Source organism: Chryseobacterium ureilyticum (genome assembly GCF_900156735.1).
Classification (GTDB): Bacteria; Bacteroidota; Bacteroidia; order Flavobacteriales; family Weeksellaceae; genus Chryseobacterium; species Chryseobacterium ureilyticum.
Map to the genome: position 1 here is coordinate 57,672 of NZ_FTOL01000012.1, position 51,240 is coordinate 108,911.

A 51,240-nucleotide genomic window follows, 5' to 3' on the forward strand; every position below is an offset into this window, starting at 1 on the left:
CAGTAGTCAAGCTCTTTTCTTTCTTCATCCGTAGCGTGTTCTCTTGCTAACAAGTAAAGAACCGTCTTCTTGTTTTCATAAATATCTCCAGCATGCTTTTTCCCAAACTGTGCCTGATCTCCGAATACATCAAGATAGTCATCCATAATCTGGAATGCTATACCGATATGTTTTCCAAAGTTGAAAATCGCTTTTGCATCTTTAAAGTCTGCTCTCGCAATTAATGCTCCGATCTCAAAAGAAGAAGCACTTAATACTCCGGTTTTATAAGTAATCATTCTGATATAATCATCAAAAGTCACATTCTCCTGAGTTTCAAAATTAATATCATACTGTTGTCCTTCACATAAAAGAAGTCCTGTATGGGTAAAAATTCTGATACAAGCTTTGAAAATTTCGGGTTCAAGATCTTCAAAAAACTTGTATGCTTTAAGCATCAATCCGTCACCGGAAAGAATTCCCACATTAATGCCGTGTAGAGTATGAATGGTAGGTTTGTTTCTTCTTAAAGGAGCTTCATCCATAATATCATCATGGATCAGGGTAAAATTATGGAAAAATTCAATTGCCAAAGCTGGCTTTATCGCCTGTTTAAGATCTCCACCGAAAAGATCACATGCCATCAGTACCATAATGGGACGAAGACGTTTTCCACCGTGGGAAATTATATAATTCATCGGATCATATAACTCCGTAGGTTTATCTTTAAAAGTGTACTTATTAATGGCGTCAGCAACAATCTGTTGGTATCTGTCTAAAAATTCCATAAAATCTTATAATTTGAACAAAAATACGATTTTTCAGGGCTTTATAAAACAAAAAACTTTGCCCAAATGGACAAAGTTTATATGATAATTGTGATTTTTTTATCTTAAGAAAGGAAAGTTACAATAAGATATGTAATTCCTGCTACAAGAGCTGAAATAGGAATAGTTAATACCCAAGCCCAAAGTAAGCTTACTGTAATTCCCCATCTTACTGCTGAAATTCTTTTCGTTAATCCTACTCCGATGATAGAACCTGTAATCGTGTGTGTTGTAGATACAGGAATACCGAAGTGGTCTGTGATAAATAAGGTAATAGCTCCTGCAGTTTCTGCACTTACACCTTCTAATGAAGTCACCTTAGTGATCTTTGTTCCCATTGTTTTAATGATCTTCCAACCACCACTCATTGTTCCTAAAGCAATAGCGATAAATGAAACCAAAGGAACCCAGATATAATGCTGTGCAAAATAATCAAAACGTCCTGCAGAAGGAATGTTCAGATATTGTACATCCTGAAGCATATTAACGTGATAATAAATTACTGCTGCCCCAATGATTCCCATTACTTTCTGAGCATCATTCAAACCGTGTCCTAAACTAAACAATGCAGATGAAACCAACTGTAATCTTTTGAAAGATTTGTCCGCTTTGTGAGGGTTTGATCTTTTATATAGGTGAACAATAATTAATGTAATAATGATCGAGATAATCATCCCTATAATCGGTGCCATAAAAATGAACAGGAAGATAGGAATTACTTTATCAAACTTTACAACACTCTGATGAGTTACCTGGCTTAAAGCTTCTTTAGCCGTCTCCCAGAAACCAAGTTCTGGCTGAGCTGCTGCCACATCATGATAATCCATCATGAAAGCATGCATAAGAGCTGCTCCCAGGAAACCTCCGATCAACGTATGAGATGATGAGGAAGGGATTCCAAACCACCATGTCAAAAGGTTCCAGGCAATCGCTGCCACAAGACCGGAAAATATAACTTCAAGGGTGATAAAATTCTCATTAACTGTTTTGGCAATTGTATTACCAATTTTGAATTCTCCAATAATATAAGCAGCAATAAAGAAAGCCGCAAAGTTCCAAAGTGCTGCCCAAAGTACAGCCTGGAATGGAGTTAAAACTTTTGTAGATACGATAGTTGCAATCGAGTTGGCAGCATCATGGAAACCATTGATATAATCAAAGATCAACGCCAACGCAATAATAACTACAAGTAAAATCGGAAATTCCATTTTTTGCTATGTATTGTTATCTTTTAGGCGTATTTAATCATGATGTTCTCAATTGTATTGGCAACATCTTCTGCTTTATCTGTTACGATTTCAAGATAGTTCAATACAGATGAAACCTTAATGATATTGATAGCATCGTTGGTTTCAAATAACTCTACCATTGAGTTAGAAAGCAGATCATCTGCGATATTTTCAATAGAGTTTACTTTAATACAAGCTTCTTTCACCTGCTCCATGTTCTTGAACCCTTTAAGGTTTTTCATTGCATTTTGAATTTCAAGACATGCTTTGTGAATCAATAGAGAGAAATCTGAGTAAGCTTTCATCTCCGGAGATTTGTATAGGAAGATATATTTTGTAGAAGCGTAGATATAATCTGCGATATCATCCAATCCTGTTGCCAATGTGTGAATATCTTCACGGTCGAAAGGAGTGATGAAGTTTTTGCCTAGTTCTACAAAGATCTCATGAGTAAGTTCGTCATTTTTATGTTCGAAATCGCTCATTTTTTTCAACATTGAATCATCATTAAGATCGAAATCCTTGATTCCTGTGTTGAATTCTTCAGACATTGCAACTAGGTTTTCAGTTACCTTTTCAAAAAGTACAAAGAAGATTTTATCTTTTGGTTGAAAAGCGTGGAAAATATTACCAATTCCCATTTTTTAGTATTTATAATTCGTGTGCAAATTTCCTAAAAAAGGATCGCCCATGAAACTATATGACATTAAGTTTTGTTAACATTCGCTTATCTACTGATAATCAAATAAAAAAACCGACATTACTGCCGGTTTTATATGGTATAAAAAAGTGACTTAATTAGCTACTTCAGCTCTCATGTCCTTTCCTTTGAATTTCATAGATTGAATGTTACTTAGAACATTGTCTTTGAAAGACTTCTCAACTTCAAAGAAAGAGAATTTCTCTAGGATTTCGATATCTCCGATTTCAGCTCTTTTCTTGGTCTTTCCACCAGCAGTAGCCTTATTGATAATATCTAAAACATCAAGCTTCTTCAAGTGGTCTTTTTTACCCAAGTTGAAGAAGAATCTAACCATGTTTTCATCCTTTCTTCTTGGTTTTCCACCACGATCTCTGTCTCTACCGCGATCTCTGTCTCTTCCTCTATCTCTGTCTCTATCACGTCCACGGTCTCTTCTTGAGTAATCATCATCTCTGTTGCTCAACTTCTGCTCAACAAGATCGTGTTTGTCTTTGTAATATAAAGCAAGATCCTTCAATTGGAATTGTAACAACTGGTGTACTAATTCTTCTTTTGTAAAGTTGCTTAGATCCGGGATTAAGCTATCATCAAACTCGAAAAGATCTTCGTGCTCCGTCAATAATTTTTCGAAAACACCACCAACCTGAGCTTTGATAATCTGGTCTCCTGTAGGAATAAATTTTTCGTTAATTTCTATTTTAGTAGCAGATTTGATTTGCTTCAATTTTCTGCTTTCTTCAGGCTTGATTAAAGCCATAGAAATACCGTCTTTTCCTGCTCTACCTGTTCTTCCACTTCTGTGAACGAATACTTCAGGATCATCAGGTAAAGAGAAGTGAATAACGTGAGTCAGAGAGTTTACATCCAATCCTCTTGCTGCAACGTCTGTAGCTACAAGAATATCGATGTTTTTCAATCTGAATTTCTTCATTACTGTATCTCTCTGTGCCTGAGAAAGGTCTCCGTGAAGAGCATCAGCTGCATAACCGTTCTGCATTAAGAAATCTGCAACCTCCTGAGTTTCCATTCTTGTTCTACAGAAAATGATGGAATACTGATTAGGATTAGCATCGATTAATCTCTTCAACGCTTCTTTTTTCTGACGGTAACCTACCACATAATATTCGTGCGTAATGTTCTTCTTCACTTCGTTGATAGAACCTACTGAAATACGGTGTGGTTTTGTAAGGTAATTTTTGGAAATTCTTTCCACTTCTTTATTCATCGTAGCCGAGAATAAGAAAGTTTGTTTAGTTTCCGGAGTTTCGCTTAGAATGGTTTCCAATTCATCCTTGAATCCCATTGAAAGCATTTCATCAGCTTCGTCTAATACTAACCAATGAATAGCAGAGAAATCTAACGCTTTTCTGTTGATAAGGTCGATTACTCTACCTGGAGTTCCCACAATAATCTGTGGTTTCTCTTTTAAAGATCTCATTTGCTCTACAATGCTACTTCCACCATAAACCGCAGTAGTTTTGATGTCCATGTATTTAGAGTAATTCTTTATGTCTTTAGAAATCTGAAGACATAATTCCCGTGTCGGACAAAGCACCAATAATTGGATTTTGCGACTCGTATCGTCAATCATATCCAAAATCGGAAGCGAAAACGCTGCTGTTTTGCCTGTCCCTGTCTGCGCAAGTGCGATCAAATCGCGAATATCTGAAAGAATAAAAGGGATAGTCTGTTTTTGGATTTCTGTTGGGCTTTCGTAACCCAGTTCGCCAATTGCCTTAAGAATATCAGGACTTAAATTGGTTTCCGTAAATAAATTCATTAACTATTTTAAAATTTTTGCAAAGATACAATAAATATTTGATTTGTTTTTGAATAAAGTATTAAATATGTAAACTTAAATTCAGAATCCTTTAATGTATTTTAATTTTTTCGAAAATTAAATTTAAAAAAACACACCTTATATTAACGACTTATCAAATAATAGTTTTTTTTATTAAATTGGATTGATTATTTATGGATTATTTATGAGTTTTCAAATAAAACCATAAAATACACTTTTTTTCTTTTAAAATTTATTACTTATTGCGTAAATTTGGAGGTGGCTTTGTCTGCTTTCAGTATTTGGATATAATCAGCAAACTATTCAATCATTAAAACACCAACACAATATGTCAGCGAGCATTTCTTCAAAAACATTTGACTTTCTAAAAAAGTTGAATAAAAATAATAACCGCGAATGGTTCAATGAAAACAAGCACCTATACACAGAAGCGCAGGGAAATATTATTCAGTTTTTAGATGATCTTATTAAAGAAATGTCTGATTTTGATGAAGAACTTGCTAAAATCGACAGCAAAAAATCATTATTCAGAATCTATCGCGACACCCGTTTCTCAAAGGACAAATCTCCATACAAAACCAACTTCGGAGCTTCTCTGGGAATGGGAAAAGGAAATCAGAAAGGAGGCTACTATCTTCATTTGGAACCAGGAAAATCATTTCTGGCTGGGGGAATTTACATGCCTGAATCTTCGGTATTGAAACAAGTACGAAAAGAAATATCCTTGTATGGCGATAATTTTCTCACAATTTTAAATAATAAAGATTTCAAAAAACATTTTCCAGAACTTGATCAGGATGACAAACTTAAAAAAATCCCTCAAGGCTTTGAAAAGGAAGATCCAATGGCAGAATATCTGAAACTTAAAAACTTTATTGTTGTCTATCAACTGAAAGATGAAGAAGTTTTGGATAAGAATGCAGCAAAAAACATGAATAAGATCTTTAAGCTCATGAAACCTTTCAATGATTTCCTGAATACCCCTTTCCTCGATTAAACATTACTGGATTTTCATTTTCAATCACAAATACTGCAGCTACTCACAGATGATCCGGGTTATCATCTTTACGTAAAATATTCGTAAAAAAAGCTCTGTAAATCTATGTCTGACTTTTCTAATATTTTATCCATTTAAAAATGACATACCTATAAGCGTTTCTGTGACAAACTGAAAATATATTAAAATTCAGATTCTTATAAAACAGACTACAAAGCATATCTACTGAAAATCAATATATTATATTTAACATTTTTTAAGATAAGTTTTACATTTTTGCTTATCTTTGCTGTTCGTCAAAAAGTCAAGGATGTCTTTATACCAAAAAATTGCAGAAAAGCTACAATATATAAGTCCGAATTTTTATAAAAAAAGATATTTTAAGAGCTTAAACAATCTTAATAAAAATAATTTTTCGGAACGCAATGTAGAACCGGAACTGGTATGGATCAAAGAATACCTTCCTAAAAATGCTGTAATTCTGGATATTGGCGCCAATGTAGGTACATTTTTATATCAGCTGGAAAACAAGCTGAATCATGAGCATATTTATGCTTTTGAACCTAATAAGAAGCTTTATCGAAGATTAAAAAGACTCTTTCCTACCATGAGAGTACTTCCTTTGGCTCTTTCTGACGAGAATACGATAGCGGAGTTTAAAGTTCCGATTATCAATGGAAAAACGATAGCCTCCAGGGGAACCTTAAATACTTCTTATAAAGAAAAAGGGGAAGAAAAAAGCTACACTGAAAGAGTAAAAGTTATCAAACTAGACGAGTGGGCTGCTTTAGAACATTTCAACAGGCTGGATTTCATCAAGATTGATGTGGAAGGCAATGAAATAAAAACTCTTTTAGGAGCTAAGGAAACCATCAAACAATTCCTTCCAACTTTAATGGTTGAGATGGAACAAAGACACCACCAAACACCAATATGGAATGAAATCTCTGAAGTGGAAAGCTGGGGATATAAAGTAATGTATCTAAATAGAAACAGCTTTACCCTGGAGATTCTTACAGAAGATATTTTATTACAAAATATAAGCGACGAAAAAAATAAAACTCAGTACATCAACAATATTATTTTTATACCTAAAAACCCTTAAAACAACTTTATGAGCGTAGTAGCGAGACAAGGCTTCAAATATTCCATTATTGGTTATATTGGTTTTTTGCTGGGCACAGTTTCTGCAATATTCATCTTTCCAAATGATTTTGAATTTTACGGAAAACTCCGCTATATCCTTCCTACTGCTGAAATGTTGGTCCCTTTTGTGGTATTGGGAATTTCTTATGCCAATGTAAAGTTTTTTCATACGGTAGAAAAAGATGGTAAAAAACAGAATATGCTCTCTTTGTCTTTGTTGGCTGTTTTTATCAACTTTCTTATTTTCTCTGTCGTATTTTTCATACTGCCTTACTTTTATCCTAAATTCAGTCATCTGGAAGCATGGAAAAGCAAGGAAATGATCCTTCCTTTGATATTACTTCTCTCGTTTTGTGCGATTTTCAATAAATATACGTCCAATTACAAAAGGATTGTTGTCTCCAATATTTTTGACAATCTACTTCCTAAGATTGCAAACCTTGGAGCTTTTTGTCTGTTTTATTATTTTGCGTTATCTCAGAATATTGCCTTTGCTTTCTTTTTTGGGATTTTTGCATTAATGCTTTTCGGATATATTTATTACACCAATAAGCTTGAAAAAATCCAACTTGATTTTAATACGGATTATTTTAAAAAGGATAATTTCTGGAAAGAGTTTTTCAATTACAGCTTCTTTGGATTTTTAGGAACTTTCGGGAATTATCTGGCGATCAATAATTTTATGATCGGGGAATTCATGGGAATGGAAGAAGTTGGAATCTATTCCGTTCTTTATGCTTTGATTTCTTTGATTTCAATTCCTCAGCTGGGACTATTTAATATCTCCGCTCCTATCATTAACAAGACTCTGGCTGACGGAGATATGGTGGAGCTTGACAGGTTTCATAAGAAAACATCTCTATCTCTTTATTTTCTTGGAGCTGTGTTGTTCTCATGTATTATGGTTGGTTTTCCTTACCTGACGAAGCTTATGCCCAACAATGGAACAATGCTGAGAGAATACGAACCTGTAGTCTGGATCTGGGGATCTGCTGTTTTAATTGATCTTGCAACTGGATTTAACGGAAATATTATTTCTCTTTCGAAGTATTACAGATTCAATATTATCGTTATGCTTCTATTGGCAGGATTAACGATTGGGCTGAATTATTATTTTATCAAAAATACTGATCTGAAACTTATCGGAATTGCGTTATCTACAGCTATTTCTCTTACGATTTATAATATTATCAAGATTGCCTTTAATTATATCGTTTTCAAAGTTTCACCTTTGACTATTGAAATGATCTTTGTTTCAATCATTTGTACATTGGCAATTACCGTAGCAATTGTTCTGCCTAATTTTGACAGCAGCTTCTTAAACCTGATGTATAAACCGGCTGTAGTTTTAGTATTAATTTACATTGGAAATTATTTCACGAAAATATTCCCACTAGAGGATTATCTGAATGTGAAATTTATCAAGAGTATTTTTAAGTTTAAATAAGCTTATATAAAAGTTCTTCTAGCCTCTTCTGAACTTCTTTTTTACTGTAACTTGTCTGGAAATCAAAATGAATGTTTTGAAGCTCATCCAACTGTTCAAAGATGTTTTGTTTTTCAGGTAAAATAAAACTCAGTTTTGACGGGTAATTGGCAGGGAAAACAGCTAATTTTCCATAGGCAATGGAGTCACCAAGATTTCCTGTCATTTTCGTTTTTCCGTAGATTTCCTTAATGCTGAAAAATTCTGTTTCCTGCTGAATTGGACACCAAATAACATCAGATGTTTGCATCCAATCCTCAAAATCTGTAGCAGAAACTCTTTTGGAAAAATAAGTAATGGTGATATTTGACTGTAAGTTTGAAGATAAGTTTTCAAGCTGTTTCAATTCATGACCGGTTGCCTTCCCGAGAAATACAAATTCGTATTTTTTATCTGTTTTTAAATTCTGAATAGTTTTAAAAATATGATTATAATCCCTTCTTTTCTGAGAAACACCTCCCGGAATTACAATAACCGGATTTTCACTTTGAGATTTCTCAAAACTTCTTGTATAAAACAGGGGCAAGAACTGATGCCTTTCGGAAATCAATGCTTCATCCAGCACCACTAAAGACTTAGAATTCTGATACACTTTAGTCGCATAAAGTAATCCTTCTTTCCACCACAGTTTCATTCTGTAGATGATATCGCCTTTAAATACATTTTTTATTAATTCAAACCTTGAAGCTTTGGTAAAATTGAGATTGTGCGCAATAACTGTTGTGTTGTATTTCTTTGTTATTGCCAAAAACGTATTGAAAAAACGATGAACTGTCCCAATAATCACCAGATCATATTTTCTGTTTTTTAATTGATCTAAAATCATAGAACTGTCCGACAGAAATACGTCTGCATCGGCTTCATTGATCTGATCTTTGATCTTTTTTGAAAAATAATAATCTACTTTAAAATCTTCTGCTCCCTTCATGACATCTATGAAGGCTTGTGCTATTTCTGCATGAGTATCTATTTCAATGTAAGCTATTTTTTTCACTGATGAATTGGAATTATTTTCTAGGTTTTGGCTAAAGCCAATTGTTTTATTTTTTATTAAACGGACTAAAATATGTTTCTATTGAATGTGATGATAAACGTCTCAAAATAATTACCATTTTCAACTTTATCATTTATTCTTTATTTACATTTTCAGCCATTTCTTTTTCAGCATTCTCCAACGCTGATCATTGACTGCTTTTTGTTCTTCTTTTGTTATTTTTAATTCCAGTTTTTTTGACTTGCAGCCTTCATAGGATTTAATAATATCAAAGAAGAATGCCGGAGATTTACTTTTCATTGCTTCTTTTGAGGAGGCAATATAAGCAAGCAATCTATTTAATCCCAGGAAATAAAAATAACGTCCGTAATAGTCTGCGGGTCTTATGGTATAATCGGCTCCTTTTACTTTGATCAACTTCACATGAAGCTCTGGTAAAACGACTTCTTTCCAGCCTAAATGCTCAAGCAGTATGGAATCTATATTATCCCAACCTAAAGTTTCTCGTAGACCACCCATCTGAACAAAGCATTCTTTCCGATATGCTTTCATAGGACCTCGTACATGATGTTTATTGGAATTCCCTTCATATACCCAGCTTCCGTCTTTTTCTACATATAATAACCCTCCTACCAATCCATATTCTGGATTATTGATAAAAGCATTTTCTACGGTTTCAAGATAATTTCCGGGAAGAATAATATCTGCATCAAATTTACAGATAATATCAAATTCGTCTAAAGATTGTGTCTGCAAGCCTTTTTTAAAGGCATGAACAACTTTGGAACCGGGTTGATGTTCTGATTTTTGAAGATTAACGGTTTCAAAACGGGAATCATTCTCTGTATATTTCCTGATAATTTCAGGCGTCCTGTCTGTGGAACCGTCGTTGACAACTACCACTTTAAAATCCTTACTATTTTGCTGCTGCAGGGAATCCAGAGTGAATGAGAGGTTCTGCTCTTCGTTGTGGGCAGGAATAATGATTAAAAACCTCACGGAATATTTTATAAGTAATGAGTGATAAATGATAAGTGACGAAAACACCACTTATCATTTATTGTTTTATTTTATTTGTTGTGTGGCTTCAACATGTTTTTCGGATCAAGGATCTCATCCAGTTTTTCCTGGGAAAGAATTCCTTTTTCCAATACAAGATTGTAAACACTCTTTCCTGTCTCCAAGGCTTCTTTTGCAATCTCTGTAGATTGTTTGTAACCGATATAAGGATTAAGTGCCGTTACAATACCAATGCTGTGTTTTACCATATTCAGACATACTTCTTTGTTGGCAGTAATTCCTACTACACATTTATCATGAAGGGTATCCAATGCATTGCAAAGGAAGTTGATATTTTCCATGATGGCATGAGAAAGTACCGGTTCCATTACGTTAAGCTGTAATTGACCTGCTTCTGCGGCAAAGGTTACTGTAAGATCATTTCCGATTACTTTATAGCAAACCTGGTTTACCACTTCAGGAATAACAGGGTTTACTTTACCTGGCATAATAGATGATCCCGGCTGCATCGGAGGAAGGTTGATTTCGAAAAGTCCTGCTCTTGGTCCTGATGAAAGTAATCTTAAATCGTTACAGATTTTTGATAATTTTACGGCAAGACGCTTCATTGCCGATGAATAGATTACATACGAACCTGTATCAGGTGTAGCTTCTACTAAATCTGGTGCTGAAATAATTGGGAAACCTGTGATCTGAGCCAGGTTTTTCGCACAAAGTGTTGCGTATCCTACCGGAGCATTCAATCCTGTCCCGATAGCTGTAGCTCCCATATTTACTTCTACGAAAAGACTTGCGTTGTTATTAAGCTTTGAGATATCCTCTTCCAATGTTGCTGCAAATGCTTCAAATTCCTGACCTAATGTCATCGGAACAGCATCCTGAAGTTGCGTACGTCCCATTTTGATCACATCATGGAATTCTTGTCCTTTTGCACGGAAAGCAGCAATGATTCTCTCAAGTTTTTCTACCAACCCGATATTCATGTGTAGCAACCCCATTTTAATCCCTGTAGGATATGCATCGTTGGTTGACTGAGACAGGTTAATATGGTCATTAGGTGAACAAAATTCATATTCTCCTTTGCTTTTACCTAATTTTTCCAATACAACGTTAGCAATTACTTCATTCGCGTTCATATTGATTGAAGTTCCTGCTCCGCCCTGGATCATATCTACCGGAAACTGTTCGTGATATTTTCCTTCTGCAATCTCATCACAAGCTTCTGCTATTTTGAAATATAGGTTTTCATTAAGAAGACCTAATTCATAATTCGTTTTTGCTGCAGCTTTTTTCACAAAAGCCAATCCTTTGATAAAATCCGGATATGAAGACAAAAGTTGTCCTGAAATCTTGAAATTGTTGATGGCTCTTTGTGTCTGCACTCCATAATAAGCATCTAATGGCACGTTCAATTCGCCCAGTAGATCACTCTCTTTTCTGAAATTTTCCATTACAGATATTTTACTGTTTTTGATCGTTTAAAGATAGCAAAAACGCATCTAACAGATGCGCTTTAACTCAAATTTATTTTATTGAATATTTTACATTCAACGCTTGTAATATTGCAAAGGTTTCTGCATCCATAATTCCGTCAAAATTCTGTGGTCGGAAATGATACTGGAATGCTTCAATTGTTTTCTTAGTAGCATCATCCCACTTTCCACTAAGTTCAATACCATATCCGAATTTCTGTAAAGCGGTCTGAACAGAAAATATAAATGTAGAATCAATGTACTTGGTAGCAAAATCAGCTTGTGCAATTTCCTGGTAGTCTGATTTCAATCCTTCATCATACCACATTCCTATTTGATATTCATCATATAGCTTTTTCCATGGGAACATTGGTCCAGGATCTTGTTTTCTTGTTGGAGCAATATCTGCATGTCCCAAAACATTGGTTGCAGGAATCTGATATCTTGTCACAATATCTTTTGCCAATGCCGCCACTTTCCTGATCTGCGCATCACTGAAAGGAACGAAAACTCTTTTACCTGTAGCATCATTTGTAAAACCAGGATTTACAATTTCAATACCTATAGAAGTATCATTAATATTCTTATCTGCTCGCCACGCACTTACTCCCGCATGATATGCTCTCTTATTTTCATCTACCAGCTGATAGATTTCATTATCTCCGGTATTGTTTACCAAATAATGAGCACTTACTCCGGGCTGAGTAAGAACAGTAATAGACTTGTCATCCGGAAGCACTGTATAATGTAATATAAGATAACGCTGTCTGAAATTTTGTGCCATAGCAGGAAAATAAGTTTTCACAACTTTAAATCCGGCTGGTTTTGCAGATACAATAGAACCGTAACTTGCCGTATTGTCATTTTTTGCTGGGTCTGCTATATTAGTAGTAAAAAAGTCCACTCCATGATCACTCACAACTTTGGGTTTTTGAGCTTCCTGAGTTTGTGTCTTAACTACAGTTTTTGGCTGTACTACGGGTGTTTTCGGTTGGTAAGTATTTTTTTTAACATTTTTCTGAGAAGCACATGAAAAAACTAAAGTGCTTAATCCGATGATATATAATGTCTTACGCATCAGTTTGGTTTTTTATCAATTTATTACTTCAAAAATACACAAAAATTTCTTGAATTTTATTTGGTAAATAAAGAAATCTATTCTATATTTGCACTCGCAATAACGGAACAACGATCATTAAAAAATAAACAAAAAGGAGGGTTGCCGGAGTGGTTAACGGAGCAGTTTGCTAAACTGTCGACGCGAAAGTGTCGCAAGGGTTCGAATCCCTTACCCTCCGCTCTCTTATATATTCGGGGCGTAGCGTAGTCCGGTCATCGCGCCTGGTTTGGGACCAGGAGGTCGCAGGTTCGAATCCTGCCGCCCCGACTTTTTAATGCGCTTATTACTAAGCGAGAATCAACTTCTAAGGGTGCGTAGCTCAGCTGGATAGAGCATCTGCCTTCTAAGCAGACGGTCAAAGGTTCGAATCCTTTCGCGCTCACAAAAACCTCATCATTTTTATGATGAGGTTTTTTGTTTTATATTAGTTGCATGTGTTACTGTTATATACTTTATTCTGAGTCTTTAGACAAATACTATACCGGACATTCTTGTGAAGATTTACAAGAAAGACTTAGAAGACATCTTTCTAATCACAAAGGCTTCACTGCAAAAACGAAAGACTGGATCATTATTTACTATGAAACATTCGATTCAAAAAACAATGCATACAAAAGGGAAAGAGAAATAAAAGATTGGAAAAGTAAGCTTAAAATACAAAAACTTATCAATGATTCTAACCAGATAGAGCATCCCGATTTATAATCGGGACGGTCAAAGGTTCGAATCCTTTCGCGCTCACAAAAACCTCATCATTTTTATGATGAGGTTTTTTGTTTTATATTAGTTGTATGTGTTACTGTTATATACTTTATTCTAAGTCTTTAGACAAATACTATATTGGATATTCTTGTGAAGATTTACAAGAAAGACTTAGAAGACACCTTTCTAATCACAAAGGATTTACCGCAAAAACGAAAGACTGGATCATTATATATTTTTAAACATTCGATTCAAAAAACAATGCATACAAAAGGGAAAGAGAAATAATAGATTGGAAAAGTAAGCTTAAAATACAAAAGCTCATCAATAGCTCTAACCAGATAGAGCATCCCGATTTATAATCGGGACGGTCAAAGGTTCGAATCCTTTCGCGCTCACAAAAGCCTCATCATTTTTATGATGAGGCTTTTTGTTTTATATTAGTTGTATGTGCTGTTTCTTATTACCAACTAATTTACAGATAGAACACCTGCCTTCTAAGCAGATAATCAAATATTTTTATGATAAGTTTTTTATTTAAAATATTTCTTCTTTTAAACCTTAATTACAGAAGGATTTATATTTAAATAATCGAGCTGCATTTAGCTACAAATTGTTCAAACTTATGATTTGTATTCCGCATGACCGGTCCGTGACCAAAGCAGATCATTGCAGGGTTCAGTTTTGCTAACTTCTGGAGCGATTTGATATTGCGTTGCTGATCCGAGGTGAAAATATTTGGTGGAAGTCGCAAACCAGTTGCTGTTGTAAGCAGATTCATATTTGTTGCCACATCTCCGATTATCAATAAACCATCCCGCTCACGAAATAAAGAAATATGCCCCCTCGAATGCCCGGGTGTTTCTACTACCCGAAAATTTCCGATGCTGTCATTTTCAACGATTGTCCGCTCTACTTTATGTCCCTGACCAGCCCAATATTTTTGTTGAAGCTTTGCCACCCAATGCTTAGGAGTTGGATAGTCGTTGGTTACCAAACCTGTTTCAGTTCTAAAAACTTCATCAGGATGACAGAGCAAAGGTATCTTGAACTCCTCGCATATCTGATCACTACACCCCTGATGATCCGCATGCGCATGCGTCAGTACATGTTGATAAACAGGGAGCTTTTGTAGAGCTTTCTTTACAATGGAATATGAACTCCTGATCCCTGAATCTACCAACACACCTTCAATAATATAGCAATTGATGCTGTTTCGTGGCATAAGAGAAATCTGAAACACTTCGGGAGCAATTTGACGTAGCATAGTTTTTTGTGCAAATCTATAGTACTGATCAGTGTTTCGTAAGGACATTTGTCCTATAATACATTAGGCTTATGTATTTGTCCTTTCGCCCGGGTAAGTGATCGCTGCGTGATTCCTAGATAAGATGCCAGATCCTGTGTTGTTACACGCTGTACAAGCTTTTGTTCATTAGACAAAACATGAAGATATTTATCTACAGCTGATCTATTATTGTAATTCAGTAGATACAGTTCTTTTTGGCTATACTCTTGCTCCATCACCGATTTTATAACTCCATTTAAAGCGGCAACCTGACCAAGCAGCTGGAGATAATCCGAATAGCTTATTCTATAGATTATACAATCTTCTATAGCTCTTATACTTCTCTTGGATTTTTCCTGTGTCACAAACTCCAAAAATGAAGTAACAAATTCATTTTCAAACTTAAAACATGTTACATTTTCTCTCCCTTCTTTATCGAGAGCATATGCTTTCACAGCACCGCAAGTGATAAATCCGATATATTGACATGGCTCATTCTCATGAATAAAAAAATCACCTTTTTTTAAATGAATCGGTTCGAAAAATCGCACAGAAAAGTTGATTTCCTCAGCTGACAGTCTTCCTGTTAAGGAAAGGTAATTTTCAAATACGTCAGTCATTTCGCAATGTTTTCGTTCTCTTATTTCTGTTTAATTATCTATGAATCATACATCAGATCCATTATCCAAAGCTAGCAATTATTATAGATCCAAAAAAAGCTGCAGATACAAATTTTTCGTTTTCTTTATTTTTGATTATTCTCAAATATAAAATTTCCAATTGCTGATTGTTATTTCATTTCTTTTTCATCAGTACTTTTATGTATACTCATTATAGAAATTATTTTATTTTTCTCTGCCAACTCAACTATTAATCTTCAATTTCAGTCTTTGTTTAGAAATCTTTTCCCCCGACGTATGATATTTCTTATTAAATTTGATTTTCAAAAAAACTTATAACCCATCGACAACAGTGTAATTTTTAATGCATGAAAAAATTACTTTACATTTTTATTACTTTAGCAATCTCAGCTCTTCTACTGAATAGAATTATTTATAGAGAATTTCCTCAGAAAGACAGACAAAAACTCCTCTCAGAAACAAAACAATACATACAGCCCATCAAAAGTATTTCTATGAAATACAAAGGGAATAGCGACCTGAAAGTACTCGATTCTATTCTGAAAGATAACAGAATTTTAATGTTGGGGGAAAATACCCATTACGACGGCTCCACTCTTCAGGCGAAAGGAAGATTGATTCAATATCTTCATGAAAACTTAGGATACAATGTTGTTCTTTATGAAGCCGGGCAATACGACTGCTGGATCATGAATGAGGAAATGAAAAATCACTCATTAAAAACCTCAATAGATTCCATAGGCGGTTTGGGGCTTTTCAATTTCTGGTGGGACAACAAGGAAACACAGCCTTTGATCAAATATTATCAAAAAACCAAAGTATCTTCCTCACCTATTGAACTTGGCGGATTTGACATTCAATTCTCAGGAGAAGTTTTAATAAAAAAGCGAGGTAAATTATTGAAAACCTTTTTAAGTAAAAATAATATTAACATCAACAGCTTTCCTATCTTAAATAAGCATATAAATGAACTTCAAAACTTCGTCTACAAAGGTTATGTTGATAAACTCTTAAATGGAAAGCAGAAAAAAGATCTACTCAACGAAATCAATCAACTTGAAAGGATTGTTTTACGATTAAAAAAGACTCCTGAAAATGAAATATATTCAAAATATTTTAATGACATTGGTAATAATTTCAACAAAGCGTGGAAATATAACCCCGGATCTTTACCAAGCATGCATTTCAGAGATTCATTAATGGCAAAAAATCTTATTTGGCAAATTGATTCTCTATATCCTAAGAAAAAAGTCATCGTATGGTGTGCTAATATTCATACGTTTTCGGCTCCTTACAGTAAGAATTACCGTCCATTAGGCTCCTACATCAAAGACAGATATGGAAAAGCTTCCTATATGCTTGACTTTTCTTCCTACGCAAAATTAAACGAATCTAAAAACCTTACTGATCAACCGGGAAAACTGGCTGTAGAAAACATTTTTCATGAAACGAAAACACCTTACTTTATTCTTGACCTGAGAAGCGTTCAGGAAAACTCCTATCTCAAAAAAGAATTTGTTTCCACCATTAATCAGGGAACAGATCAGAAAAAAATATGGAGTCATTTTATTGATGGGATCTTTTATATAGACACCAATACTTTTTTAACCCCAACCAAAAAATAATGGATAGCATTACAACTAAAAATCTCAGCTATACAATAGGTTCAAAAGCTATTTTAAATAATATTAATCTTAATATTCCGGAAGGCAGTATTTATGGCTATCTTGGGAGAAACGGTGCTGGAAAATCCACCACAATCAAGCTTCTTTTAGGACTTTTAGAAACTGATGATGATAATATTTTCATTCAAAATAAAAGTTTAAAACACAACCGTACAGAAATACTTTCCCATACAGGAAATCTCATTGAATCTCCTTGTTTTTATACCAAACTCACGGTTTTTGAGAATCTAAAGTATCTTGATATTATTTACGGTAAGGGCAATGTAAGAATAGATGAAGTACTGGAACTTGTAGGACTGGAAAAGGAGAAGAAAAAGAAAGCTAATGCTTTATCAATGGGAATGAAGCAACGTCTCGGTATTGCCATGGCGATCTTTAATGATCCACAGTTACTGATCCTGGACGAACCACTTAACGGGCTTGATCCGCAAGGGATTTTTGAAATGAGAAAGCTTTTCCAGCATTTGAACAGTCAGGGAAAAACCATTTTTCTATCAAGCCATATCTTAAGTGAATTGGAAAAAATTGCTACACATATCGGAATCATTGAAGAAGGACAGATGATTTTTCAGGGAACTAAAAACGAACTTTTGAATCAGGTGGAGAAGGATGTTATTCTGAAGGTAAATCACGTGGAAAAAGCTATGATCACTTTACAGGACACTTTTACTACAACTTTACACAGTTCCAATAAAATTTCCGTCAATATCACTGATGATAAAGAATTTAATATACTGTTAAAAAAACTGATCAATAATGGAATTGAAATCTATGAAGTAGAATCCCAAAGCGCTAATCTTGAACAGATCTTTATTAATTTAATTTCTAAAAAAAATGTCTAATACCAATACTTTCTATAAAGCATTTTCTTCTGAACAATACAAACTCTCGAAAAACAGAGAAATTTTCGGGGTGCTTCTCATTCCAATAGTTATTATTCTTGCAGTTAATATCTATATAATTTACGATGTATTAAAGTCTGGTATTGATGTAGCAGAAGGGACATTAAATCCATGGAAAATGACATTGGGAAGAATTATATTCATGTTCTTTTATCTTTTATACCCTATTCTTGTATCTCTTTTTGTGCACGCCTGCTGTGATGTAGAATACAGGAATAACAATTACAAAATTCTTTTCACTATTCCGGTTTCAAAGACTAAAATATTCTTTTCAAAGACTGTATTTATACTCATTACAATTATTTTTTCCATACTCCTCTCTTATGTATTTTTTCTGTTAAGTGGCTATTTATTGAGTATTCTTTTCCCAGAACTTGGTTTTCAGAATTATGATTTCAGAGAGGTCATATTTTATACATTCCTGAAGTTTGCCATTACTCTTTCTGCCATTTCTATGGTACAACTTACCTTAAGCCTAATCTTTAAAAACTTCATTTATCCAATAGGAATTAGTATGTTTATGCTTATGTTTTCGCTTATTGTTTATCAGAAAGATTTCTCCGATTTTCTGATTTATACAGGCGGCTACAAGTCTTATATTAATATCATGAATGAAAATATTACTTTTGAAAGACTTGACTACTGTAATATTGCAGCGATTTTCATTTTTACAGCCATCAACTTCTTTCTGTTTACCAAAAAGAAAAGTATTTAAAGAGGAAAAATATCTTCCTTTAAAAACATCAACAATAAAAAACCCTGACAATTCACATTGCCAGGGTTTTGTTTTATACAGCTTTATTAGTTTTTGTTTGGGCTTTAGAAGCTTCTATTTTTTTATTTTTCGATTGTTCACGTTTCATTTTCCTATAATCCCATGGAGCCATAGCATGAACATCCTGCCAAAGACCAATTTTATTCTGTTGAGCCTTCTGCTGAAGTTTACCTAAAGAATTATCCTTTGAGTACGAAAAGTACCACCATCCCATTCCTGCCTTTATCAGCTCTTTAGATAGGTATTTGTCTTTATCATAATATACTTTGGCAATGGAACGCCCATATCGATCTGTACTGGTTTCAGTAAACTTAACTGTTTTTCCGAATACCTGCCCAGAGGTGAATTGTTTGGCATTTTTACCGAATGCCTGTCCATTTTCCGGACAATCCACGTCTGCCAATCTAAGTTTCTTTTGTTTATTACCTTTTAAAAGTATTGTAATTGTATCTCCATCTGATACTTTGATTACTTTTCCGCTTGTCTGGGAAAATAGAATTGCTGGGAAAAGCAAGCTCATCAACATTAATCGTTTCATTTGGCAAATATATGGATTGATCGAGAAGGAAAAATGAAGAATAATAAGAAAGATTGATTTTATTCAAATTTAGAATTAAAGACTGACAAATACTCTAATCGGTACTAATGATAGAAAAAAAATGATTTTTTTTCGAACAACCTAAATCCATGGTTATTAATCAAGTAAAGTTATCAAAAAAAAATCACAGAGATTTAATTAAAAATTATCTTAAAATTTATTTTTTTATTTAAAAAAGTATTGTACCTTTGCAACCGCAAAAACGAATAAAATTCGTTACTGATGACGATCAATCGGGGCGTAGCGTAGTCCGGTCATCGCGCCTGGTTTGGGACCAGGAGGTCGCAGGTTCGAATCCTGCCGCCCCGACAGTTTTTAATAGTTTTCTCAAAACTATTTAATGGGTGCGTAGCTCAGCTGGATAGAGCATCTGCCTTCTAAGCAGACGGTCAAAGGTTCGAATCCTTTCGCGCTCACAGAATGATTTACATTTTTTTGTAAATTTATTTAGATTTTTGAAAGCATTTTTTGCTTTGTAAAATTGACATAATGAAGTAAAACTCATTAAAGATGACCTCATCGGGGCGTAGCGTAGTCCGGTCATCGCGCCTGGTTTGGGACCAGGAGGTCGCAGGTTCGAATCCTGCCGCCCCGACAGTTTTTAATAGTTTTCTCAAAACTATTTAATGGGTGCGTAGCTCAGCTGGATAGAGCATCTGCCTTCTAAGCAGACGGTCAAAGGTTCGAATCCTTTCGCGCTCACTTTAGACTCACTGTTTTTGTGAGTCTTTTTTGTTTTTAATAATCATATAGAAAAATTTGCGAAGCTCAAACAATAGAGCATTCCGATTACAAATCGGAACGGTCAAAGGTTCGAATCCTTTCGCGCTCACTTTAGACTCACTGTTTTTGTGAGTCTTTTTTGTTTTTAATAATCATATAGAAAAATTTGCGAAGCTCAAACAATAGACCATTCCGAAAACCAGTATTAATTATTCAGACATTTTTACTGATTAAGTATGGAGTATAAACATAGAAAATTATTGTAATTTTGTCTCTCCTATTTTAAATTCAATGAAAAATTTCAAACTCATTATCGCAAGTGCTTTGTTCGCTTCGGTTATATCGTGTCAGACTGCAACTCAGGTTTCTAAAAATGCTACTCAAAATACTCCTTATGAAAATCTTGGGCGTGATGGGAAGTTATATGCTGCATTTTATCAGCAACGAGCTGCGGAATATGAAGCATTATGTCTACAGGCATATAATATTGGGAAACTTCGTTTGGATGAAGCTTTAGCACAGAAATCTGAAAAACCTTTGGCTATTGTATCCGATATTGATGAAACTTTTTTAGATAATTCCTATTATGCTGTTGAGCGTTCTAAAATGGGAAAGGATTATGATCAGAAAACATGGGAAGAATGGACTGCTAAAGGGATTGCAAAACCACTTACCGGCTCTCAGGAATTTTATCAATATGCAGCCAGTAAAGGAATACAGGTCTTTTATGTTACCAATCGTGTAGAGCAAGAGCGTGAAGGAACATTAAAAAATTTAAAAAAATATAATTTTCCGCTTCAAAGCGATTCTAATCTGATTCTTCGTTCAAAAGAAAGCAGTAAGGAAACAAGAAGAAAAGATATTGCAAAAAATTACAATATCGTTCTATTATTAGGAGATAACCTTGCGGACTTTTCATCTATATTTGATAAGAAATCTGAGGCTGAACGTTCAAATGCAGTGAAAAATTCAGCGGAAGATTTTGGTAAAAAATTCATTATTATTCCTAACGTGGGGTATGGAGACTGGGAAGCTTCATTCTACAATTATAAATACGATTATACTAAACAGCAGAAAGATTCAATGATGTATAATGCTGTTAAGGCTAATCCTTAATATAAAACATTAGTACAAGATGTCTGAACAGGTTATACAGCTGTTCAGACATTTTTATTTAAGCTTATTGATTTCTTAATCAAAACGGTTCCATTTCACGCTATCCTGCCAGTTAATAATATCAATAGAGTCATCTGTTTCCAGAAAGTGGTTTCCGTCTTCTAAAGCATCTTCATGGAGGTGATACAGCCCCTGTTCCAGGTCTTCGGTAAACTGGTAAACAAGATCACTAACGGAATTTGCTACTAATACTCCTACTTCATATTCATCGTCGATAAAAATAACCTGTCCATACGTTCCTTCATTATTTGGATCAAGATCGAGATATAAGCCAGTATGAGCTCCATCAAAAGCAAATCTTATCCAATAAGGGTTATTGATATTCTCTGGCTTAATTTCTTTATCCCATTTTTTTAAAGTTATTTTCTCCTCATTTCTTCCTTCGAGATTCTGTAGAAGCTCATCGATGGAATAAAAACTCATCCCATAGAACAGACTTCCTACATTTTCGTCGTCTTTCATCCCGTTATGCCATAGGTAAAGGGTCTTAAAATCATCAGGTAAATTCTTTTTAAGAAGGTTATGGAAGGTTTCCCATTGTCTCTCTGATATAGGAGCCTGCAAGGATTCCTTTACAATTTTAGGGGCATTTTCGTTAAGCCATTCCTCTATAGTTTTGAAGTTTTCTTTCATGATTGATATTTTAATTTCTAAAATAATCAATTGATTTTAAATAAAATTCATTAAAACTTTAATAACTATAAAAGGTATTTGCCTAACCTCAATCTTTATTCTACAAACGTTTCAATGTATAAAAATTCCGTTTCACAAGTCTATTTTGCGGGATCAGCTTAAGTTTTATCGAAGAGTATGGCTTTTCCCACTACATTTACAATGGTGAACCTTAACAGGAAGCCTGAAAAGTTAGTTTAATTTATGATTTTAAGGAAACATTGATTAAGGGTCAATAAAAATCTTTTTTGTGCAACTTTATATTCCTTGTAGCCATTTATGGCTAACACTATACACTTAATCATGTTTGGGTAGGATTGGTATTAACCAGTCCTATTTTTTATTTCTATTAAAAGACAAGCCCTTACATGGTGTAAAGGCTATTTATGATTAGAATTTAAATTCTTCTATCGTGGTATCATTCAACAGTATTTTCGTACAGGTTTCATGGTTTTTTCTCGCTCCCTGTACTCTCCAGATAATTGTATACTTTTCACCATTTCTAGCTTGTTTTCCCCTGATTGATTTTAAACCGTATTCTTTAAAAAGCGTTTCATATTTTTCCACTACTCCATCTTCATAAGGAAGAGTGATCTGATAGGTATAGCGTGTACTTATTCTGTCAATAATATCCTGAATATATTTGAACATAATAAGCAAAAGGAACACCACTAAGGAACCAATGGTAGCCTCCTGATAATATCCTGCTCCTATCGTCATTCCCAACGCAGCACATATCCAGATGGTAACGGCTGTTGTAAGCCCGGAAACCCTGTTGTCTTCTTTAAAAATCACTCCTGCTCCTACAAAGCCTATTCCTGTAATAATATTGGCAGCAATACGATCCGGACTTCCGGTTTCTCCCAAATTCATGGAAAGCATTGTAAAAATACAGGCTCCCAATGTCACCAATATCATGGTACGAAGCCCCGCAGACTTTAATTGATATTCTCTTTCAATTCCGATTATACCGCCTACAATTACTGAAAACATAATGGGAAGTAAATCATCCAATACATCCATTTGAACATTTTTTCTATTGATAAATGTATTTGATTTTTTTCAATTGGGAAAGTGCAGACTTTAAAAAACAAAAAACCGTTGTATGGTTACAACGGTTTAATATATTTACAGTAAATAGTCTTATTTTAATTTATAAGAACTTCCATTCCAAAGGTAGGTTTTGGAAGAATGCTTTTTCTTTTCTCTGTCTTTTTCATCTACTTCCATGTCTTCTACTTTAAGAATAAATGTATTGGAAATTCCTCCTTTATCATTGCGAAAAACATATTCTTCGCTATGGTAATAAGCTCCGGCATCTCCTACATTCATCAACTGAGGAAGGGCAATTAATTTTTTATCTCTAAAAAGAACATACTGATCATAAGTTGCAATTCCGCAAGCTTCACCGGACACCATTGCCTTTAATGTAAGTTCTACATTTTCTAATTTATGATTACTTTCAATATTAAATGATGCAAAACTCAACTCATCTCCTTTTCCTGTATCGAAATATACCTCATCAATCAATATACTTCCTTCCATAACTTTGATTCCGGCAATATTTTGTTTTTCAATTTCATTCAGTGGTTTGGTTTTCTTATCAATGGTTTTTGATAATCCAAAAAGGAAATCATAACCATTTTTATTTCGATAACCGACACACAGATTACCTCCCCAAATATAACCTTCAGACATTACATCTCCTTTCTGATAAGAAACTTTATACCAATTGGCTTTTCTTTCTCCCAGTTGCAATACCGGAACAGTTTCTTCTTTTTGAAGGATCATCACCTGCTGGTTAGACTGCAATGAGTCTATGATCTGAGCATTTACTCCCGGTTCTTTCCTTATCCTTGTCCAGTCTGTAAAGATCTTCTGGCTTTTATTTTCTGTGAAATTAAAAACTCCGTCTGCATATACTTCATTTTCCTGTGCTGTCAATAATTGCAGCGTCAGTAATAATAAAGCCGTCAATAAGGTTTTCATATTTGTATTTAGTTTTTTTATTTTTCAAGCAATAGACTTACCCATTCTTCTCTCTGCAATTGCTTTTTCAATGTAAGTTCGCTTTCTTTACATACTTCCAGAATATCATCTACATCAAAGAAACAAAGTCCTGAAAGCAATAGTTTTCCACCTTCATTTAATACTGAAACATAAGTCGGGATATCTGAGATCAGGATATTTCTGTTGATATTTGCTAAAATAATATCGTAGTTTTCATTTCCTAAGTTGTCTGCTGTTCCTTGTTCAATATCAAGTTCAACATTATTTCTTACTGCATTTTCTTTGGAGTTTTCTACAGACCATTCATCGATATCGATTGCTTTGGTATCTCCGGCACCTTGTTGTTTTGCATAGATTGCCAATACCGAAGTTCCGCATCCCATATCCAATACTTTCTTCCCGTTGAAATCAATATCCATCATCTGCTGGATCATCAGGTGGGTAGTCGGGTGATGTCCTGTTCCGAATGACATTTTAGGCTGAATAATAATTTCATGCATTCCAGGTACCGATTCGTGGAATTCTGCTCTGATCAATACTTTATCATCAATGTTAATAGGTGAAAAGTTCTTCTCCCACTCTTCATTCCAGTTGATGTTCGGCATTTCTTCAAAAGAATACTCGATTTTTACGTTTTCATTTTCAAAGATAGGAAGTGCCTTAAGCTGATCTTCATTAAATAAATCAGTCTGGATATATCCTAAAATTCCGTGAATTTCTTCTGTAAAACTGTCAAAACCTATCTCGATAAGTTCTGCCATTAATATCTCGTTCCAAGGTTGCAATGGAGTAATCTTGAAATTGAATTCTAAATAATTTTGCATGTGAATAATTTGTTGCAAAAATACTAATGTTATTATTGTTAAAAAAATGGATGGGGAAGTTTTGTGAATGTGTGAGGATTTTATTTTAATTCAAGAAGATGGATTTAGTTTTTTTATGGATTATTTTGCTTCAGATTTGTAGGTTTTGGCTAAAGCCGAATGATTTATGGAAAAAACAAAGCGGGCTAAAGCCCGCTTCTATTGAATTTCTTTACCTATAATTTAAAATTGAATAAGTTGTTATATGACAACTTTAAACCTTAAACGTTTTTATGGATTTGTAGAGAAAATAGAACCATTTGCAATTAATGCTCTTCTGTTCATTTTCAGGATATCTCTTACCCATTCTGCGAAATCTTCAGGTTGTAAAACTTTGTCTGGATTTCCATCTGTAAGTCCGCCCTGGATGCTCATATCTGAAGCAATTGTACTTGGCGTCAAGGTAATTACACGGATATTCTGTTTTCTCCATTCTGCCATCATAGATTGTGACAAAGAAACTACGGCAGCTTTTGAAGCAGCATAAGCAGACATATTTGGACCTCCTTTTAATCCTGCAGTAGAAGCTACATTTACGATATCTCCTTCACCTTTAGCTTTCATAAATGGATGAACTGCTTTTGCAGCATAATACACTCCGAATAGGTTGGTTTTAATCACCTGTTCCCACGTTTCAGAAGACATATCTTCAATACTTCCGAAGTCACCGATCCCTGCATTGTTCACAAGAATATCTACTCCGCCTAATTTTTCAGCTAAAGTTTCAATTCCCGCTTTTACAGCTGCTTCATCATCAATAGAGAATATTGCATAAGCAGAATTTACTCCTAATTTCTGGATTTCGTCAACTGTATTTTTAAGATTTTCTTCGTTTCTTCCAGTAATGGCAACGTTTACTCCTTCATTTGCCAAAGCTAAAGCTACGGCTTTACCTAATCCTCTTCCACCACCTGTTACAATGGCATTTTTTCCGTTTATATTCATAGTAGTAATACTTTTATGATACAAAGTTACGAAAGAACATTTTGATGATGTGGAAAGAATAAATATTTAATAGTTTTTTAATGGTTTTAGATCGTCACAAACACTTAAGTAAAATATAAGTCGAGATGTATACTTTTGAGAAGCACACTTAAGCTTATGAAAATTTAAAATTTTCGTCAAAAATACAAAACCGGCTCATTATGAACCGGCTTCAAAATCTAAAAAAAGTATAGTAAAAAAAATGAAAACTTAAGGAATCTGGATAGCATTCTGCGTTTCAAATTCTGCTGAAGCAGAGAACTGATTTCCATACATATCTGTAGCTCTGACCTCAACTTTATGTTTTCCCAGTGTTAATTTTTTAGGGAAATCTGCTTCCCAAATATGTTTTGACATTTCAGGATTGGAAGGTCTTCTTCCTTCAAGAATTTTTTCTGTTGTATCCCATTGGAAGACAGAAAGGGCAAAATTCGGATCTATGGTTTCGTCATATTCCATTTCCTCCCATTTTCCGTTGTCTATTCTGTATTCTACTTTGTCTTTTTTGCTTCCCATAAAGAAATTAGCCAAAATTTTTGCTGAGGTTTTTGAAGGGAACGGAATTACTTTCGGAACATATAATTTGATCTGATAATCGTCTGGTTTCCCGGCTGTTTTGTACTTTACTTTGTATTGATTATCATTAAAACTGATGAATGAATATCCTTTTGCTGTTCCGTCTCTCATCGTTGAGGTAGGTAGTCCTTCTTCGTTTGGAGTTCCTGAATACCAGTCTCCACAAGTAGTACCAACGTTGTATTCATGCAGTTCTTTTATACCGCTCCAACCTTCTTTTTTCCCATAGAAAATCTGCTGCTGAATGTGGGTATGTGCTGATAAAAGCAATACATTCTGGAAAGGGTTCAGGAAATCGAATAACTTCTGACGGTCTGCATTTCTGAAACTGTCTTCGCTTTGATGTTCCAGCGGAATATGGAAAGAGATGACGATCAGTTTATTTTTATCTACCAATTTAAGATCATTTTCTATAAACTGAAGCTGATCTTCACGGAAACCACCCCAGTACCCTTTTCCGTCTCTTGGATCGGGGTAAAGAATATCATCAAGGATAATGAAATGTACATTTCCATAATTGAAAGAGTAATTGGCGGGACCGAAATTAGATTCAAAGGTTTCATCTGAAAGTTGATCTTCTTTTGCATCATAATTCATGTCGTGGTTTCCCATCACATTATACCAAGGCAATCCTACTTCTTTCATTACGTCTGCGTAAGGTTTCTGTAGGCTTAAGTTGTCTCCAACAAGGTCACCTAAACTGATTCCCAGCACGGCATTTTTCTTAGTATTTTTAACTTCATTTACAATTCCTCTTCTGAAGTAATCCAATTCTTTTTCTGTGTAAGGCTGCGGATCTCCGAAGACCAGAATATCGAAGGTTTTATCTTCATTTTGTTTATATAATGGAAAATTCAATTCTTTGGGAAGATCTCCAGTTGGAGCTACTCCTTTGTATTTGAAATCTGCCGGAGAACCTTTTGGTTTATGATGGTAATAAAATTGAGGAAGATTATTACTATTCAAAGCGGTTTGATATCCTGACGGTTTGATAACAAAAATGGTCTGATCTTCCTGAACCGGTAAGCTGTAACGTCCGTTTTTATCGGTCAATACGACCTGAACACCATTGGAAACGGCAACTCCTTCTATTCCTTTTTCGCGGTTTTCTTTCTTGTGGTTTTTATTAGTGTCTTCGAATACATATCCTGAGACAGAAGATTGTGAGAATGCCATTGCGGAAACCAGCATACATGGCATTAAAAGTTTTATATTGATACTCATTTTTTTATTTTTTTGTTATTGAATTTATTTACTCCACCACACTTTTACATTAATATTATCACCACCCATTTGCTGAACTGCGTCCTGATAGTTTTCCGGGTTTAAAACTCTTGAGTTTGGGGGATACATTAATCTTTGAGGGAGATTTCCGTCATTTAAAAGACCTCCGTTATTTGGAAGCTTAGGGAATCCGGTTCTTCTTTTTTCAAACCATTGCTGCTGATCTACAAAGAAAAGTGCGATGTATTTCTGAAGCATAATTTTCTTCATTCCTCCTTCTCCGTATGCAACCACAGGATTATCGAAATAATTTGCGGGTACTACAGCTCCCCATTGTTCAAGAGAGGCTTTTACTCCATTTTCATAGTATGTTTTTGAACTTCCCTGAATAATTCCTTTAAAAGCAAGCTCGGCAAGGGTAAACTGAAGTTCTGCGTATGGATACACAAATATTTTCAGAGGAGCTTTGGCAAGAGCCTGATTGAAATTGGATGGCTGAACATTAAATACTGTTCCGAAGGCATATCCTGACGGTGCTCCGAAATAACCGATATTATTTCCTTTTAAGTCTTTTGCCTGAGTAAAAAACATAGGACCACGTGGATCATTATTGGCTTTTAAAGCATCTAAAAAGAATTCTGAAACGGCTCTCCCTGTTGTAAAATCCTGAGGTCTTGCAATAGGGGGCATCAATGGAAAAATTCCTGTGATGTCCACTTTTACACCGTCTGTATTATTTTGGAAAATTGGATAAACGGTAGGATTATTCATGATCTCCTGAATTCTTTCTTTTACGTTTACTTCTCCGTCTTTGTTTAAGATCCTTGTCAAAAGTCTCAGGGAAAGAGAATTACAGAACTTTTTCCAATTAACAATTCCGTTAACGTCTGTATCTGCCTTGAAGAATAGATCTCCTCCTGTAAGAGTTTTATTAACAAAAAGAGAGTTTGCTGCTTTTAAATCGTCTAATAACTGGATATAAATATTTTTCTGCTTATCAAATCGGGGCTTCATGATCATCCCGTCTAGGTTTGAAGCTTGTGAAAAGGGAATATCTCCGTAAGTATCTGTCAGATTAGAATAGATCCATGCATTCAAAACCATTGATATTGCCAGATAGTTTTTATCTCCTTCTGATGTAGCTGCTTTTTTAAGATCATCAACCTGCTTCAGCCATCGGTAAGAGTTGTTCCAGAAGCCGTTTCCTGTATTTTCTGTTACATAATAACGACTTAGAGAGTTTCCTTCGTTTGGAAAATCCAGAGAGACCTGCATAATATCAAAGGTAAAATCGTTGGCTCTATTGTATCCCACAGCTGCCATATTATACTGAATAGGAACCAGTAAAGCACTTGCTACAGGCTCATTTATTCGGCTTGCATCCTTATTGATTTCATCAAGATTTCGGTCACAAGAAACAACGCTGCTTACGAGAGCAAGGAATGAACATATATAGATTAGTTTTTTCATTTTTTCTGATTTTTAGAATTTAACATTTAACTGAATTCCCACGGTTCTTGCCTGAGGCAGCTGCCCCATTTCAACTCCCGGCACAATGGTAGAATCATCTAGTGTAGCTGCTTCCGGGTCGAATAATGGGAACTTGGTCCACATCCAAAGGTTTCTTCCGAATAAAGCAAGGGTGATATCTGTAACTTTTAAAGGTTCAACAATGGATTTTGGGAAAGAATAAGAGATTCTTGCGTCTCTCAGCTTAATGAATGAGGTATCAAATGAATTGGTTTCCACGTTTGCTCTCCTGTAATAATCTCCATAATAACTGGAAACAGAAACTCCTTTTGTATTGGGTGAAAAGCTGCCGTCAGGATTCTGAACTACGCCCTGTCCTACAATTAAGCCACCCGGATTGTCTCTTCCTGCCAATGTATGGGTAAGTTTCCCTTGTTCAGACATCTTATGATGAGAATGTGAATAAGCCATTCCTTTATATTGCCCGTCAAAGGAGAAACTAACAGAAATATTCTTATATCTGAATTCATTTTGAAGACCTGCTCTCCATTTTGGATAAGCGTTTCCTATTTTATTGACATCGGTTGATTTTAATGTCAATCCATCTTTATCATAAACTACCTGTCCGTCTGGTGAATAAACTAATCCTGCTCCGTAAATATCTCCTAATGAACCTCCTACCACAGCATTATAAAACACTACACTTCCTACACTTGCCATTGTATAAGGTTTCCCCTGGAATTCTTCAGGAAGAGAAAGAATTTTGTTTCTGTTCATAGACCAGTTGGCATTCACATTCCATGAGAAGTTTTTATTCTTGACTGGATAGGCATTTAAAGTCATTTCAATTCCTCTGTTTCTCAACTCTCCGGAATTGATAATCCTTTTATTGTAACCTGTTTCGTATAACATCGGGATAATAACAGATTGGTCTTTAGAATTGTTCTGATACGCTGTAAAGTTGAATGTCAGTCTGTTTTTCAGAACTGTAAAATCCATTCCTCCTTCGATATTGGTAATCATTTCCGGCTTAAGATTCGGGTTCTGGAATAGTAAAGGAGATTCTACTGATCCTACGAATGAACTGTTTTCATAATACTTATCAAGCATATAAGTGTAGGTATCATTTCCTACCTGAGACCAGGATAACCTCAACTTCCAAAAGTTTAATTGATCTGATTTTATTTTAAAGATATCAGAAAGAACAAAAGATGATGCCACCGATGGATAAAAATAAGATCTATTCTGACTAGGTAATGTACTACTCCAGTCGTTTCTTGCTGTTACATCAAGGAATATCATGTTCTTATAGCTCAAGTTTGCTAGTGCGTAAACACTATTCACCTGCTTATCATTGGGTTTTGGTAGTTTATATTCTACCTGTATCGCATTGGAAAGCTGGTAAAGCCCTACTTTATTCAATCCGTTGGCTCTGTAATCATTCATGGTGTATTCATGATATCTGATATTTCCTCCGGCAGAAGCTGTGAATCCAAGGTTTCCGAATTTATTTTTATAGGTAAATAAAACATCGTTATTCAGATCCATATATCTGATATATTGTTCTCTGTAAAAACCTTTTGCATAATTTGCAGAGCTCCATGGCCTTCTTTGCGTACGAAGTTCATTGTTCCATTCCAATCCGGTTTTATAAACTACATCAAGGTTTTTTGCCAGCTGGTAACTGATATTAATATTTCCTGTAATCGTTTTTTTATTGGTCCCGTTCAGGTTTTCATAAGCAATCAGGTAAGGATTGTCGATGTAAGAGCTAAAAGGATGAACCTGCTCAAGCTGTTCCTGTCCTTTTTTCCAGATAGGCTTGTACCACGCCAGATCTACATTCGGATTCTGGAAAATCATGAAATATGAGATTGATTGGTTGTTGTATCCTGTTGCCGGAAGATTATCACTTTTAGTCTGACTAAAGTTCATCTTGGTTCCTATTTTCAATCTGCTGCTTAGCTTATGATCTAAAGACAATGCTGCACTGAATCTATTGAAACCTGTATTCGGCATCATCCATTCATTTTTCAGGTAGGTAAGTGAAGTTCTGAAAGCTGTTGTTTCATTGGAATGTTCTATTGCCAAACTGTTTGAATAATTGGAACCTACCTGCCAGAAATCTTTGATATTGTTGGTATAAGGTCTCCAAAGCTGTCTTTCTGTACCCTGCGTTTCTATGTTTGGATCGTATTGGAAATAGTATTGTCCGGCAAACTTAGGTCCGAAAGCGCTACTTGTAGAACCGGTATTGATTCCGTCAACTGAGTTTCCGTATGAATAATAGTAATTTCCGTTTTTGTCTTTCTGCTGGGTTCCCTGTCCGTATTCATATTGATAATCGGGCCATTTCAGAACGGTATCATAACTTGAATATGAATTGAAGCTGATCTGAACTTTTCCTTTTTTACTTTTCCCGGATTTCGTAGTGATCATGATTGCTCCCCTTGAACCTCTTGAGCCGTATAATGCCGCTGCTGTAGGTCCTTTCAGAATAGAAATGGATTCAATATCATCAGGATTAATACTATTGAAGCTGTCTCCGTAATCAATAGGTAAGTCACCTCCTGAACCAGCTCCGTATGCAGATGTTCCGGTTCCGGTTTTATTTCCACTCAAAGGAACACCGTCTACAACGATCAATGCATCGTTATTTCCCATGTTCATGGAGATGTCTCCACGAAGTGTGATACGGGTTGTCCCCAATGGTCCTGCTCCAGCCGTCTGAATTTTCAGACCAGCCACTTTCCCTTCTAAAGCCTGTGCCCAGTTATTGTTCTGGGTTCTCAGAATTTCTTCAGATTTAATAGTCTGGGTGGCATATCCTAATGATTTGTCCTGCCTTTTGATTCCCAAAGCAGTTACTACTACTTCGTCAAGTCCTTTGATTGTGTCTTTTTTAGCTTTCTGCTGAGCTGTTAGGGTGGCACTGAAAAATCCTAACAGCGACAAAACCAACAACTTTTGTGTCTCTTTACGCATTTCCTTTTTGTTTGCGCAAAATTAAACAGACATTATGGGTATGGTTTTAACAATATTTTAACATTAATTAAATGTTTATTGAATAGTATATTAATTCATCCTTAACAACATTACATATAATACTGATAAACAAATCCTTAAGCAATTAAGTGTTTTTAACAGTATTTTAGAGTTTTATTTGCTTATATTTATTGTCTTCACTTGGGATAATAAAACACAAACCACTAATAAATAACACATTACAACTTTTAAAAGCATCTAAAAATCTATTTAGCTACTTTAAATGGGGATTTTGGTATAAAAAATACAGTCTGCCCTTATAAAGAGACAGACTGTAAATTATGTTGCTGAAGAGCCACCCCGTCAAAAATTCTTTGAATTTTTGACACCCCTCCAAAGGATGGGAATATGTTTAGTCCTTCGTTTGTAATATTAGCTTGAGTACTAAAACTCTTTACTTGTTTTTCAATTGCTCAGGAATATTGGTTGTTACAAATCCGATTTCTTGATTTTTTAACTCATCGTAAATAGCAGGATCATTTACCGTCCATGAATTGGTGATAAGCCCCAATGCTTTTGCTTCCGCAATCCAGGTTGGGTTCTTTTGGAAAACGCTGTAGTGGTAATCCATACCGTCTAATCCTTCTTTTTTGATCTGTTCAGGTGACAATTCTCCGTTCAGGTACTGAACTTTAAATGCTGGTGCCAGTTTTTTGATCTCTTTGCAGATATTAAGGCTGAAAGAAATAAATTCACTTTGAGACTCCAGTTTCATATCCTTGATCATTTTGATGGTCTTTTGAGTGATTTCGTTTTCTATTTCAGGCGTTTTGGCTGGTTTAATTTCTACAATCAGTTTTACGGAAGAATCTTTTTTGCCTTGTTTCAGATAATCTTTTAAAGTAGGAAATTTTTCACCGTTAGATAGCTTCAAAGCTTCCAATTCCTTGAATGATGTTTCGGAAATTTCCATTTTACCATGGTGTTCATCGTGATTGATGACCAATATTCCGTCTTTAGTCATTCTCACGTCAAATTCAGAACCATATACTTTTAGTTTCTGAGCGTTTTCTAATGATTTTATAGAATTTTCTGTTGTTGGAGGCTGAGCCTGGAAGTATCCTCTGTGTGCAATGATCTGGGTTTGTGCTTTCATCAAAACTGTACTTAAAACTGCTAACCCTAAGATAAAATTTTTCATAATATAAATTAGATAATTAAAACAAAGTCCTGAAACTTTTGATAAAGGTAGTTATTATAATTTAAGACTCCAGGACATCTTAAAAAAACATAAACCACAAAAGGGTTTGGATCTTTAATGAATATTTGACCTTGCCTTTTGTGGTTTAAAATATTTAGAACAGATTAAAAACTATATTTTGCTCCAATCTGAATCTGATATGGATTCCCTGATAGAGGTGCTAAACCGCTGGTATTCTTAACATATTCAAACTGTCTGGTATCCGGATTAAATTTTGTCACTCTGTACAGTGCCATATTTCCGTAAGATTTATTTACACCCCATTCTTTATTCAATAAGTTGGCAACGTTGAAAATATCTACAGATAATTCGAATGCTCCAATTTTATCAAATTTGATTTTCTTGGCTAAACGTACATCCCAAACTCCATAGAATCCGTTTTTACCGCCGTTACGTTCTGCTATTTTATTGTTATAATCAGTGATATAATTTTTCAAAGCTTTACCTACTTCCGGATCGTCCAATAATGGCTGAGTCAGGTTAGGGAAAATATAGGCAAGATCATTAGAATCAACGAAGTCTCCATTGATGTTTCCTCCTGCTGTTACAGAGAAACGTGTTCCTCCGATTCCGGAATATCTTACTCCTAAAGTGAATCCTGCAATTGTAGGTGAGTTACCATAGATAACTACTTTATTACGGAACTGGTTGTCAGAATAAGTCATTCTCAGGTTTCTTGGATCACTCTGGATCATCGTAGATAATGTTGCAGAGTTGGCTACGTTTCCGTTGTAAGAAGTATTGTCTTTAATATCAGACCATGTATAACTTGCTGTGATCTCTCCATCTTTCCAGTAACGATAACTTGTGTCTACTACCCATGAAAACTGGTTTACTTTACCATCACTCACCAATTCCAGTACTCTTCCGAAATTATTATTGATTCTTCCCTGTTTCCAGTCAAAGCTTACAGTCTTGCTTTTGTCGTTATTGGTAATAGCTCCTGTCGGAATAAAAACTCCTCTTCCACCTTCATTATCCAACGTGAAAAACGGATTTGCCTGCATATTACGGTCATAGTAGTAATAATTGTTTCTACCCAATGCCATATATCCTGCAATTCCTGCTCTGAATCTTTCATTGAAGAAGTGAGTATAGGAGATATTCGCTTTATACACAATTGGGATTTTAGCATCTTTACCTGTATAGTTGATCGTAGGAATCTGATACTGAGACAGTGTAGGAATGCTATTATAATCATTTCTATAGTTATTGAAATCCGGGAACGGGACATCTTTAGCAGTTACATCCACTGTAGCAAGATGTTTTCCATCGAATACAAGGTTGTTGATGATCATATAATTATTAATGTCAGAAGAGAACACTCCGGCACCAAACTTCAGGAAGTCTTTATTTCCTTCGTTTATATTCCATTCAAACTGGAATCTAGGCTGGATAACAAATGATTTGATCTTATTATCCGTTCTGATTCCCATCTCATCATATAATTTTTGATTGAATTTCGCTTTGGGATAACCGCCATAGTCTAATCTAATCCCCGCCATCAAATCAAGACCTTTTGCAATTTTCGTCTGGAACTGTCCGTACACCCCAAGATTCCAGATATTAGATCGTACTGAAGGATCTTCCATTAAAGGAACCTCTCTGTAAAATCTATAAGGAGTCATGTCTTTAAAATTATCCATTCCCTGAAAATGGAACCTTCCGTTTACTTCACTTCCGTAAACTGATTTTGCTGTAGTATACATTAAATCAGCACCAAAAGTATATTTCACCTTATCAGTGTTATAGTATAAATTATCTACAATCTGAAATACATTATTTCTAAAGCTTTCCTGTGCAAAACGATGTCCTCCGATCTGAATATTGGTAGCTCCCAACCCTGGCGTAGCAACACTTTCTACAATAGCTCTCGGAACCGGTCTTCCTAATTCATTATTCTGATAGCTGTCCTGGAAAGTATATAAATACTGAGCTTTTAATTCATTGGTTAAATTAGGCTGTAAATTTGATCTTAAAGTTAATAATAAACTGTTGTCAAGGTTTTTATCATTTCCATAAGACTCAAAGAAGTTGATACTTGTATTATCTCCTAATCCGTTTTTATTAAGGTCATACGTGAAATTATTTCTTAATGTCAATAAATGTTTTTCATTGATCTGCCAGTCTAAACGTACAAATGCAGCATCAGAGTTTCTCACTTTGTCAAAACTTCCAAACTGAGGACCGCTTCCTACCCCATATTTTGACCTTGCAATATCAAGGAATGTATTAAGGGTTTGTGTATTTATATTCAGTCTTTTCTCGTCTTCGGGCGATTTAATATCTGCAATAAGCAATGGTCTTGAATCCAATTGATGATCCCATGCTACGAAGAAGTGTAATTTATTCTTAATGATAGGTCCACCTAATGAGAACCCAAACTGTGATGTAGAGAAGTCATTCACTCTCTTATTTCCTCTGATGTCATATGGACTGGAAAGCCAGTTTGCTCTCAAATATTCCCAGGCACTTCCTGAAAATTTATTCGTACCTGATTTTGTAACGGCACTTACCGTTCCGCCACCACTTCTTCCCAATGTTACATCATATTGATTGGTAGTAATTTTAAATTCTCGTACCGCTTCAATAGAAATAGAGAAAGGTGCACCACTTCGGCTGGTAGTAGCTCCGGCAGAAGTTGGGTTTTTGGCAGTCATCCCATCAATTGTAAAGTTGGTAGAAGAACCAAGCTGCCCGGAAAGATTTCCTCCTTTTCCACTTAAAGGTGAAAGTTCAGTAAGATTGGCGAAGTTTCGTCCGTTTACCGGAAGAATTCCGATATTCTTTGCAGAAATAGCCGTTGCCGCACCAAGGTTACCGATTTTGTTCTTTAGGTTTCCTGTAATTTTCACCTCTTCAATACGGTTTTCTCCGCTTCCTCCAAGATCCATATTTACAGTCACCTGATCTCCGAAGTTCACATTGAAACCTTCTTTCTTATCCTCATTTACAATTACCGTATAAGGTCCTCCCAGCGGAATCTCTTTAAAGATATATTCTCCTTTCGAGTTCGTCTCCGTTTCCGTTCTGAATCCTGTGGATTCATTTACGATCGTAACTTTCACTTTTTCCTGAGCCGAAGTTCCCGGTCCAGTCACTTTTCCTACGATGGAAGCCTGCGTGGTCTGTGCATAAGCCATTGTTCCAAGCCCTAAAAACAATAACCCCAGTACAATCTTTACTTTTCTCATTTCTTACAATTAGATGTGCAAAGGTATCTTGACTTTGGAAGCGGGCTATTTAAGGGAGTTTTAACATTTTTTTAATTAAATTGGAACGTTATGTTAAATTACTTTAAACATATATTTTATTTCTTACAGAACCAGACTATTAAAGTGTATTACGGATTTTTAATTTACCTGTAATATTTAATTACATTATTTTATAAAATGGAATTGTTTTAAATATTTTATCATAATTAAGTTTATTTATATAAGCTCACTAAAGAATTTATGTAACGCAGAGTTTACTAGGGTTTTTATAATGCTATTAATTTTATACGTTTACAAAGGTGTTAGTACTCAGCAGGGAAAATTCTGGATATATCATTGAATAAAATGTCTTTATAAAACGGAAATAATAATAAAGAAGCTCTTAAAAAATCGGTTTCATTTCTTTCGTTTTAAAATTTTGATTCCGAATTCACGTTACTTTAGTTATTTTTGCTTAAAAGATATAAAACCGATGTCTGAAAACATTCAACAAAAAATAGAACAGCTCCGTAAGGAACTGCATCAACATAACGAAAACTATTACCTTCTGGACAATCCTACCATTACAGATTATGAATTTGATATGCTATTGGAGGAACTTCAGGATCTTGAAGCAAAGCACCCTGAATTTTATGATGAAAACTCCCCTACTATGCGTGTAGGAGGTGGAATTACAAAGGTTTTCCCTACGATTCAGCATAAATTCAGAATGTATTCCCTGGATAATTCTTACGATTTTGATGATCTGGAAGACTGGGAAAAAAGAATTATCAAAACCATTGACGAACCTGTAGAATTCGTTGCCGAACTAAAGTATGACGGAGCTTCTATCTCTATTCTTTATGAAAACGGAAAACTTACTCAGGCGGTAACTCGTGGTGATGGTTTCCAGGGAGATGAAATCACGCCTAATGTCCGTACTATTTCAGATATTCCTTTAACATTGAAAGGTGATTTCCCAACTCATTTCTTTATGCGTGGTGAAATTTATTTAACCCGAAAAAACTTTGATAAGCTTAATAAACTTCGTGAAGAGGAAGGTTTAGATCCATTCATGAATCCAAGAAATACAGCAAGTGGAAGTTTGAAGATGCAGGACAGTGCTGAGGTAAGAAAACGCGGACTTTCGTCTGTTTTGTATCAGTTTATTTCTGAAGAGGTTCCAGCAGATACTCATTGGGAGTTACTTCACAAGGCACAAGGCTGGGGATTCAAAACGTCTCAACAGGCAAAACTTTGCAAAACGCTGGATGAGGTAAAGGAATTCATCACTTTCTGGGATACAGAACGTCACAATCTTCCATTCGAAATTGATGGTATTGTTTTAAAAGTAAACTCTTTACAGCAACAAAGACAGCTTGGATATACTGCTAAATCTCCACGTTGGGCGATGGCTTATAAATTCAAAGCTGAAAAGGTAGAAACTGAACTTCAAAGTGTTTCTTATCAGGTTGGAAGAACGGGAGCAATTACTCCGGTTGCCAATTTGAAACCTGTTTTATTGGCGGGAACTATTGTAAAAAGAGCGTCTCTGCATAATGAAGATATCATCAAAAAGCTTGACCTTCATGAGCATGATTTTGTGTATGTAGAAAAAGGAGGTGAGATCATTCCAAAAATCGTTGGCGTAAATACGGATAAAAGAACTGATGAAAGCAGAGAAATAGAATATATCAAACACTGCCCTGAATGTGAAACCGAATTGGTAAAAATTGAAGATCAGGCAATCCATTTCTGCCCGAATGAACTTCACTGCCCACCACAGGTAGTAGGAAGAATGATTCATTATGTTTCCAGAAAAGCACTGAACATTGAAAATCTGGGAAGTGAAACCATTGAACAGCTTTACAGAGAAAGGCTGATTGAAAACCCTGCCGATTTCTATGTTTTAACGAAGGAACAACTTCTTCCGCTGGAAAGAATGGCTGAAAAGTCTGCACAAAATATCATCTCGGGAATTGAAAAATCAAAGGAAATTCCGTTTGAAAAAGTATTATACGGAATTGGAATTAAACATGTGGGGGAAACCGTTGCCAAGAAGCTTGTCAAGAACTTTCCAACTATAGAAGAACTGAAGAGCGCTTCTGTAGAAGAACTTTGTCAGGTAGAAGATATCGGAGTTAAAATCGCGGTAAGCATTGTGGAATTCTTCAAAAATTCTGAAAATATACTGATGATTGAACGTTTAAAATCTTATGGTGTACAGCTTGAAAAAGGAGAAAGCACTAATGAAGTTTTATCGAATGTTCTTGAAGCAAAAACCTTTTTATTTACAGGAAAATTGTCATTATTTACAAGAGAACAGGCTGAAGAAATGGTAGAAAAGCATGGTGGAAAAAATATTTCTGCTGTATCTAAAAACCTGAATTATCTTGTAGTAGGTGAAAAAGCAGGAAGTAAACTGAAAAAGGCTCAGGATATCGGAACCATAACGATTTTGGATGAGCAACAGTTTCTGGATTTAATTGAAAAGCAATAATTTATTAAAGATTATCCTTATTATAAAAAAGACTGCAGAAAGTTCTGCAGTCTTTTATTTTTTTAACCTTTTAAGTTTATAGAATTACTTATTTGAATACAAGAATACTATAAGGCGCACTTTGATTTTCTTTTGGAAGAACCATTCTTATATGCTGCTTTCCTTTATAATAATCCACATATGGTTCTTTGGTAATGGTTTTACCTTTTTCTGTTTCTTTATATCCTCCTCTTTGTAAGGCCTCCATATATTTTTTATAATCATGCAAATTATTGAATTCGAATTCAATTCTGTTTTGAGATTTATCTTTAATATATTCGAATTTGCTCAGCTTAAACTTGTAAGTAGGGTGTTCATATTCATTTAGGACGAAATCAGCACTTTGAGTTTTATCACTAAGCTTAAAATTCATCTTTTTCACCTCATTCTGAAATTCTGTCATTCCCATTTTATTGTAGCTGTCCAGTGTTTCGATCACAAGACTCTGACCGAAAACCTGAGTACTTAATGAGATAAAAAATAATAATGCTAATAAAGGTAAAGTTCTTCTCATTTTATAATTTTTAATTTAACAAATATAAAGAATAAGATATAAATAGATGCTAACTTTTCAAATTTATACATTAATAACGGTGATATTATTATTTTTATGAGATTCTTCTTCCATTCCAGACAGAAAGTATAATTCATTCTGAATATAAAAATTAATAAAATATGAGATAATCTCTGATAATTTTCACCTTTACATTCTGTTTATATTAAATAGTATCATTAATTAGATTAATTTTTAAATCTTATATTTTCATTCTCAATGGTGCTATTCAAGTGAGGTTATAAATGTCATTTTATTTAGAGCAATAAGAGTTAAATTACATTTGTTTATTTAAAGCTTTCTCAAAAATTAATATTTGTTCCTGACTGAGGTAATATAAAGAAATGTTACGTTTTGCATGAAGCATATGGTCTGGATAATAGATGAGTTCAACAGAATTTGTATTTATAGTAAATTCATTTAAAACCGTTGGATTTTTTGTATTGCTTCCATCTAATTTAAATCTTAAATTAATACAACCCCGAGGAAAAATATAAAAACTTCGGGGAAACAGAAACATAGAATTATGGTTTATAAGAATATCCAAACTACACCATTGAAAACTCTTACTGTATCGTAAAGTTCCTTTAACCGTAGTAACTATGGTTCCGTGGATGTTCTTTATTATCACTCCATTCGGCTGCTTATATTTTTTGATAATTTTGCTTTTCTGAAAGAAGAAGAAAACTCCTGAGACAACAAAAAAAATAAAGGCTGCTCCAAAAAAATAAAAAAAGGGAATCTCTAACATTAAAAAAATAAAGTATTAATAGAAAATAAGTCGAATATTTTTCAGGTTCAAATATAAAACAATGATCCTTATGAAACCGGCAATCTGAAGAAGAAAGTACTTCCATTATTCAAAGCACTTTTCACTCCTATTTCTCCGTTTTGTTTTTCTATAAAATTCTTTGATATTGCCAAGCCAAGCCCGGTTCCGTTCTGATGTTCGCCAGGAACCTGAAAATAACGGTCAAATATCTGACGGTGATATTTTTCATCAATTCCGCTTCCGGTATCTATAATACTGAACTGGACAAATGTTCCTTGTTTTTCCACAACAATTTGAATATTTTCATCCTGAAAAGAATGTTTTACGGCATTGGTAAGGAAATTATTCATTACCCAAACTGTTTTGTCAAAATCCGCAGTTACAAAGTCTGTATCTTCCAAATGGTATTCTGTACTTATTGAAATATTCTTCTGTTCTGCAAGCTTTTCAACATTTTTCACTGCTGACTGTACTATTTCTTTTGGTGAACATTTTTCAACGGTCAATCGTATATTTCCGGATTCTACCTGAGAGAGGTTGAGAAGTTCCCCTGTAATATCCAACAGGCGCTGTCCATCCTCATTGATACTTTTCAATAATTCCTGCTGCTGTTCATTCAACTCACCAAATTTCTGATTTCCGAGTAACTGAACGCCCATTTTTATAGCAGAAATCGGGGTTTTAAGCTCGTGAGAAATGGTTGCAATAAAATTTGTTTTAGCAAAATCAAGCTCTTTGAAAGGGGTGATATTTCTAAGCAGAATCACTTTACCAATATATTTCTTTTCCTTCTCACCCGTTTTTACAATATTAATGGGAACAATATCCTGTTCAAAATAGTTTTCTTTATTATCACGAACAATCTTAATGGGATCTTTTACAGGATGGTCTATATTTTTCAGCAATTCCCGCATCAGATCGTTATTTATAGCCACTTCATGAGCTGTTTTTCCGATGATATCCTCCTTATGAAGATTGGTAATTTTTAATGCTTCATCATTGATCATGTAGATAAAATGGTTTTCGTCTAGCCCAATCACTGCATCATGCATATTATTCACAAGCGTTTCGATGCGTTTTTTCTCCATCAGTTGCTTGGAAAGATTACTGCTTTCATATTCCTGAAGTTTTTCCGCCATTACATTAAACGATTCTGCAAGACTGCTAAACTCTTCGCTTCCCTTAAAATGAACTCTTTCATTATAGTTTTTATTGGCAATTTGTCTGATACTGAACGTCAACTGATCAATAGGTTCTGCAATGGTCTGAGGGAGATTGAAAAGCAGGATAAAAGCAATCAGAAAACAAACAGTTCCCAGGCTGACAATCCAGAAAGTGGCATTACCAGCTGTAATGATGGCAATATCGCTCTTTCTTTCAATACCTTTCATATTCAGAGACATAATCCTTGCCAGATCTTCCCGGATCAGTTTTTCTTTATTCGAATTAGGTTCTTTTAAATAGCTATTAAAATGCAGATTCAAATTCTGGGTTGCTTCTTTTTCTCCAAATTCGGTAAGATTCTTTTCCTGCAATCGGTTATTCTTCTGAAAATCGGCAATGGCAACAGCGCTGTCTGTACTTATATGATCCAGCGCAAGAAGCATGTTTTTAGAGAACTCAAGGCTGTTATAATTTGCTGTAAGGATCTTTTCAGTATCGGATTTTAATTTATTGATATACACAGAACCTATCACTGAAAGCAAAACGATCAGTAAAAATAATAGACCAACGCCTAATGTAAGTTTTGTTTTAAGTTTCATTTTATGATAAAATAATAATATCTATCTGTCTTTCATTCAGTCTGTTCATCAGGGTATAAATCCAACTATACCCAAATAATCGCTGCCATAGCTTTGCATGTGGTTTTCCGATACAGACTGTGGTGATATTATGGGCAATTACATATTCCAGAATTCCGTCATGAACGCTATTCTCTTTGATTCGGACTACTTTGGCTCCCAATTCCTGTGCTAAATTAAAATTATTAATCAAATACCGTTGTTTATCCAATGCAATTTTTTCAGGATTTTCAGAAGGTTTTTGGATATACAAAACAGTCCAGGGACTATTGTAATAACTTGCCAGTCTTGCTGTCTTTCTGATGATTGTTTTCGCAATTTTCTCGTTACTGCTGATGCAGGCAAGGAATTTTATGGGTTTAAAATTTTCCGTTTTAATCTCAGTTTCCACTTTTCTCTCAACATGGGTAGCCACTTCTTTTAATGCCAGCTCACGAAGCTGCAAAATATGACCACTTTGAAAAAAATTGCTGAGCGCCGTCTGAATTTTTTCCTTTTTATAGATCTTTCCTTCTTTTAATCTGGTTAAAAGTTCATCAGCAGTAAGGTCTATATTCACCACTTCATCGGCAAATGCAAGGATTTTATCGGGAACTCTTTCGGCAACTTCAACGCCTGTTATTTTCTTTACTTCTTCATTCAGGCTTTCAATATGCTGAATATTCATAGCGCTGATTACGTTGATTCCATTGTCCAGAATTTCCAGAACGTCTTGCCATCTTTTCTTGTTCTTGGAGCCTTCTACATTGGTATGCGCTAATTCATCTACTAAAACGACTTCAGGATGTTCATTGATAATCGCCTGAAGATCCATTTCTTCCAGGTTCTTTCCTTTATAAAAAACTGATTTTCTTTCAATCTCCGGAATTCCTTCTACAAGAGCTACCGTTTCTTCCCGATCATGGGTTTCTATATATCCTATTTTTACATCAATGCCGTTTCTTAAAAGGGAATGAGCCTCCTGAAGCATCCGGAATGTTTTCCCGACACCTGCACTCATCCCGATATATATTTTGAATTTCCCTTTCCGGGATTTTTGAATAAGTTCTAAAAAATGTTTTGCTGATGACATTGATTTTATTCTTTTTAATTTTACTTTAAACACTTTTTATTGTGGTTAAACTGATTACTAAAACCAGGCTGCAAGGCTTGTTGTAATAAAGAAGTTCCCTTGTTTCAATCCATCATTTTTTACAAAAATGGCATCTTTAGAAGTAAAACCTCTTGCTTCAGTACGGAAAACCACGTTTTTAAAGATCGCGTAATCTACATTCAGAGAATATCCGAAGGTCTGGAATCCGTTTGGTGTTTTTGTACTGATAATGACTCCATTTTTATCATTGTAATATTCTAACCTTCCTGCCAATGCCCATTTATTATCAATCTGATATTTCATTTGTACATTGGGGCTGTACCAGATATTATACTGTTCGCTTCCTTTTGTTTTTTGTTCTGCTCCGATATCGAATCCCAGCAATGCTGAAAACTTATTTGTCAACTGAAAGCTTCCATACAAATCATGAAAATATCGCATTCTCTTATCTTCTTTTACTTTATCATTCCCTATAAATGAACTGCTATTCAAAGTTACTTTATCATTCGGTTTATACGTTACCTGATGTCCAAAAGAAATACTTTGATTTCCTTCTGCTTTTGCGATACGTTGCCAACCATTTAACACCAATCCGCTTATAAACCATTTACCGCTATCTGAGGTATAAGAAATTTTTGCTCCGGTTTCAAAGTAAGGCGAATTTTCAGCGGCAAAACTTCTTGTAAGATTGATATTATCTTTACCTATGGCACTTTCCCAGCCTATGTGTGAAGGCATAATCCCCGCATCAATCCATAGGTTTTTATTTTTTGAAATTTTGATTCCTACATTTACTTCATTAATATATCTTAAAGCTCCCTGCTCTGCCGCCATATTATCCTGCGCGTAAGTTCCTCCCATCAGGGCTAGGTTAGCGCGGAGATTTTCACTCTGATAATTTGCTTTAATAAGTCCAAGGTTAAGATTCAGTTCATTATGTCTGTTGTATGAGTACAGGAAATTCTGACGGAGATGATTTCCCGGCTCATTAAAATCATAGGTATAAAAAAGTTCTGCATATGCGGAAAAAGTAACTTTATTTCCTGTTTTCAATGAGTCTGATGATTGTGCTTTGGTAAAAAAGATTCCCAACAGCATTCCTATAATAGTATATTTTTTCACGTTTATTTTGAATTATCTGAGTACATGACGGAAAGTATAAGTGATGTTTTTTAAAACCATTAAGAAGGAATTAAGAAAATTAAAGATTCATAGGTGAATTATAAGTGATAATATTTTTTAAAGTAGATTCTCTTACAACTTAACTCCTTCAATGTTCTTAATGGCTCTATTCATCTAACAATATTTTATAAATTCTGCCGTATTATGATTTAAAATTATTTTAATTGATCCAAAGCGATATTAAGCTTCAGTACATTTACTTTTGACGGACCTAAAAGTCCCAAGAATGGTTTCTCCGTCTGCTTCTTGATTAAATTATTAATCTGCTCTTCGGAAACATTTCTCACCTTGGCAATTCTCTTTGCCTGATATAATGCTCCTTCTTCTGAAATATCAGGATCCAATCCGCTTCCACTGGCTGTAGCAAGTTCTACAGGTACTTTGGTATCTTTCATTCCAGGGTTTTGCATTCTTAGAGTATCAATTCTTTTCTGTACGGTTTCAAGATATTCTTCATTACTTGGTCCCTTATTACTTCCTCCACTTCCTGCGGCGTTATAGTTTACTGAAGAGGGGCGACCGTGAAAGTATTTTTCAGATTTAAATTCCTGTCCGATATTGGCGTAAAATTTTTGCCCCTTATAATTAATGATCTCTCCATTTCCTTCTGTAGGCAATACTTTTGATCCTCCATAAACAATGACCAAATAAATTCCTACTACCACTAGCATTACAAAAGTGAGTCTGAATGCTGAAACAATATGATTTTTCATTTTTTAAATTTTAATTGAATAAACTAATCACTACATCAATAATTTTGATTCCAATGAATGGAACGATTACCCCACCCAAACCATAGATCAAAAGGTTTCGTCTTAATAATGCACTGGCTCCGATAGGTTTGTAAGCCACCCCTTTTAATGCCAGTGGAATAAGAAATGGAATAATCACCGCATTGAAAATAACGGCAGATAATATTGCTGTTTCCGGGCTGTGAAGGTTCATGATATTCAATTTCTGAAGTGACGGGATGAAAGTGATGAAAAGTGCCGGAATGATTGCAAAATACTTCGCCACATCATTTGCAATACTGAACGTCGTTAAAGTTCCTCTCGTCATCAGCAGCTGTTTCCCGATTTCTACAATTTCGATCAGTTTTGTAGGGTCATTATCAAGGTCTACCATATTTCCGGCTTCTTTCGCTGCCTGAGTTCCACTGTTCATTGCTACACCTACATCTGCCTGAGCCAATGCCGGAGCATCGTTTGTACCATCTCCCATCATCGCAACCAGCTTACCTTCCTGCTGTTCTTTTTTGATGTAATTCATCTTGTCTTCAGGTTTAGCTTCGGCAATGAAATCATCTACCCCTGCTTTTTCTGCGATAAATTTTGCAGTCAAAGGATTATCACCTGTAACCATTACTGTTTTTACCCCCATTTTTCTCAGTCTCTGGAAACGTTCCTGGATTCCGGTTTTAATGATATCCTGAAGTTCAATAACACCCCAGACTTTTTCATTAACGGCAACTACAAGAGGTGTTCCTCCGTTTTCAGAAATTTTAGTGACTGCATCCTGGGTTTCCTGTGGGAAGATATTCCCTGTTTTTTCAGTCAGTTTTTTTATCGTGTCATAAGCTCCTTTTCGGATTCTTGTGTCTTCAAAATCGATTCCTGAAGTTCTGGTTTCAGCTGTAAATTCTATATAAGTAGGATTTGGAACTAATAAATCCTGTTGTTTTAATTGGCTAAGCTCAATAATAGATTTTCCTTCTGGAGTTTCATCAGCAACAGAGCTTAGGGCAGAAGCTTTAATAAAGTCTTCAAGTTTAATTCCGTTTGCAGGATGAAATTGAGTTGCTTTTCGGTTCCCGATCGTAATGGTTCCTGTTTTATCAAGTAATAAAACATCAATATCCCCCGCTGTTTCTACTGCTTTACCACTTTTAGTAATCACATTTGCTCTCAAAGCTCTATCCATTCCTGCAATCCCAATTGCAGAAAGCAGCCCTCCAATGGTTGTCGGGATAAGACAAACGAAGAGTGAAATAAATGCAGCAATCGTAATCGGAGTCTGCGCGTAGTCTGCAAAAGGCTTTAAAGTTAGAGTAACAATAATAAAAGTAAGGGTAAAACCGGCTAATAATATGGTTAATGCGATTTCGTTAGGTGTTTTTTGTCTTGAAGCTCCTTCTACAAGAGCAATCATTTTATCAAGAAAGGATTCACCAGGTTTTGTTGTTACTTTTACTTTAATTCTGTCTGATAATACTTTTGTACCTCCTGTTACAGAACTTTTATCTCCTCCTGCTTCACGAATTACCGGAGCACTTTCTCCTGTAATCGCAGATTCATCAATGGTTGCAAGCCCTTCGATGATTTCTCCGTCCATTGGAATCTGATCGCCAGCTTCACAAAGGAAAATATCACCAAGTTTCATTTCTGCTGACATTTTTAAGGCTGTTTCTACCTGAAATCCGGGTTTGTTATCTACCACAAGCTTTGCAGGTGTTTCTTCACGGGTTTTTCTCAAAGTGTCTGCCTGTGCTTTTCCCCTTGCTTCTGCAATGGCTTCTGCAAAATTGGCAAACAAAACCGTAAAGAATAAAATGATAAACACTAAAAAGTTATAAGAGAAACTTCCCTGGGTTTTATCACCGGTTAAACTGAACATGCTTACGATAAACATGACCACGGTTCCTATTTCTACCAGGAACATTACCGGATTTTTAAACATAATTTTCGGATTCAGTTTTACGAAAGACTGCTTGATCGCTTCGTTTACCAAATCTCTTTGAAATAATGTTTGTGATTGATTTTTCATTTTTTTGAAAGAGTTTATATCATTATCAATAATAACCATCAAGGGCAGCCAAATGAATAGAAAAGGATTATATTAAAGTGAACGTTTCAGTAAGTTTTTGAGTGCTTCTTAACTTTCAGCTTCCTTAATGGTTGAATATTGATTTTAATTTTTAATGTTCACAATTTATTTAGAGAAATACTGTATCTGTTCTGCAATAGGTCCAAGTGTCAACGCTGGGAAGAAGGATAATGCTGCAATAAGTAAGATAACCGCCAGCGTCATAAAACCGAATGTTGCCGTATCCGTTTTCAATGTTCCTGAGCTTTCCGGAATGTATTTCTTCTGAGCTAAGAGTCCAGCAATTGCAACAGGACCAATGATTGGAATAAATCTTGAGAGAAGCAAAACAATTCCTGTTGAAATGTTCCACCAAGGGGTATTATCTCCCAGTCCTTCGAATCCTGAACCGTTATTGGCTGAAGAAGAAGTGAATTCATACAACATTTCACTGAAACCATGGAAACCAGGATTGTTCAATGTTTTTGCTCCAAATTCAGGTAAATAAGCAGTTAATGCGGTTCCTACAAGAATTAAAAACGGATGGAACAATGCTACGATCATAGCAATCTTCATTTCTTTTGCCTCAATTTTTTTACCCATGAATTCCGGGGTTCGTCCTACCATTAAACCACTGATGAATACAGCAAGAATGATAAAGATGAAATAGTTCAGAATTCCTACACCACAGCCTCCATAGAAACAGTTGATCATCATGGCAAGCAGTTCATTCATCCCTGAAAGAGGCATTGTACTGTCGTGCATAGAGTTTACAGAACCTGTAGAGATTACTGTTGTTGCAATACTCCAATATCCAGACGCGGCACTCCCAAAGCGGATTTCTTTACCTTCCATTGCCCCCAGACTACTGTCTGTACCCATTTTTGTAATTAAAGGATTTCCTCCTGTTTCATTGACAATATTCGGAACTGCAAGCGCCAGAAAACCTACGGTCATTACAGTAAATATTACCCATGACAGTTTTCTTTTATTCAGATAAAAACCAAGTGCAAAAACCAAAGCGAATGGAATGATCATTTGAGTGACCATTTCTGTCATATTCGTTATATAATTCGGATTCTCAAGCGGATGTGCTGAGTTTGCTCCAAAAAATCCACCACCATTGGTTCCTAAATGTTTAATGGCAACAAAAGCAGCTACCGGACCTCGGGAAACATCAACTTTCTGACCTTCTAAGGTTGTAATATGGTCTTTACCTTCAAAAGTCATCGGACTTCCGTTCATAGAAAGGATAAAAGCAACGATAATACTTACCGGAACCAATATTCTGATCATTGATTTGGTAAAATAATCATAGAAATTCCCTAGCTCTGTCGCTGTTTTTTCTTTGAATGCTTTAAAAAGAACTGCCATAGCTGCCATTCCCGTTGCCGCTGTTACAAATTGTAAAAACATCAGATAAAGCTGACTTAAATAGCTCACTCCCGTCTCTCCTGAATAATGCTGTAAATTACAGTTTACCAAAAATGAGATAGTTGTATTAAAAGCCAGATCAGGAGCCATATTGGGATTTCCATCTGGATTTAACGGTAACCATGCCTGTGTCATCAGGAGAATAAATCCTATAATAAACCAAACCAGATTGATCGTCAGCATGGCATACATATTTTGTTTCCAGTTCATCTGACGATTAGGATTAATTCCCGCAATTTTATAAATTATCTTTTCAAAAGGACTAAAAACCGGGTCCAGAAAAGTTTTTTTGTATCCGTAGACATTAGCAATGTATTTACCTAAAAATATTCCGATGACTAATGTAATAGCAAACATTGCTATGATGCCTAAAATCTCTGTATTCATGATTGTTTAAAATTTTTCAGGTTTCATTAAAACATAACAGATATACACGAAGGCAAGTATTGAAAGGAAAAATAAACTCCACATAATTTTATATTCTATCAAAAAATTCAACTGATTTATATAAAAGCCAGAACAATACTGCAAAGAGCAGAATCAAACTTATAAGCATCATATTTTTATTAATAAGGTTAAAAGAGTAAACAATACATACGATACAATCAGCAAACTAAAAGTAGAATGCCCCCGTTTTTTAAACGTTTTTCTTGAAATTGTCATTTTTAAATATTTTATTCAGATACTATATGCCAAAAGAAATTCCAATTTAAAAACAAACAATACAACATATTGAAAAACAGCAATTTAATCAATAAATAAAACTTGTATAAAAACAAAAAAGCCTATCAAAATGATAGGCTCTTTATTAAAATGATAATTCTTTTATTTTAATCCGTATTCTTCTAGTTTACGGTATAATGTGGCAATTCCAATCTCTAAAAGTCGGGCTGCTTCAGCTTTATTTCCTTTAGTATATTGTAAAACTTTCTGTATGTGTATTTTTTCAAGTGATCTGATACTTAATGAGTCACTTTCAGGAACAGCTTTTTCGGAATAACGAGGTAAACTTTCCGCATCCAGAACATTATTATCCATTAAAATCAGACTACGCTCCACAGCATTCCTCAATTCACGGATATTTCCCTTCCAATCATTCTTTTCCAAGGCTTTGTAATATTCAGAAGATACCTGAATTGAAGTCAAATGTAATTTGTGAGAAAATATATCAATAAAATTTTTCGCAAGCTTTTTAAGATCTTCTTTTCTTTCCCTTAGAGGCGGAAGATTTATTTCAAAAACATTTAATCTGAAATACAGGTCTTCCCTGAAATTCCCTTGCTTTATTTCTTGCTCAAGATCTCTGTTTGTAGCTGCAATTAATCTGAAATCTGATTTAGAAACCTTTGTTTCCCCCATTTTGATAAATTCTTTGGTCTCCAATACTCTCAGCAGCTTTGCCTGAAGTTCTATAGGCATCTCACCAATTTCGTCTAAGAACAAGGTCCCACCATTAGCTTCTTCAATCAATCCTTTTTTATCTTTTAAAGCTCCGGTAAATGCTCCTTGTTTATGTCCAAAAAGTTCACTTTCAAGGATTTCCTTACTGAAGGCAGAACAATTGATCGCAACAAAATTATTTTTCTTTCGTTCACTTCCTTCATGAATAGCATTGGCAAAAACTTCCTTCCCGGTACCAGTTTCACCTGTTAAAAGGACTGCAGCATCAGTTAAAGCAACCTTTTCAGCCAATTTCTTCGAATGTAAAATCAAAGGAGAACTTCCAATAACCTGATCAAATCCTTTTGCTATATTTGTAACCTGAATTGTCTTGGATCTATTATCTTTAACCTTTTCCAGCGCCTTGTACACCAATGGAATAATCTTCTCGTTATCATCACCTTTCACAAGATAATCGTAAGCACCATTTTTCATAGCCTGTACAGCATCCGTAATATTTCCGAATGCCGTCATCAGAACGATTTCAAGATGCGGATATTTTGTTTTAATAGACTTAATAAGTTCTACACCAAAGGCATCCGGCAATCGGACATCACTCAATACAACATCAAAATCATATTGCTCCAACATCGTCATTGCAGACCGTGCAGTGGATGCTTCTTTTACATTAAAATCTTCTTGGGAAAGGATCATTCCTAGTAATTTAAGGAGTTTGATCTCATCATCGATGATCAGAATATTTCCGGACATCATTATTATTTTTGGAAAACTAGTACAAACTTATCGAAATTATTTGAAGAAAGATCACTTATCATAAAAATAAATTCTCTCTTAATACTTATTATTAGGAGCTTTCTCCTGCTATCCACTCTTACTCCTCGCTCATTTACATTCCCGCGCGTGCTGCGGGGTAACCGTTACTATCAGGGCTAGGACGTGAGCAAGAATAATAAGCAGTAACTAATCTATAATAAATGATAAATACTTATATGAATAAGAATCAAAATGATATGAAGGGCATCAGATTTTGTTTTCTTTATTTAATAAGAATGGGATTTAACCAAAAAATAATGAGTATGGGGGAGTTTTTGTTGGGTAATTGTGTATTTAAGAATAGTTTTGGATATAGTGCTCTGGCTATAGAGCAAAAAAAAGTCTC

The 51,240-nt window shown here is 35.0% G+C and carries 39 protein-coding genes and 7 tRNA genes (1 of these 46 cut by a window edge); 17 read left to right on the forward strand and 29 right to left on the reverse strand.

Going from position 1 to position 51,240, the window contains the following annotated elements; genetic code table 11:
* The 4 genes from BW983_RS21800 to BW983_RS21815 form a co-directional block, all read right to left on the reverse strand.
* A protein-coding gene (locus BW983_RS21800; protein ID WP_065393536.1) for a polyprenyl synthetase family protein crosses the window boundary here: on the reverse strand, positions 1 to 767 show its 5' portion. 205 nt of this gene lie to the left of the window's left edge; only the first 767 of its 972 coding nucleotides appear in the window; it begins with the start codon at positions 765 to 767; the stop codon falls past the left edge of the window.
* Positions 768 to 871: 104 nt separating this feature from the next.
* Entirely contained in the window at positions 872 to 2,014 is a 1,143-nt protein-coding gene (locus BW983_RS21805) for an inorganic phosphate transporter (RefSeq protein WP_076553885.1), read from the reverse strand.
* A gap of 23 nt (positions 2,015 to 2,037) precedes the next feature.
* Positions 2,038 to 2,676: a DUF47 domain-containing protein gene (locus BW983_RS21810; RefSeq protein ID WP_027374906.1), complete on the reverse strand. Its 639-nt coding sequence runs from the start codon at positions 2,674 to 2,676 to the stop codon at positions 2,038 to 2,040.
* Between the two features lie 153 nt (positions 2,677 to 2,829).
* On the reverse strand, positions 2,830 to 4,518 hold the full coding sequence (locus BW983_RS21815) for a DEAD/DEAH box helicase (protein WP_076553886.1): 1,689 nt from the start codon (positions 4,516 to 4,518) through the stop codon (positions 2,830 to 2,832).
* A 349-nt stretch (positions 4,519 to 4,867) separates the two neighbouring features.
* On the opposite strand from BW983_RS21815, the gene BW983_RS21820 reads away from it, so the two are divergent.
* From BW983_RS21820 to BW983_RS21830, 3 genes are all read left to right on the forward strand, one after another.
* Complete coding sequence (locus tag BW983_RS21820; RefSeq protein ID WP_076553887.1) at positions 4,868 to 5,536, forward strand: DUF2461 domain-containing protein; 669 nt, start codon at positions 4,868 to 4,870, stop codon at positions 5,534 to 5,536.
* Between the two features lie 310 nt (positions 5,537 to 5,846).
* Positions 5,847 to 6,641: an FkbM family methyltransferase gene (locus tag BW983_RS21825; RefSeq protein ID WP_076553888.1), complete on the forward strand. Its 795-nt coding sequence runs from the start codon at positions 5,847 to 5,849 to the stop codon at positions 6,639 to 6,641.
* A gap of 9 nt (positions 6,642 to 6,650) precedes the next feature.
* Positions 6,651 to 8,129 (forward strand): lipopolysaccharide biosynthesis protein, encoded by a 1,479-nt coding sequence (locus BW983_RS21830; protein ID WP_076553889.1) that lies wholly within the window; start codon positions 6,651 to 6,653, stop codon positions 8,127 to 8,129.
* Here BW983_RS21830 and BW983_RS21835 read toward each other — a convergent pair.
* The 4 genes from BW983_RS21835 to BW983_RS21850 all read right to left on the reverse strand — a co-directional run bounded on the left by BW983_RS21835 (position 8,122) and on the right by BW983_RS21850 (position 12,732).
* Positions 8,122 to 9,162 carry a hypothetical protein gene (locus tag BW983_RS21835; RefSeq protein ID WP_076553890.1) on the reverse strand — a complete coding sequence of 347 codons (1,041 nt, stop codon included), beginning with the start codon at positions 9,160 to 9,162 and terminating at the stop codon, positions 8,122 to 8,124. The two genes, BW983_RS21830 and BW983_RS21835, sit on opposite strands and share 8 nt — an antisense overlap.
* A 144-nt stretch (positions 9,163 to 9,306) precedes the next feature.
* A complete protein-coding gene (locus tag BW983_RS21840) occupies positions 9,307 to 10,161 on the reverse strand; it encodes a glycosyltransferase family 2 protein (RefSeq protein WP_076553891.1) in 855 nt (284 codons plus the stop codon).
* A gap of 71 nt (positions 10,162 to 10,232) precedes the next feature.
* Positions 10,233 to 11,633 carry an aspartate ammonia-lyase gene (gene aspA, locus BW983_RS21845; RefSeq protein WP_076553892.1) on the reverse strand — a complete coding sequence of 467 codons (1,401 nt, stop codon included), beginning with the start codon at positions 11,631 to 11,633 and terminating at the stop codon, positions 10,233 to 10,235.
* A gap of 73 nt (positions 11,634 to 11,706) precedes the next feature.
* Positions 11,707 to 12,732: an N-acetylmuramoyl-L-alanine amidase gene (locus tag BW983_RS21850; RefSeq protein ID WP_076553893.1), complete on the reverse strand. Its 1,026-nt coding sequence runs from the start codon at positions 12,730 to 12,732 to the stop codon at positions 11,707 to 11,709.
* A gap of 135 nt (positions 12,733 to 12,867) precedes the next feature.
* Here BW983_RS21850 and BW983_RS21855 point away from each other — a divergent pair.
* The 5 genes from BW983_RS21855 to BW983_RS24425 all read left to right on the forward strand — a co-directional run bounded on the left by BW983_RS21855 (position 12,868) and on the right by BW983_RS24425 (position 13,718).
* A tRNA-Ser gene (locus BW983_RS21855) sits at positions 12,868 to 12,952 on the forward strand.
* 14 nt (positions 12,953 to 12,966) lie between these two features.
* Positions 12,967 to 13,041 (forward strand) — tRNA-Pro (locus tag BW983_RS21860).
* Positions 13,042 to 13,082: 41 nt separating this feature from the next.
* Positions 13,083 to 13,156, forward strand: a tRNA-Arg gene (locus BW983_RS21865).
* 50 nt (positions 13,157 to 13,206) lie between these two features.
* On the forward strand, positions 13,207 to 13,479 hold the full coding sequence (locus tag BW983_RS21870; protein WP_076553894.1) for a GIY-YIG nuclease family protein: 273 nt from the start codon (positions 13,207 to 13,209) through the stop codon (positions 13,477 to 13,479).
* An 86-nt stretch (positions 13,480 to 13,565) separates the two neighbouring features.
* Entirely contained in the window at positions 13,566 to 13,718 is a 153-nt protein-coding gene (locus tag BW983_RS24425) for a GIY-YIG nuclease family protein (RefSeq protein WP_228409065.1), read from the forward strand.
* A 341-nt stretch (positions 13,719 to 14,059) separates the two neighbouring features.
* Here the strand turns inward: BW983_RS24425 and BW983_RS21880 are convergent, their stop codons facing one another.
* Complete coding sequence (locus tag BW983_RS21880; RefSeq protein ID WP_076553895.1) at positions 14,060 to 14,743, reverse strand: MBL fold metallo-hydrolase; 684 nt, start codon at positions 14,741 to 14,743, stop codon at positions 14,060 to 14,062.
* Between the two features lie 53 nt (positions 14,744 to 14,796).
* On the reverse strand, positions 14,797 to 15,384 hold the full coding sequence (locus BW983_RS21885) for a Crp/Fnr family transcriptional regulator (RefSeq protein WP_076553896.1): 588 nt from the start codon (positions 15,382 to 15,384) through the stop codon (positions 14,797 to 14,799).
* Between the two features lie 368 nt (positions 15,385 to 15,752).
* Here BW983_RS21885 and BW983_RS21890 point away from each other — a divergent pair, with 368 nt between their 5' ends.
* Genes BW983_RS21890 through BW983_RS21900 form a run of 3 tightly spaced genes read left to right on the forward strand, consistent with a single transcriptional unit; the run spans position 15,753 to position 18,707 of the window.
* Positions 15,753 to 17,030 carry an erythromycin esterase family protein gene (locus BW983_RS21890; RefSeq protein WP_076553897.1) on the forward strand — a complete coding sequence of 426 codons (1,278 nt, stop codon included), beginning with the start codon at positions 15,753 to 15,755 and terminating at the stop codon, positions 17,028 to 17,030.
* Positions 17,030 to 17,932 carry an ABC transporter ATP-binding protein gene (locus tag BW983_RS21895; protein WP_076553898.1) on the forward strand — a complete coding sequence of 301 codons (903 nt, stop codon included), beginning with the start codon at positions 17,030 to 17,032 and terminating at the stop codon, positions 17,930 to 17,932. The genes BW983_RS21890 and BW983_RS21895 overlap by 1 nt, the downstream gene beginning before the upstream one ends.
* Positions 17,925 to 18,707 carry an ABC transporter permease gene (locus tag BW983_RS21900; RefSeq protein WP_076553899.1) on the forward strand — a complete coding sequence of 261 codons (783 nt, stop codon included), beginning with the start codon at positions 17,925 to 17,927 and terminating at the stop codon, positions 18,705 to 18,707. The genes BW983_RS21895 and BW983_RS21900 overlap by 8 nt, the downstream gene beginning before the upstream one ends.
* Positions 18,708 to 18,780: 73 nt before the next feature.
* Here BW983_RS21900 and BW983_RS21905 read toward each other — a convergent pair whose 3' ends face one another.
* Positions 18,781 to 19,305: a thermonuclease family protein gene (locus BW983_RS21905; RefSeq protein ID WP_076553900.1), complete on the reverse strand. Its 525-nt coding sequence runs from the start codon at positions 19,303 to 19,305 to the stop codon at positions 18,781 to 18,783.
* A gap of 294 nt (positions 19,306 to 19,599) precedes the next feature.
* On the opposite strand from BW983_RS21905, the gene BW983_RS21910 reads away from it, so the two are divergent.
* The 5 genes from BW983_RS21910 (at position 19,600) to BW983_RS21930 (ending at position 21,204) form a co-directional block, all read left to right on the forward strand.
* Positions 19,600 to 19,674 (forward strand) — tRNA-Pro (locus BW983_RS21910).
* A gap of 33 nt (positions 19,675 to 19,707) precedes the next feature.
* Positions 19,708 to 19,781 (forward strand) — tRNA-Arg (locus tag BW983_RS21915).
* A gap of 104 nt (positions 19,782 to 19,885) precedes the next feature.
* Positions 19,886 to 19,960: transfer RNA gene (locus tag BW983_RS21920), tRNA-Pro, on the forward strand.
* A 33-nt stretch (positions 19,961 to 19,993) separates the two neighbouring features.
* Positions 19,994 to 20,067: transfer RNA gene (locus BW983_RS21925), tRNA-Arg, on the forward strand.
* Between the two features lie 312 nt (positions 20,068 to 20,379).
* A complete protein-coding gene (locus BW983_RS21930; protein WP_076553901.1) occupies positions 20,380 to 21,204 on the forward strand; it encodes a 5'-nucleotidase, lipoprotein e(P4) family in 825 nt (274 codons plus the stop codon).
* Positions 21,205 to 21,279: 75 nt separating this feature from the next.
* On the opposite strand, the gene BW983_RS21935 is transcribed toward BW983_RS21930, so the two are convergent.
* From BW983_RS21935 to BW983_RS21980, 10 genes are all read right to left on the reverse strand, one after another.
* Positions 21,280 to 21,897 (reverse strand): SMI1/KNR4 family protein, encoded by a 618-nt coding sequence (locus BW983_RS21935; RefSeq protein WP_084184636.1) that lies wholly within the window; start codon positions 21,895 to 21,897, stop codon positions 21,280 to 21,282.
* Between the two features lie 429 nt (positions 21,898 to 22,326).
* Positions 22,327 to 22,959 carry an MgtC/SapB family protein gene (locus BW983_RS21940; RefSeq protein WP_076553902.1) on the reverse strand — a complete coding sequence of 211 codons (633 nt, stop codon included), beginning with the start codon at positions 22,957 to 22,959 and terminating at the stop codon, positions 22,327 to 22,329.
* A gap of 120 nt (positions 22,960 to 23,079) precedes the next feature.
* Positions 23,080 to 23,925 carry an SH3 domain-containing protein gene (locus BW983_RS21945; RefSeq protein WP_076553903.1) on the reverse strand — a complete coding sequence of 282 codons (846 nt, stop codon included), beginning with the start codon at positions 23,923 to 23,925 and terminating at the stop codon, positions 23,080 to 23,082.
* 17 nt (positions 23,926 to 23,942) lie between these two features.
* Positions 23,943 to 24,770, reverse strand: a complete 828-nt coding sequence (gene prmA, locus BW983_RS21950) for a 50S ribosomal protein L11 methyltransferase (protein WP_076553904.1) — start codon at positions 24,768 to 24,770, stop codon at positions 23,943 to 23,945.
* A 270-nt stretch (positions 24,771 to 25,040) separates the two neighbouring features.
* Positions 25,041 to 25,754 (reverse strand): 3-ketoacyl-ACP reductase, encoded by a 714-nt coding sequence (locus BW983_RS21955; protein WP_076553905.1) that lies wholly within the window; start codon positions 25,752 to 25,754, stop codon positions 25,041 to 25,043.
* Positions 25,755 to 26,003: 249 nt separating this feature from the next.
* Complete coding sequence (locus BW983_RS21960) at positions 26,004 to 27,569, reverse strand: calcineurin-like phosphoesterase C-terminal domain-containing protein (protein ID WP_076553906.1); 1,566 nt, start codon at positions 27,567 to 27,569, stop codon at positions 26,004 to 26,006.
* A 48-nt stretch (positions 27,570 to 27,617) separates the two neighbouring features.
* Complete coding sequence (locus tag BW983_RS21965) at positions 27,618 to 29,063, reverse strand: SusD/RagB family nutrient-binding outer membrane lipoprotein (RefSeq protein WP_076553907.1); 1,446 nt, start codon at positions 29,061 to 29,063, stop codon at positions 27,618 to 27,620.
* Between the two features lie 12 nt (positions 29,064 to 29,075).
* Positions 29,076 to 32,048, reverse strand: coding sequence for a SusC/RagA family TonB-linked outer membrane protein (locus tag BW983_RS21970; protein WP_076553908.1), 2,973 nt, complete (start codon positions 32,046 to 32,048; stop codon positions 29,076 to 29,078).
* Between the two features lie 454 nt (positions 32,049 to 32,502).
* Positions 32,503 to 33,249, reverse strand: coding sequence for a glycerophosphodiester phosphodiesterase (locus BW983_RS21975; protein WP_076553909.1), 747 nt, complete (start codon positions 33,247 to 33,249; stop codon positions 32,503 to 32,505).
* Positions 33,250 to 33,413: 164 nt separating this feature from the next.
* On the reverse strand, positions 33,414 to 36,503 hold the full coding sequence (locus BW983_RS21980; RefSeq protein WP_076553910.1) for a TonB-dependent receptor: 3,090 nt from the start codon (positions 36,501 to 36,503) through the stop codon (positions 33,414 to 33,416).
* 493 nt (positions 36,504 to 36,996) lie between these two features.
* On the opposite strand from BW983_RS21980, the gene ligA reads away from it, so the two are divergent.
* A complete protein-coding gene (gene ligA / locus BW983_RS21985) occupies positions 36,997 to 39,003 on the forward strand; it encodes an NAD-dependent DNA ligase LigA (RefSeq protein WP_076553911.1) in 2,007 nt (668 codons plus the stop codon).
* Between the two features lie 88 nt (positions 39,004 to 39,091).
* On the opposite strand, the gene BW983_RS21990 is transcribed toward ligA, so the two are convergent.
* The 8 genes from BW983_RS21990 to BW983_RS22030 all read right to left on the reverse strand — a co-directional run bounded on the left by BW983_RS21990 (position 39,092) and on the right by BW983_RS22030 (position 50,831).
* Complete coding sequence (locus BW983_RS21990) at positions 39,092 to 39,556, reverse strand: hypothetical protein (protein ID WP_076553912.1); 465 nt, start codon at positions 39,554 to 39,556, stop codon at positions 39,092 to 39,094.
* A gap of 858 nt (positions 39,557 to 40,414) precedes the next feature.
* A complete protein-coding gene (locus BW983_RS22000) occupies positions 40,415 to 42,130 on the reverse strand; it encodes an ATP-binding protein (RefSeq protein ID WP_076553914.1) in 1,716 nt (571 codons plus the stop codon).
* 1 nt (position 42,131) lies between these two features.
* A complete protein-coding gene (locus BW983_RS22005; protein WP_065393503.1) occupies positions 42,132 to 43,241 on the reverse strand; it encodes a histidine kinase in 1,110 nt (369 codons plus the stop codon).
* Between the two features lie 57 nt (positions 43,242 to 43,298).
* On the reverse strand, positions 43,299 to 44,384 hold the full coding sequence (locus BW983_RS22010; RefSeq protein ID WP_228409066.1) for a porin: 1,086 nt from the start codon (positions 44,382 to 44,384) through the stop codon (positions 43,299 to 43,301).
* A gap of 215 nt (positions 44,385 to 44,599) precedes the next feature.
* The gene (gene kdpC / locus BW983_RS22015) at positions 44,600 to 45,157 is read right to left on the reverse strand and encodes a potassium-transporting ATPase subunit KdpC (RefSeq protein ID WP_076553916.1); all 558 of its coding nucleotides are present in this window, start codon (positions 45,155 to 45,157) and stop codon (positions 44,600 to 44,602) included.
* 10 nt (positions 45,158 to 45,167) lie between these two features.
* Positions 45,168 to 47,207, reverse strand: coding sequence for a potassium-transporting ATPase subunit KdpB (gene kdpB, locus BW983_RS22020; protein ID WP_076553921.1), 2,040 nt, complete (start codon positions 47,205 to 47,207; stop codon positions 45,168 to 45,170).
* 165 nt (positions 47,208 to 47,372) lie between these two features.
* On the reverse strand, positions 47,373 to 49,067 hold the full coding sequence (gene kdpA, locus BW983_RS22025) for a potassium-transporting ATPase subunit KdpA (protein WP_076553917.1): 1,695 nt from the start codon (positions 49,065 to 49,067) through the stop codon (positions 47,373 to 47,375).
* A 438-nt stretch (positions 49,068 to 49,505) separates the two neighbouring features.
* Complete coding sequence (locus BW983_RS22030; protein WP_076553918.1) at positions 49,506 to 50,831, reverse strand: sigma-54-dependent transcriptional regulator; 1,326 nt, start codon at positions 50,829 to 50,831, stop codon at positions 49,506 to 49,508.
* Between the last annotated feature and the right edge of the window lie 409 nt (positions 50,832 to 51,240).

Bases quoted from the DNA above. Each gene is read 5' to 3' on its own strand.
- kdpA (WP_076553917.1), bottom strand. From the start codon at position 49,067: ATGAATACAGAGATTTTAGGCATCATAGCAATGTTTGCTATTACATTA.
- BW983_RS21885 (WP_076553896.1), bottom strand. From the start codon at position 15,384: ATGACTGACGTATTTGAAAATTACCTTTCCTTAACAGGAAGACTGTCA.
- BW983_RS21870 (WP_076553894.1), top strand. From the start codon at position 13,207: ATGTGTTACTGTTATATACTTTATTCTGAGTCTTTAGACAAATACTAT.
- BW983_RS21850 (WP_076553893.1), bottom strand. From the start codon at position 12,732: ATGCGTAAGACATTATATATCATCGGATTAAGCACTTTAGTTTTTTCA.
- BW983_RS21895 (WP_076553898.1), top strand. From the start codon at position 17,030: ATGGATAGCATTACAACTAAAAATCTCAGCTATACAATAGGTTCAAAA.
- BW983_RS21815 (WP_076553886.1), bottom strand. From the start codon at position 4,518: ATGAATTTATTTACGGAAACCAATTTAAGTCCTGATATTCTTAAGGCA.
- BW983_RS21935 (WP_084184636.1), bottom strand. From the start codon at position 21,897: ATGAAAGAAAACTTCAAAACTATAGAGGAATGGCTTAACGAAAATGCC.
- BW983_RS21825 (WP_076553888.1), top strand. From the start codon at position 5,847: ATGTCTTTATACCAAAAAATTGCAGAAAAGCTACAATATATAAGTCCG.
- BW983_RS21955 (WP_076553905.1), bottom strand. From the start codon at position 25,754: ATGAATATAAACGGAAAAAATGCCATTGTAACAGGTGGTGGAAGAGGA.
- ligA (WP_076553911.1), top strand. From the start codon at position 36,997: ATGTCTGAAAACATTCAACAAAAAATAGAACAGCTCCGTAAGGAACTG.
- BW983_RS21830 (WP_076553889.1), top strand. From the start codon at position 6,651: ATGAGCGTAGTAGCGAGACAAGGCTTCAAATATTCCATTATTGGTTAT.
- BW983_RS21970 (WP_076553908.1), bottom strand. From the start codon at position 32,048: ATGCGTAAAGAGACACAAAAGTTGTTGGTTTTGTCGCTGTTAGGATTT.
- kdpC (WP_076553916.1), bottom strand. From the start codon at position 45,157: ATGAAAAATCATATTGTTTCAGCATTCAGACTCACTTTTGTAATGCTA.
- BW983_RS21820 (WP_076553887.1), top strand. From the start codon at position 4,868: ATGTCAGCGAGCATTTCTTCAAAAACATTTGACTTTCTAAAAAAGTTG.
- BW983_RS21940 (WP_076553902.1), bottom strand. From the start codon at position 22,959: ATGGATGTATTGGATGATTTACTTCCCATTATGTTTTCAGTAATTGTA.
- prmA (WP_076553904.1), bottom strand. From the start codon at position 24,770: ATGCAAAATTATTTAGAATTCAATTTCAAGATTACTCCATTGCAACCT.
- BW983_RS22005 (WP_065393503.1), bottom strand. From the start codon at position 43,241: ATGTCATCAGCAAAACATTTTTTAGAACTTATTCAAAAATCCCGGAAA.
- BW983_RS21965 (WP_076553907.1), bottom strand. From the start codon at position 29,063: ATGAAAAAACTAATCTATATATGTTCATTCCTTGCTCTCGTAAGCAGC.
- BW983_RS21990 (WP_076553912.1), bottom strand. From the start codon at position 39,556: ATGAGAAGAACTTTACCTTTATTAGCATTATTATTTTTTATCTCATTA.
- BW983_RS21975 (WP_076553909.1), bottom strand. From the start codon at position 33,249: ATGAAAAATTTTATCTTAGGGTTAGCAGTTTTAAGTACAGTTTTGATG.
- BW983_RS21945 (WP_076553903.1), bottom strand. From the start codon at position 23,925: ATGAAAACCTTATTGACGGCTTTATTATTACTGACGCTGCAATTATTG.
- BW983_RS21930 (WP_076553901.1), top strand. From the start codon at position 20,380: ATGAAAAATTTCAAACTCATTATCGCAAGTGCTTTGTTCGCTTCGGTT.
- BW983_RS21890 (WP_076553897.1), top strand. From the start codon at position 15,753: ATGAAAAAATTACTTTACATTTTTATTACTTTAGCAATCTCAGCTCTT.
- aspA (WP_076553892.1), bottom strand. From the start codon at position 11,633: ATGGAAAATTTCAGAAAAGAGAGTGATCTACTGGGCGAATTGAACGTG.
- BW983_RS21805 (WP_076553885.1), bottom strand. From the start codon at position 2,014: ATGGAATTTCCGATTTTACTTGTAGTTATTATTGCGTTGGCGTTGATC.
- kdpB (WP_076553921.1), bottom strand. From the start codon at position 47,207: ATGAAAAATCAATCACAAACATTATTTCAAAGAGATTTGGTAAACGAA.
- BW983_RS21980 (WP_076553910.1), bottom strand. From the start codon at position 36,503: ATGAGAAAAGTAAAGATTGTACTGGGGTTATTGTTTTTAGGGCTTGGA.
- BW983_RS22000 (WP_076553914.1), bottom strand. From the start codon at position 42,130: ATGAAACTTAAAACAAAACTTACATTAGGCGTTGGTCTATTATTTTTA.
- BW983_RS21810 (WP_027374906.1), bottom strand. From the start codon at position 2,676: ATGGGAATTGGTAATATTTTCCACGCTTTTCAACCAAAAGATAAAATC.
- BW983_RS21880 (WP_076553895.1), bottom strand. From the start codon at position 14,743: ATGCTACGTCAAATTGCTCCCGAAGTGTTTCAGATTTCTCTTATGCCA.
- BW983_RS21900 (WP_076553899.1), top strand. From the start codon at position 17,925: ATGTCTAATACCAATACTTTCTATAAAGCATTTTCTTCTGAACAATAC.
- BW983_RS22030 (WP_076553918.1), bottom strand. From the start codon at position 50,831: ATGTCCGGAAATATTCTGATCATCGATGATGAGATCAAACTCCTTAAA.
- BW983_RS21960 (WP_076553906.1), bottom strand. From the start codon at position 27,569: ATGCCATGTATGCTGGTTTCCGCAATGGCATTCTCACAATCTTCTGTC.
- BW983_RS24425 (WP_228409065.1), top strand. From the start codon at position 13,566: ATGTGTTACTGTTATATACTTTATTCTAAGTCTTTAGACAAATACTAT.
- BW983_RS21905 (WP_076553900.1), bottom strand. From the start codon at position 19,305: ATGAAACGATTAATGTTGATGAGCTTGCTTTTCCCAGCAATTCTATTT.